The sequence below is a fragment of the Streptomyces sp. CBMA156 genome (genome assembly GCF_014596515.1).
Classification (GTDB): Bacteria; Actinomycetota; Actinomycetes; order Streptomycetales; family Streptomycetaceae; genus Kitasatospora.
This window is the reverse complement of the sequence record NZ_MSJQ01000090.1, coordinates 1-52,227: the sequence shown is the minus strand read 5'-3', so window position 1 is coordinate 52,227 and position 52,227 is coordinate 1. Positions and strand designations below refer to the sequence as shown.

General features: G+C 72.5%; 44 protein-coding genes, 1 rRNA gene and 1 pseudogene. 16 read left to right on the top strand and 30 right to left on the bottom strand.

All coding sequences use genetic code 11. The annotated features are described in order from the left end of the window. From BU198_RS07865 to BU198_RS07850, 4 genes are all read right to left on the bottom strand, one after another. A 16S ribosomal RNA gene (locus tag BU198_RS07865) occupies positions 1-124 on the bottom strand; the annotation flags it as partial. Positions 125-587: 463 nt separating this feature from the next. Next, positions 588-1,391 carry a DUF3710 domain-containing protein gene (locus tag BU198_RS07860; protein ID WP_188296109.1) on the bottom strand — a complete coding sequence of 268 codons (804 nt, stop codon included), beginning with the start codon at positions 1,389-1,391 and terminating at the stop codon, positions 588-590. Between the two features lie 69 nt (positions 1,392-1,460). Further along, positions 1,461-1,928 (bottom strand): dUTP diphosphatase, encoded by a 468-nt coding sequence (gene dut / locus BU198_RS07855; protein WP_030239204.1) that lies wholly within the window; start codon positions 1,926-1,928, stop codon positions 1,461-1,463. Then, positions 1,925-2,503: a PaaI family thioesterase gene (locus BU198_RS07850; RefSeq protein ID WP_188296115.1), complete on the bottom strand. Its 579-nt coding sequence runs from the start codon at positions 2,501-2,503 to the stop codon at positions 1,925-1,927. Before BU198_RS07850 ends, dut begins: the two co-directional genes overlap by 4 nt. A 135-nt stretch (positions 2,504-2,638) precedes the next feature. On the opposite strand from BU198_RS07850, the gene BU198_RS07845 reads away from it, so the two are divergent. Beyond that, on the top strand, positions 2,639-3,088 hold the full coding sequence (locus BU198_RS07845; protein ID WP_188296108.1) for a DUF3093 domain-containing protein: 450 nt from the start codon (positions 2,639-2,641) through the stop codon (positions 3,086-3,088). Between the two features lie 259 nt (positions 3,089-3,347). Here BU198_RS07845 and BU198_RS07840 read toward each other — a convergent pair whose 3' ends face one another. From BU198_RS07840 to BU198_RS07825, 4 genes are all read right to left on the bottom strand, one after another. Further along, entirely contained in the window at positions 3,348-3,647 is a 300-nt protein-coding gene (locus BU198_RS07840) for a DUF4193 domain-containing protein (protein ID WP_030057692.1), read from the bottom strand. 473 nt (positions 3,648-4,120) lie between these two features. Continuing rightward, the gene (locus BU198_RS07835; RefSeq protein WP_188296107.1) at positions 4,121-5,104 is read right to left on the bottom strand and encodes an acyl-ACP desaturase; all 984 of its coding nucleotides are present in this window, start codon (positions 5,102-5,104) and stop codon (positions 4,121-4,123) included. Positions 5,105-5,337: 233 nt separating this feature from the next. Next, complete coding sequence (locus BU198_RS07830; protein ID WP_188296106.1) at positions 5,338-6,648, bottom strand: sensor histidine kinase; 1,311 nt, start codon at positions 6,646-6,648, stop codon at positions 5,338-5,340. A gap of 99 nt (positions 6,649-6,747) precedes the next feature. After that, positions 6,748-7,401 (bottom strand): response regulator transcription factor, encoded by a 654-nt coding sequence (locus BU198_RS07825; protein ID WP_188296105.1) that lies wholly within the window; start codon positions 7,399-7,401, stop codon positions 6,748-6,750. A gap of 441 nt (positions 7,402-7,842) precedes the next feature. Here BU198_RS07825 and BU198_RS07820 point away from each other — a divergent pair, with 441 nt between their 5' ends. Then, complete coding sequence (locus BU198_RS07820) at positions 7,843-8,028, top strand: hypothetical protein (RefSeq protein WP_030057688.1); 186 nt, start codon at positions 7,843-7,845, stop codon at positions 8,026-8,028. A gap of 172 nt (positions 8,029-8,200) precedes the next feature. Here the strand turns inward: BU198_RS07820 and BU198_RS07815 are convergent, their stop codons facing one another. Beyond that, on the bottom strand, positions 8,201-9,019 hold the full coding sequence (locus BU198_RS07815) for an inositol monophosphatase family protein (RefSeq protein WP_317620013.1): 819 nt from the start codon (positions 9,017-9,019) through the stop codon (positions 8,201-8,203). A gap of 85 nt (positions 9,020-9,104) precedes the next feature. After that, positions 9,105-10,247 (bottom strand): ferrochelatase, encoded by a 1,143-nt coding sequence (locus BU198_RS07810; RefSeq protein WP_188296104.1) that lies wholly within the window; start codon positions 10,245-10,247, stop codon positions 9,105-9,107. A gap of 132 nt (positions 10,248-10,379) precedes the next feature. On the opposite strand from BU198_RS07810, the gene BU198_RS07805 reads away from it, so the two are divergent. Together BU198_RS07805 and BU198_RS07800 are read left to right on the top strand one after the other, a co-directional pair. Beyond that, on the top strand, positions 10,380-11,648 hold the full coding sequence (locus tag BU198_RS07805) for an MFS transporter (protein WP_188296103.1): 1,269 nt from the start codon (positions 10,380-10,382) through the stop codon (positions 11,646-11,648). Positions 11,649-11,753: 105 nt separating this feature from the next. Then, on the top strand, positions 11,754-13,076 hold the full coding sequence (locus BU198_RS07800) for a D-arabinono-1,4-lactone oxidase (RefSeq protein WP_188296102.1): 1,323 nt from the start codon (positions 11,754-11,756) through the stop codon (positions 13,074-13,076). Here BU198_RS07800 and BU198_RS07795 read toward each other — a convergent pair. Beyond that, the gene (locus tag BU198_RS07795) at positions 13,073-13,990 is read right to left on the bottom strand and encodes a hypothetical protein (RefSeq protein WP_188296101.1); all 918 of its coding nucleotides are present in this window, start codon (positions 13,988-13,990) and stop codon (positions 13,073-13,075) included. The two genes, BU198_RS07800 and BU198_RS07795, sit on opposite strands and share 4 nt — an antisense overlap. A 517-nt stretch (positions 13,991-14,507) precedes the next feature. Between BU198_RS07795 and sepH the strand changes: the two genes are divergently transcribed. Next, entirely contained in the window at positions 14,508-15,593 is a 1,086-nt protein-coding gene (gene sepH / locus BU198_RS07790; RefSeq protein WP_188296100.1) for a septation protein SepH, read from the top strand. A gap of 64 nt (positions 15,594-15,657) precedes the next feature. Here the strand turns inward: sepH and BU198_RS07785 are convergent, their stop codons facing one another. Next, positions 15,658-16,536: a sulfurtransferase gene (locus tag BU198_RS07785; RefSeq protein WP_188296099.1), complete on the bottom strand. Its 879-nt coding sequence runs from the start codon at positions 16,534-16,536 to the stop codon at positions 15,658-15,660. Between the two features lie 165 nt (positions 16,537-16,701). Here BU198_RS07785 and BU198_RS07780 point away from each other — a divergent pair, with 165 nt between their 5' ends. Next, positions 16,702-17,454, top strand: coding sequence for a VOC family protein (locus tag BU198_RS07780; RefSeq protein WP_317620012.1), 753 nt, complete (start codon positions 16,702-16,704; stop codon positions 17,452-17,454). Positions 17,455-17,479: 25 nt separating this feature from the next. Here the strand turns inward: BU198_RS07780 and BU198_RS07775 are convergent, their stop codons facing one another. The 4 genes from BU198_RS07775 to BU198_RS07760 all read right to left on the bottom strand — a co-directional run bounded on the left by BU198_RS07775 (position 17,480) and on the right by BU198_RS07760 (position 22,937). Next, the gene (locus BU198_RS07775; protein WP_188296097.1) at positions 17,480-18,136 is read right to left on the bottom strand and encodes a thymidine kinase; all 657 of its coding nucleotides are present in this window, start codon (positions 18,134-18,136) and stop codon (positions 17,480-17,482) included. Between the two features lie 70 nt (positions 18,137-18,206). Beyond that, positions 18,207-19,394 carry an alkaline phosphatase family protein gene (locus tag BU198_RS07770; protein ID WP_188296096.1) on the bottom strand — a complete coding sequence of 396 codons (1,188 nt, stop codon included), beginning with the start codon at positions 19,392-19,394 and terminating at the stop codon, positions 18,207-18,209. A 35-nt stretch (positions 19,395-19,429) separates the two neighbouring features. Continuing rightward, the gene (locus BU198_RS07765) at positions 19,430-20,029 is read right to left on the bottom strand and encodes a DUF5998 family protein (protein ID WP_188296095.1); all 600 of its coding nucleotides are present in this window, start codon (positions 20,027-20,029) and stop codon (positions 19,430-19,432) included. A gap of 91 nt (positions 20,030-20,120) precedes the next feature. Further along, complete coding sequence (locus BU198_RS07760) at positions 20,121-22,937, bottom strand: GNAT family N-acetyltransferase (protein WP_317620011.1); 2,817 nt, start codon at positions 22,935-22,937, stop codon at positions 20,121-20,123. A 227-nt stretch (positions 22,938-23,164) separates the two neighbouring features. Here BU198_RS07760 and BU198_RS07755 point away from each other — a divergent pair, with 227 nt between their 5' ends. After that, on the top strand, positions 23,165-23,446 hold the full coding sequence (locus BU198_RS07755; protein WP_188296094.1) for an HPr family phosphocarrier protein: 282 nt from the start codon (positions 23,165-23,167) through the stop codon (positions 23,444-23,446). Between the two features lie 92 nt (positions 23,447-23,538). Here BU198_RS07755 and BU198_RS07750 read toward each other — a convergent pair whose 3' ends face one another. The 3 genes from BU198_RS07750 to BU198_RS07740 all read right to left on the bottom strand — a co-directional run bounded on the left by BU198_RS07750 (position 23,539) and on the right by BU198_RS07740 (position 27,785). After that, positions 23,539-24,732: an RtcB family protein gene (locus tag BU198_RS07750; protein WP_188296093.1), complete on the bottom strand. Its 1,194-nt coding sequence runs from the start codon at positions 24,730-24,732 to the stop codon at positions 23,539-23,541. A gap of 321 nt (positions 24,733-25,053) precedes the next feature. Further along, on the bottom strand, positions 25,054-26,418 hold the full coding sequence (locus BU198_RS07745) for a M16 family metallopeptidase (protein WP_188296112.1): 1,365 nt from the start codon (positions 26,416-26,418) through the stop codon (positions 25,054-25,056). A 20-nt stretch (positions 26,419-26,438) separates the two neighbouring features. Beyond that, complete coding sequence (locus tag BU198_RS07740) at positions 26,439-27,785, bottom strand: M16 family metallopeptidase (RefSeq protein WP_188296092.1); 1,347 nt, start codon at positions 27,783-27,785, stop codon at positions 26,439-26,441. A 276-nt stretch (positions 27,786-28,061) separates the two neighbouring features. Between BU198_RS07740 and BU198_RS07735 the strand changes: the two genes are divergently transcribed. From BU198_RS07735 to BU198_RS07710, 6 genes are all read left to right on the top strand, one after another. Beyond that, positions 28,062-30,512 carry a DNA topoisomerase (ATP-hydrolyzing) subunit A gene (locus BU198_RS07735; RefSeq protein ID WP_188296091.1) on the top strand — a complete coding sequence of 817 codons (2,451 nt, stop codon included), beginning with the start codon at positions 28,062-28,064 and terminating at the stop codon, positions 30,510-30,512. Between the two features lie 188 nt (positions 30,513-30,700). Further along, a complete protein-coding gene (locus BU198_RS07730) occupies positions 30,701-30,994 on the top strand; it encodes a hypothetical protein (RefSeq protein WP_188296090.1) in 294 nt (97 codons plus the stop codon). Between the two features lie 29 nt (positions 30,995-31,023). Continuing rightward, positions 31,024-32,286, top strand: coding sequence for a WXG100 family type VII secretion target (locus BU198_RS07725; protein ID WP_188296089.1), 1,263 nt, complete (start codon positions 31,024-31,026; stop codon positions 32,284-32,286). Positions 32,287-32,298: 12 nt separating this feature from the next. Beyond that, positions 32,299-33,381, top strand: a complete 1,083-nt coding sequence (locus tag BU198_RS07720) for a hypothetical protein (RefSeq protein ID WP_188296088.1) — start codon at positions 32,299-32,301, stop codon at positions 33,379-33,381. A 17-nt stretch (positions 33,382-33,398) separates the two neighbouring features. Beyond that, entirely contained in the window at positions 33,399-34,148 is a 750-nt protein-coding gene (locus BU198_RS07715) for a hypothetical protein (RefSeq protein WP_188296087.1), read from the top strand. Positions 34,149-34,172: 24 nt separating this feature from the next. Continuing rightward, a complete protein-coding gene (locus BU198_RS07710; RefSeq protein ID WP_188296086.1) occupies positions 34,173-35,075 on the top strand; it encodes a sucrase ferredoxin in 903 nt (300 codons plus the stop codon). A 69-nt stretch (positions 35,076-35,144) separates the two neighbouring features. On the opposite strand, the gene BU198_RS07705 is transcribed toward BU198_RS07710, so the two are convergent. Genes BU198_RS07705 through BU198_RS07695 form a run of 3 tightly spaced genes read right to left on the bottom strand, consistent with a single transcriptional unit; the run spans position 35,145 to position 38,001 of the window. Then, positions 35,145-36,200 carry an ABC transporter substrate-binding protein gene (locus BU198_RS07705; protein ID WP_188296085.1) on the bottom strand — a complete coding sequence of 352 codons (1,056 nt, stop codon included), beginning with the start codon at positions 36,198-36,200 and terminating at the stop codon, positions 35,145-35,147. A 39-nt stretch (positions 36,201-36,239) separates the two neighbouring features. Next, complete coding sequence (locus BU198_RS07700; protein WP_223244073.1) at positions 36,240-37,187, bottom strand: ABC transporter permease; 948 nt, start codon at positions 37,185-37,187, stop codon at positions 36,240-36,242. Beyond that, a complete protein-coding gene (locus BU198_RS07695) occupies positions 37,177-38,001 on the bottom strand; it encodes an ABC transporter ATP-binding protein (protein WP_188296084.1) in 825 nt (274 codons plus the stop codon). The genes BU198_RS07700 and BU198_RS07695 overlap by 11 nt, the downstream gene beginning before the upstream one ends. 313 nt (positions 38,002-38,314) lie before the next feature. Here BU198_RS07695 and BU198_RS07690 point away from each other — a divergent pair, with 313 nt between their 5' ends. Together BU198_RS07690 and BU198_RS07685 are read left to right on the top strand one after the other, a co-directional pair. Beyond that, positions 38,315-39,910 carry a sensor histidine kinase gene (locus tag BU198_RS07690; RefSeq protein WP_188296083.1) on the top strand — a complete coding sequence of 532 codons (1,596 nt, stop codon included), beginning with the start codon at positions 38,315-38,317 and terminating at the stop codon, positions 39,908-39,910. Next, positions 39,910-40,596, top strand: coding sequence for a response regulator (locus BU198_RS07685; RefSeq protein ID WP_188296082.1), 687 nt, complete (start codon positions 39,910-39,912; stop codon positions 40,594-40,596). The genes BU198_RS07690 and BU198_RS07685 overlap by 1 nt, the downstream gene beginning before the upstream one ends. Positions 40,597-40,683: 87 nt before the next feature. Here the strand turns inward: BU198_RS07685 and BU198_RS07680 are convergent, their stop codons facing one another. The 3 genes from BU198_RS07680 to BU198_RS07670 all read right to left on the bottom strand — a co-directional run bounded on the left by BU198_RS07680 (position 40,684) and on the right by BU198_RS07670 (position 45,595). Next, positions 40,684-42,456, bottom strand: coding sequence for a cation acetate symporter (locus tag BU198_RS07680; RefSeq protein WP_188296081.1), 1,773 nt, complete (start codon positions 42,454-42,456; stop codon positions 40,684-40,686). Continuing rightward, entirely contained in the window at positions 42,453-42,890 is a 438-nt protein-coding gene (locus tag BU198_RS41910; protein ID WP_317620010.1) for a DUF485 domain-containing protein, read from the bottom strand. Before BU198_RS41910 ends, BU198_RS07680 begins: the two co-directional genes overlap by 4 nt. A 593-nt stretch (positions 42,891-43,483) precedes the next feature. After that, complete coding sequence (locus tag BU198_RS07670; protein ID WP_188296080.1) at positions 43,484-45,595, bottom strand: type IIA DNA topoisomerase subunit B; 2,112 nt, start codon at positions 45,593-45,595, stop codon at positions 43,484-43,486. A gap of 537 nt (positions 45,596-46,132) precedes the next feature. On the opposite strand from BU198_RS07670, the gene BU198_RS07665 reads away from it, so the two are divergent. Continuing rightward, positions 46,133-46,372 carry a hypothetical protein gene (locus BU198_RS07665; RefSeq protein ID WP_188296079.1) on the top strand — a complete coding sequence of 80 codons (240 nt, stop codon included), beginning with the start codon at positions 46,133-46,135 and terminating at the stop codon, positions 46,370-46,372. Between the two features lie 219 nt (positions 46,373-46,591). Here the strand turns inward: BU198_RS07665 and BU198_RS07660 are convergent, their stop codons facing one another. The 5 genes and pseudogenes from BU198_RS07660 to BU198_RS07640 form a co-directional block, all read right to left on the bottom strand. Beyond that, positions 46,592-47,509, bottom strand: coding sequence for a serine protease (locus BU198_RS07660; RefSeq protein ID WP_317620009.1), 918 nt, complete (start codon positions 47,507-47,509; stop codon positions 46,592-46,594). A 196-nt stretch (positions 47,510-47,705) separates the two neighbouring features. After that, the gene (locus tag BU198_RS07655; RefSeq protein WP_188296078.1) at positions 47,706-49,334 is read right to left on the bottom strand and encodes an RNA polymerase sigma factor; all 1,629 of its coding nucleotides are present in this window, start codon (positions 49,332-49,334) and stop codon (positions 47,706-47,708) included. A gap of 504 nt (positions 49,335-49,838) precedes the next feature. Next, a complete protein-coding gene (locus tag BU198_RS07650) occupies positions 49,839-50,717 on the bottom strand; it encodes a FadR/GntR family transcriptional regulator (protein WP_188296077.1) in 879 nt (292 codons plus the stop codon). A 254-nt stretch (positions 50,718-50,971) separates the two neighbouring features. Next, positions 50,972-51,877: a hypothetical protein gene (locus tag BU198_RS07645; RefSeq protein ID WP_188296076.1), complete on the bottom strand. Its 906-nt coding sequence runs from the start codon at positions 51,875-51,877 to the stop codon at positions 50,972-50,974. Positions 51,878-51,880: 3 nt separating this feature from the next. Continuing rightward, positions 51,881-52,227 (bottom strand): annotated as a pseudogene (locus tag BU198_RS07640) (hypothetical protein); the annotation flags it as partial.

The following is a 52,227-nucleotide window of genomic DNA, read 5'->3' as shown; positions in this document are numbered from 1 at the left end:
AGATTGCCCACGTGTTACTCACCCGTTCGCCACTGATCCACCCCGAAGGGCTTCACCGTTCGACTTGCATGTGTTAAGCACGCCGCCAGCGTTCGTCCTGAGCCAGGATCAAACTCTCCGTGAATGTCTTCCCGACAGTGCTTAATTAAAAGCGCCGGGTCCACACTCGCGTTGAGCGGCACGGCAACCACCGGAATAGGGTGATCCCGCGCACTGCGTCCTCGCTAGTGTTTGTTTCAAAAGGAATCTCCAACCCCAGGAAACCTGAGGCCGGGGATGTCAACATATCTGGCGTTGACTTTTGGCACGCTGTTGAGTTCTCAAGGAACGGACGCTTCCTTCGGACTGCCTTCCAGCAGACCCTCCGGGCTTCGTTCTTTCGTGTTTCAAGCTTATCAGACGTTTTCCGCTCCGTTTTCCGGAGTTTCATTCATCGGATTTGCTTTCCGCTTTGCCGCCCCGGTCTCCCGCGGCGACTCCGGAACTGTACGGTGACTGGCCCGCCACATGCAAATCGCCCCTGCCCGGGTTCCCGGGCAGGGGCGATCAGTGCCGATCAGAGCAGCTCAGGGCGGCTCACAGCCGGATCAGCGGACCTCGGTGATCTCCGGGCCGCGCGCGAACGGGTCGAGCGCAGTGCCGCCGAAGCGGCTGTCGCCCTCGCCCGCGGCGGCGGCCGCCCCGCCACCGTCGGCGACCATCTGGGCGTCCTCGGGAAGCTTCAGCACGATCGGGTCGCGGGGAGCCATCGGGGACTCGCCGCGCACGACGACCGTCTGGCGGAAGACCTGCTCCAGGATTCCGGCCATCTCCGGCTGCACCGCGGCCTGGCCGGAGATCACGCCGCGCAGGAACCAGCGCGGGCCGTCGCAGCCGACGAACCGCACCAGCTGCACGCCCTGGGTGCCGTCCGGCAGCTGCACCGGGACCTGAGCGCGGAGGTGCCAGCCGAGCGGGCCCTCCTCCTCCTCGATGAGACCGCCCTGCCCGGTGATGCCGCCGGCGATCTCCTCCCGGACCTCCCCCCAGATGCCCTCCGACTTCGGGGCCGCGAAGGCCTGGAGCTGGATGGCGCTGTTGCCGAGCACCAGGGTCGCCGCCACGATCGCGTCACCGGCGACCTCGACGCGCAGTTCCATGCCCTCGACACCCGGGACCAGCAGACCCCCGAGGTCGACTCGCCCCTCCTCGGGGTTCTCCAGTTCGGAGTGGTCCCACGGACCGTCGGGCCGGGGGGCCGGCGGCAGGCCGACCTTGTCGGCCTGGTCCAGCTCGGTCACGTTCTCGCTCTCGGCGGAACCTTCGACGTCATCGGCCGTCTCGTCGGCGCTGATGGCGTCGTCGGCGAGCTGCTCGACAGCGTCCTCGCTCTTCTGGCGACGACGGAACACGGTCACTGTCCTTCCCGGTCCAAGACCGATGCGAATACCTGCTCGGCTTCCTGCGAAGCCGCGGGCATGCTAGACCGCGGCGTGGCCGCCGGTCGACCCGAACCCGCCCTCGGCGCGTGCCGACCCAGGCAGCTCCTCCACCTCGTGGAAACGGGCCTTCTCGACCTGCTGGATCACCAGCTGGGCGATGCGGTCCCCTCGGCGGAAGCTGACCCCCTCGCGCGGGTCCAGATTGACGACGATCACCTTGATCTCTCCACGGTACCCGGCATCGACCGTCCCCGGGGCGTTCACGAGGGCAACGCCGCAACGAGCTGCCAGCCCGGAGCGGGGGTGGACGAAGGCCGCGTAACCGTCCGGCAGGGCGACGGCGATGCCGGTGGGCAGGACGGCCCGCTCACCGGGGGCCAGCTCCGCGTCGACGGTGGTGCGCAGATCGGCGCCGGCGTCCCCGGGCTGCGCGTAGGCGGGCAGCGGCAGCTCGGGATCGATGCGCTTGATCAGGACGTCCAGCTGCGGACGGGGGGTGTCGCTCAAGGGTTCACCTCAAAGGCTCGTGCGCGCTTCATCAGATCAGGGTCGTCGAGGACCTTCTCGATGTCCTCGGCACGACCGTGCGTGGTGAAGTGTTCCAGCTTCACCTGGACGAAGAGGGCCTGCGCGCGCACGGCGACCGGTCCTTCCGGGCCACCGATCCGCGCCTCGGCGGCGCTGTAGATCTTGCGGCCGTGCACACCGGTGACCCAGGCGCGCAGGTGCAGCACCGAGTCGACGGGCACCGGGCTGAGGAAGTCGGTCTCCAGCCGGCCGGTCACGGCGGGGGCGTGCAGCAGCCAGTTGAGCGTGCCGAGGGTCTCGTCCATGGCGGTGGTCAGCAGCCCGCCGTGGGCCAGGCCGGGGCCGCCCTGGTGGGCGTCGCGGATGGCGAACTCGGCGGTGACGTCGAGTCCCTCGCCGGCGACCGCGTCGATCCGCAGGCCTCCGGGGTGCTGCGGGCCGCAGCCGAAGCAGTGCTCGTAGTGGGAGCCGAGCCGGGTGCCGGGGGCGGGCGCCTGGGGGTGGCGCTCGGGCAGGACGGCGTCCGGCGGCGGGGTGGTCGGCGACGGCGGCAGCGCGGGCGCCGGCCGGTCGGTGGGGGTGGTGGGGGCTGTCGTACCGGTCACGGAGCCCAACCCTACCCAGGGGTAGAACGGCCTCCGGTGGGGGTGGCGTCCCGGGCCGGGCGTCAGGGCGCCCACAATGGAGGCATGTACGACGAACGCCTCACGGTGCCGCGTTCCTGGTGGCTGCTCCCGATCGCGGTGGGTCTCACGCTCGCGCTGATCCTGATCCGGGTCAGCGGTCCTGCCGCGCTGATCGGGCTGGTGGTCGGCATCGCCGCCGGCGCGGTCGCGATCAGCAGCTACGGCTCGGCCCGCATTCGCGTGGTCCAGGGCTCACTGGTGGCCGGCCCGGCCCGGATCCCGGTCGACGCGCTCGGCGGCGCGCAGGCGCTGAGCCCGGCCGAGGCCGCGGCCTGGCGCGGCCCCAAGGCCGATCCGCGCGCCTTCATGCTGCTGCGCAGCTACGTCCCGACGGCGCTTCGGGTCGAGGTGACCGACCCGGCCGACCCGACGCCGTACCTCTACCTGTCGACGCGCTCGCCGATGAAGCTGGCGGAGGCGCTGGAGGACGCCAGGCGCGGCGCCCGCACCTGAGGCCCCGGGCGGCCGGACCGCGGACGAGGACGAGCCGGACGGAAGTGGCCGGACAAACGGAGAGGGACGGTTCCGCTGCTGCGGGACCGTCCCTACGACTTTGTCCTGACCGATTCACCGGCCGACTCCGTCCTGCCGGGACCGTCCTGCCGGACGGTTCCCGGACCTGCCGTCCGGCCCCGCTGCCCGGGGCCGGAAGGAGCGGTGTGCCGGTCCCGCGGGCGCAGCCGCGGGCACCGGGCCCTGTCCGCCGCGGTGCTCAGGCGCCGCAGTCCCGGCAGATCGGGTTGCCGTTCTTCTCGCTGTAGAGCTGGCTGCGGTGGTGAACCAGGAAGCAGCTCATGCAGGTGAACTCGTCCGCCTGCTTGGGCAGCACTCGGACGGCGAGTTCCTCGTTCGAGAGGTCGGCGCCCGGGAGCTCCATGCCCTCGGCGGCGTCGAACTCGTCGACGTCGACAGAGCCGCCGCCCTTGTCGTTCCGCCGAGCCTTGAGCTCCTCGATGCTGTCTTCGTTGAGCTCGTCGTCAGTCTTGCGTGGGGTGTCGTAGTCGGTTGCCATTTGTCGCTCTCCCCCTCCGGGTTTGTGCGGTGTGTGCGGTATCTCCAGCGCACGTAACGCATGGGGGGCCGGTCTTGTGCCCGACCCGAGGCGGAGATTTTGCCTTACTTCAAGCCCTGTTACTCAATCGACACTCAGCCCGGGCTCCATCGGGGTGATCCCCGGGGCTGTGGAAGGCCTCACGCTGGGCCATCGTCGGCCCTCCTCAGCCCCGGCGAACCGGACACGCACAGTGAGCGTCGCGGGTGCGAACACTCGCCGAATCCCTTACCGGCCAGGGATGCCGACCGATCCCGCGGTCCGGTCCGAGTCCGAAATCCGGTCACGGACCGCGATCGGCACCCCTGATCAGGTGATCACTCTCCGAGGTTGCCCGAAATCGCGGAGCGACACGATGTGAGCTTGGTCACGTTCAGAATCTTCCTGGGCAAACCGCTGAAAATCCACCCACTCCGACCGTACGGCGCCGAGCCTCAGACCGCGCTCTTCCGAGCCGCGCGACGAGCCACGAGAGCGGCCTGGCGCTCCTCGAACTTCCGGGCCTGGCTGTCCAGCCCGTCCAGGAAGACGCCCAGTTCGTTCTGCGCCAGCAGGCCCTCGGGGCCGAGGCCGCCGATCTCCATCACCTTGAGGTGGCGCAGCACCGGCTGCAGCACGTCATCGTGGTGGATACGCAGGTTGTACACCCCGCCGAGGGCGATCTGCGCGGCGGCGCGCTCGAAGCCGGGGATGCCGTGGCCGGGCATCCGGAAGTCGGTGACCACGTCGGCGATGGCCCGCATGGCCTGGTCGGGGGCGATCTCCAGGGCGGCCTTCAGCAGGTTCCGGTAGAAGACCATGTGCAGGTTCTCGTCGTTGGCGATCTTCGCCAGCAGCTGCTCGCAGAGCGGGTCGCCGGCGTACTTGCCGGTGTTGCGGTGCGCGATGCGGGTGGCGAGCTCCTGGAAGGCCACGTAGGCGACCGACTGCAGCATGCTGTGCGCGTTGTCGGACTCGAAGCCCTCCGACATGTGGCTCATCCGGGCCCGCTCCAGCTCCACCGGGTCGACCGCCCGGGTGGCGAGCAGGTAGTCGCGAATGGCTATCCCGTGGCGGCCCTCCTCGGCCGTCCAGCGGTGCACCCAGGTGCCCCAGGCGCCCTCGCGGCCGAACATGGTCGCGATCTCGTGGTGGTAGCTCGGCAGGTTGTCCTCGGTCAGCAGGTTCACCACCAGCGACACCCGGCCCAGCGCGGTCACCTGGGACTGCTCCAGCGACCAGGCTTCGCCGCCCAGCACGCCGTCGAAGTCGCGGCCCTGGCTCCACGGGACGAACTCGTGGGGCATCCACTCCTTCGCCACCTCCAGGTGGCGGTTGAGTTCCTTCTCCACGACCTCCTCGAGGGCGAGGATCAGCCGCGCGTCGGTCCAGCCGCTCGCGACGAGTGAGGAGCTGCTCTGCACAGGGGCGATGGTCACGGTCTTGCTCCTGAGGGGACGGCACGCGCTGGGACGGGCGCGCTGGACGGGAACACGTCGTAGGAACCCGTCGACGGGGACCGCCGGCGGACTCACCTACGGTTGCGTAGGTTACGACACCGTAAGTTGCTCGGGCCGGAAAAGACAAGCCGCCCCCGCCAGGCCTTATGTCGTCTTGACGGGCCTGGCGGGGACGGCTGGAAACGGTCGCCTGCGGAAGGGGCGTTCGACCCTTACGGCGAGGGGAGGCGGACCCTCATGGTGAGGCCGCCACCGGCGCGCGGCGTGGCCTCGACGGTGCCGCCGTGGGCGCGCACCACCGAGCGGACGATGGACAGGCCGAGCCCGACCCCCTTGTCGCTGCGGGTGCGGTCGGCGCCCTTGACCCGGCGGAACGGCTCGAAGATGTGCTCCAGTTCGTACCCGGGCACCACCGGTCCCGTGTTGGAGACCACCAGCTCGCCGCCGCCGGGGACGGCCGTGGTGGCCAGCTCGACCCAGCCGCCCGCGGTGTTGTAGCGGACCGCGTTCTGCAACAGGTTGAGCGCGAGCCGCTCCAGCAGCACACCGTTGCCCGCGACCATGGCCGGGTCGAGCTTCGAGCGCAGCTCGACCTCGCGCTTGTCGGCCTCGCCCCTGGTCTGCTCCAGCGCCCTGGTGGCCACCTCGGACAGTTCCACCGGGCGCCGGTCGGTCAGCTCGTTCTCGCTGCGGGCGAGCAGCAGCAGGCCCTCGACCAGCTGCTCGCTGCGCTCGTTGGTGGCCAGCAGGGTCTTGCCCAGCTGCTGGAGGTCGGCCGAGACTCCCGGGTCGGAGAGCTGGACCTCCAGCAGGGTGCGGTTGATCGCCAGCGGCGTGCGCAGCTCGTGCGAGGCGTTGGCGACGAAGCGGCGCTGGGAGTCGAAGGAGCGGTCCAGCCGGTCCAGCATGTCGTCGAAGGTGTCGGCGAGCTCCTTGAGCTCGTCGTCCGGGCCGTCCAGCTCGATCCGGCGGTGCAGGTCGGAGGAGGCGACGTCACGCGCGGTGCGGGTGATCCGGCCGAGCGGGCGCAGCACCCGGCCGGCCATCGCGTAGCCGGCCGCGAAGGCGATCACGGCGAGGCAGACCAGGACGGTGAGCAGCTTGCGCAGCAGGGTGTTGAGCGCCGCGGCGGCCTGGATGGACCTGTTGTCGTTCAGCCACTGGTCGAGCCCGGCCTGGCTGGTGAGGCTCCGGCCGTCCGGCGTCAGCACCGAGATGCCGGGCCCGGTGAGCACCAGGTGAGGCTGGCCGACCTCCTGGAGGGACTGCCGGACGAAGAAGTACATCACCAGCAGCAGCACCACGCCGGCCATCAGGAACATCCCGCCGTACAGCAGGGTGAGCCGCATGCGGATGGTGGGGCGGAAGGGCAGCCAGGCGAGCAGGCCGTCACCGGGGACGTAGGTCTCGTGCTCGCGCGGCCGGGCCGGACGCGGTGGGTGCGCGGGCTTGGGCGGTACGGCACGCGGGCTGCCGGCGGGCGCGCCGGAGGGCCCGCCGGCCAGGGGCGGCGGGGTGGTCATGACGGTCCTCTCGGGGCGTCCGCCGGGGCGGGCGCTGGGTACGGCGGGAAATCCTCGGAGCGGATGCCGGAGGGGTGGTTTCCGGGGGGTGGTTTCCGGTCAGATCCGGTAGCCGGAGCCCGGCACGGTGATGATCACCGGCGGGTCGCCGAGCTTGCGGCGCAGCGTCATCACGGTGACGCGCACGACGTTGGTGAACGGGTCGGTGTGCTCGTCCCAGGCCTTCTCCAGCAGCTGCTCGGCGGAGACCACGGCGCCACCGGCCCGCATCAGCACCTCCAGGACGGCGAACTCCTTGGGGGCGAGCTGGACGGTGCGCCCCTCGCGGATCACCTCGCGGCGGCCGGGGTCGAGCGAGATGCCGGCCCGCTCCAGCACCGGGGGCAGCGGGACGGTCGCCCGGCGGCCCAGCGCCCTTACCCGGGCGACGAGTTCGCTGAAGGCGAACGGCTTCGGAAGGTAGTCGTCCGCGCCGATCTCCAGGCCCTCGACCCGGTCGCTGATGTCGCCGGAGGCGGTCAGCATGATCACCCGGGTGGCCAGGCCCTGCTCGACCACCTTGCGGCAGACGTCGTCCCCGTGGACCAGCGGAAGGTCGCGGTCCAGGACGACGACGTCGTAGTCGTTGACCGCGATGCGCTGGAGCGCGGCCTCCCCGTCGTACACCACGTCGACGGCCATCGCCTCGCGGCGCAGGCCGGTCGCGACGGCCTCGGCGAGCAGCTGCTCGTCCTCGACGACGAGAACCCGCACAGTCGTTGTCCCTTCTCCAGGCCGGCCCGGGAAGCGGACGCACGGCTCCGACGGTGCCTCCATCCTGCCTGGTCCGGCGGTAAAGCAGCGATAAGCTGCCCCTCGGGCAGGGGGCCTGAGTCCGCAGCGGTGACCGTTCGTGTCCGCACCACTCCGTTTGGACTGTGACGCGGGCAACTTTCTTCCGCCGGGAGGTTTCCCGGTCCCCGGTGCGGGGAGGACAGCTGCACACCCGCGATCTGGCTGACGGCCGATCGCACCCACCCGCCGTGCGTTCATCCGCGCCGGCCCTGGGGCTGGGACATCACCGGGAGCGGCCGAAGGTCGTCTCCGCGCCCGTCCGGAATTCACCACATTCCGGCCTGGGTGCTTTCACCGGCTGGACCTCCTCAGGGCGGAGAGCGCACGACCGTGCACGTCCGACACAGTAAGGGGGCCCGTATGGACGCCTTCAAGGCCGGAATCCTGCAGCGCATAGCCAACGCCGAGCAGGACCTGCACCGCGCGATCGAGGCCGGGGACGAGTTCCTCGCCGAGGTGGAGCAGTCCGAGCTGGACGACCTCCGCCGACTCGCCGCCGAGCACGGCGTGGACACGGTGCTGGAGCGCCACCGCACCGCTGCCTGATCCGTCCGGCACACCGACCCGTCGCCGGATCTCCGGCACCAGCGGCCCTGCGGGGGCCGTGCGAAACCCAGGCCCTGACATCCCCCGTATGTCAGGGCTCTTCGCATGTCCGGCCCCGCCCGCCCCCGGTCCCGGCGGCGGGCAGGGCAGCGGGCAGGGCGGCCGGAACCGGTCAGTCCTCCCAGGCACGCAGCGCGGCCAGGCGCTCCTGGAGCGGCTCGTACACCCCGGGGGCGGCGGCCACGGTCAGCTCGCCGTCCGGGCCGTGCCCGGGGCGGCCGCCGACCAGGGCGCCGGCCTCGGTGGCGATCAGACAGCCGGCCGCCCGGTCCCAGGGGGCGAGGCCGCGCTCGTAGTAGCCGTCCAGCCGCCCCGCGGCGACGTCGCACAGGTCCACCGCGGCCGCTCCGGCCCGGCGGATGTCCCGCACCTCGGGCATCAGCGCCAGCAGCACCTCGGCCTGCCGCACCCGCACCGGCTGGACGTAGTTGAAGCCGGTGGCGATCAGCGCCTGCCCCCAGGGCGGGGCCGGGCGGGCCGAGAGCGGGCTGCCGTCCAGGCGGGCCCCGCGGCCCAGGACGGCGTGGAACAGCTCCCCGCGGGCCGGGGCGTACACCACGCCGACGACCGCCCGGCCGTCCACCTCGGCGGCCACGCTGACCGCCCAGGAGGGCAGCCCGTAGAGGTAGTTGACCGTTCCGTCGAGCGGGTCCACGACCCAGCGCACCCCGCTGGTGCCCGGCCGCTCGGCGCCCTCCTCGCCGAGGTAGCCGTCCTCGGGGCGGCGGTCGGTGATCAGCTCCAGGACGAGCTTCTCGGAGGCGAGGTCCATCTCGGTGACCACGTCGACCGGGCTGCTCTTGGTGCCGGCCACGCCGAGGTCGGCGGGGCGGCCGTCGCGCAGCAGGGCGCCGGCCTGCCTGGCCGCGTCCAGGGCGACCTCCAGCAGGTCGTCGAGGAGCCGGTCGTCGGGCAGGGCGGGGGTGGGCACGGGGTTCTCCTCCGGGGCGACGGAACGGGCGGGCGGGGCGGGCGGACGAGCCGGGACGGGCGGGACGGGCCGACAGGGCGGACGGTCAGCGCTCGGCGACGGCCGGGCGCGGGGCGCGCGGGTTGGGGCAGCAGGCCACCGCGCACACGTCGTGGCCGGGGCCGAGGGCCCCGAGGGCGCAGCGGGTGACATCCTCGCCGCGCTCGGTGGCGGCCCGTTCCAGGACGAGTTCGCGCACCGCGGCGGTGAACCGGGGGTCGGCGCCGACGGTGGCCGCGCGCGCCACCGGCAGGCCGAGTTCGGCGGCCTTGGCGACGGCCTCGGTGTCGAGGTCGTACTTCACCTCCATATGGTCGGAGACGAAGCCGATCGGGACCATCACCACGGCCGGCGCGCCGTCGGCGTGCTGGGCCTCCAGGTGGTCGCAGATGTCGGGTTCCAGCCACGGGATGTGCGGAGCGCCGCTGCGGCTCTGGTACACCAGCTCCCACGGCCGGTCGGCCACGCCGGTGCGCTCGGCCACGGCGGCGGTGATCAGCCGGGCCACCTCCAGGTGCTGGGCGACGTACGCGCCGCCGGGCCGGCCGCGGGCCGGGTCGTCCGGGGCGCCGGAGGTCTCGGCCATGCCGTCCGGGATGGAGTGGGTGGTGAACGCCAGCCGGGCGCCGGGGCGGACGGCCTCGGGCAGCTCCGCCAGGGCGGCCAGGGTCGCGTCGATCATCGGCTCGACGAAGCCCGGGTGGTTGTGGAAGTGCCGCAGCTTGTCGACCCGCAGGGCCGGCACGCCCTCCTCGGCGAGCGCGGCCAGCGCGTCGGCCAGGTTCTCCCGGTACTGGCGGCAGCCCGAGTAGCCGGCGTAGGCGCTGGTGGCGAGCACGGCGATCCGGCGGTGGCCGTCGGCGGCCAGCTCCCGCAGGGTGTCGACCAGGTAGGGGGCCCAGTTCCGGTTGCCCCAGTAGACCGGCAGGTCCAGCCCGTGCTCGGCGAAGTCCTTGCGCAGCGCGGCGAGCAGCTCGCGGTTCTGTCCGTTGATCGGACTGATCCCGCCGAACATGAAGTAGTGCTTGCCCACCTCCTTCAGCCGCTCCTTCGGGATGCCACGGCCCCTGGTGACGTTCTCCAGGAACGGGACGACCTCCTCGGGGCCCTCGGGCCCGCCGAAGGAGAGCAGCAGCAGGGCGTCGTACGGGGCGGCGCCGTAGCGGGAGAGTTTGCGCGCGTCGGACATGGCACCGATCCTGCCACCGAGGGACCGGACGCCGTCACCGGGGCCGCGCCGGTGCCCGGAAAATACCGTTTGCCAAGATACGTAAGCTGTGTTTACCGGCCTTGTTCCTTACTCCCCCCGCCCGGAGCTCCCGTGCTGTCCAGCTACCGCCAGATATTCGCCTCCCCCGGCACTCTGGCCTTCTCCTCCACCGGCTTCGTCTCCCGACTGCCGATCTCCATGACCGGGATCGGCATCGTGACCATGCTGTCCCAGCTCAGAGGCTCCTACGGGGTGGCCGGCCTGGTCTCGGCCTGCCTCGCGGTCTCCGCCGCCGTCCTCGGCCCGCAGGTCTCCCGGCTGGTGGACCGGCACGGCCAGCGCAGGATCATCGTCCCCGCCATGGCGATCACCATCGTCGCCGTCACCGGCCTGCTGCTCTGCGCCCGGTTCGAGGCGCCGGACTGGACGCTGTTCGTCTTCGCCGCCGGCATGGGTGTGATGCCGAGCACCGGCGCGATGGTCCGCGCCCGCTGGGCCCACCTCTACCGCGAGGACACCGGCAAGCTCCACACCGCGTACTCCTTCGAGGCCGTGGTCGACGAGGTCTGCTTCATCGTCGGCCCGATCCTCTCCATCGGCCTGGCCACCTCCGTCTTCCCCGAGGCCGGCGTGCTGCTCGCCGGGATCTTCCTCGCCCTCGGCGTCCTGCTGTTCGCCGGGCAGCGCTCCACCGAGCCGCCGGTCCATCCGGCCGCCCGGCACCAGGGCGGCTCGGTCATCCGCAACGGCGGCCTCCAGACGCTGATCCTGACCTTCGTCGCCACCGGCGCGATCTTCGGCTCGGTCGAGGTGGTCACCGTCGCCTACGCCGAGACCCAGGGCCACAAGTCGATCTCCAGCGTGATCCTCGCCCTGTGGGCGCTCGGCTCCTGCCTGGCCGGGGTGGTCTTCGGGACCCTCAAGCTCGCCGGCTCGATGGCGACGCGCTTCCTCGTCGGCGTCCTGTTCATGGCGGTCAGCATGGTGCCGCTGCTGCTGGTCGCCCACACGGTGCACGGCGTCGGCGGGCTGGCCGTGGTCGGCGCCGCGCTGCTGGTCGCGGGCATCGCCATCTCCCCCACCCTGATCACCGCGATGGCCCTGGTCGAACGGCTCGTCCCGGCCGCCCAGCTGACCGAGGGCATGACCTGGACCACCACCGGCCTGGCTCTCGGCGTCGCGGCCGGCTCCTCGGCCGGCGGCTGGGTGATCGACGCCTCCGGCGCCGCCGCGGGCTACTGGGTGCCGCTGGCGGCCGGCCTGCTCGGGGTGGTCGCCGCCCTGGCCGGTCTGAGTCGGCTGCGCGCCGGACTGGCCGCCGGCACGCCCGACACGGCGGCGGCCGACGGGGTCGAACGACCCGTAGACGCCGAACGGTGAACTGACTAATCTCTCGCCCTACCCGCGGGGCTACCTGTGGGTAGGGCGGCCGCGCCGCCCCGGACCGCGCCGACCCGTTCGGCCACGGAGCAGAAGGCAGCGCACATGCCCCAGGCCAGTACCGCGACGCCCACCCGGTGGACCAACTGGGCCGGCAACCAGAGCGCCCGGCCCACCCGGGCCGCCGCCCCCGGCACCGTGGAGGAACTGGCCAAGGAGATCCTGCGGGCCGCCGAACAGGGCCGGACGGTCAAGGCGGTCGGCTCGGGACACTCCTTCACCTCGATCGCCTCGGCCGGCGACGGCGTCCAGATCCGCCCGCACGCGCTCACCGCGGTTCGCGGGATCGACCGCGAGGCCGGCACCATCACCGTCGAGTCCGGTCTCCCGCTGCACCGGCTCAACCGGGTCCTCGCCGCCGAGGGACTCTCGCTGACCAACATGGGCGACATCGAGGTCCAGACCGTGGCCGGCGCCACCAGCACCGGCACCCACGGCACCGGCCGCGACTCCGGCTCGCTGGCAGTCCAGATCCGCTCGCTGGAGATCGTCCTCGCCGACGGCACCGTCAGGCACTGCTCCCCCACCGAGAACCCCCGGCTCTTCCAGGGCGCCCGGCTCGGCCTCGGCGCCCTCGGCGTGATCACCGCGCTCACCTTCGGTGTCGAGCCGGCCTTCCTGCTCACCGCTCACGAGCAGCCGATGCGCTTCGACGAGGTGCTGGAGCGCCTGGACGACCTCACCGCCGTCAACGAGCACTTCGAGTTCTACTGGTTCCCGCACACCGACCGCTGCTCCACCAAGCGCAACAACCGCAGCCAGGGCCCGGCCGCCCCGCTGCCGCGGTTCAAGGAGTGGCTGGAGGACGACTTCCTCTCCAACACCGTCTGGGAGGGCGCCTGCCGGGTCGGCCGGCGCTTCCCCGGTTCGATCCCCTCGATCGCCGCGCTGGCCAGCCGGGCCTGGTCCGAGCGCAGCTTCACCGACACCGCGCACAGGGTGTTCACCAGCCCGCGCAAGGTCCGCTTCCTGGAGATGGAGTACGCGGTGCCGCGGGCGGCCGTCGGCGAGGTGCTGCGCGAGCTGAAGGCCCTGGTCGAACGCTCCGACTGGAAGGTCAGCTTCCCGGTCGAGGTGCGCTTCGCCCCCGCCGACGACCTCTGGCTCTCCACCGCCTCCGGCCGGGACAGCGCCTACATCGCCGTCCACCTCTACCGCGGCACCGCCGACCGGGGCTACTTCACCGGTGTCGAACAGCTGATGACCGCCCATCAGGGCCGGCCACACTGGGGCAAGCTGCACACCCGCGACGCCGGGTACCTGTCCGGCGTCTACCCGCGCTTCGGCGACTTCACCGCGCTGCGGGACGAGGTCGACCCGCAGCGCGTTTTCGGCAACGACTACCTGCGCCGGGTGCTGGGCGCCTAAGACGTGCGGGACGTCTCTTCGGCGGGCGGCGGCGGGGCCACCGGCACCTTCGCCGGTTCGTTCGCCGGATTGTTCGCCGGATTGTTCGCCGGATTGTTCGCCGGGTTGTTGCCCGGCGCCGACGGCGGCGGGGTCGCCTCGCCGGTCGGCTTCCCGCCGCCCGCCGACGGGGAGGAGCCGGCCGACGGGGTCGCGCCCGCACCCGCCGAGGGGGAGGCCGTTCCCGAGCCGGTGCTCGGCGGGCCGCTCGGCTCCCGGCTCGGCCGCGTGGTCGCCGACGGCGAGGCGCCGCCGGACGGGGTGGCGTCGGACGGCTTGGTGTCCCGGCCGTTCCGGTCGCCCGGGGCGGGCCGCTCCGACGGGGCGTCCTGCGGCTGGGAGGACTTGGGCGCCACCGAGCCGCCGAAGGAGGTGCCGTTGCCGGACTCGCCCTTGACCGTCGCCGACACCGGCTGCCCGGTGGCCAGCTCGAACGCCACGATCGGCGTCATCGCCACCACGAAGACCAGCCCTGACACCGCCGCGTACGTCTTCCAGCCCCACCGCCGACGCGCCCGGACGACCCGCGGTTCGTTCCACTCCGAGCTGATCACCGCGGGCCGCGCCGACGGCTCGGGCCCGGCGGGCGTCTGGCGCAGGGTGTTGGCGGTCTGGTTCGGCCCCCGGTCCACCACCTCGCGCAGCTGCTCACCGGTGCGCTTGAAGATGTGCTGGAACACCGCGCCGCCGGTGGTGGCCCCGATGCTCACCACGGCGGCGCCCAGGATCGTGCCGTACACCCCCAGTTCGGAGGCGAACAGCGCGCCCACCACCGTGGCCAGCGCACTCGCGGCGACCTGAGCCACACTCAGATCGATCCGCCTGCGCTCCTTCTTGGCCTTTCCGCCCTCGTCGGCGGGGCTCCGCTCCGGCATCGCCATCCCTCGGTCCATACGGCTGTTCTTCGAACAAGACACTCCATCTTGCCCAAAGAAGGACACAAGGGACGAAAATGCGGTTCTCCGGGCCCGGATTGTGTGAAGATGATCACCGTTCATTCGGTGGCGGTCCGCCATTAGGGGTGGGCGCTCTTGAGATTCCCGTGAATCGCGGGAGACTTGAGCGGCGAGCCGCCCCTCCGGATGCCACGAATGGAGTACTGTTCGTAAAGCCCGAGCCTTGGGTCGACTTGTCGACTGTGCCTACACCGGCAGCTTGACGAGGAGACACGGAGCGGGCACGCACGGCGACGCCCGTCCCGGACCGTCGCGTTCACTGCGCGTGCGAGGACGGCCGGGACACCCAGGCGCGACGTCGACGGATGGCGTGGCAAAAAGGCAACCGTGCCACAGCGGCGTGCACGGGCGTAAGCCCGACACGCCGGGGAACTCAGCAAGGTTGTGGCCAGTCGCGAGCGGGCAGGCCACACTCAGTACGGGAGCAGCGACGCAGGTGACGTCGGCAGGCACAACCCGGGAGGTAACCGTGCCCGAACTGCGGGTTGTGGCCGTGAGCAACGACGGCACACGACTGGTGCTCAAGGCTGCCGACAGCACGGAGTACACCCTTCCCATCGACGAGCGGCTGCGCGCCGCCATCCGTGGGGACCGGCCACGCCTCGGCCAGATCGAGATCGAGGTCGAGAGCCACCTGCGCCCCCGGGACATCCAGGCCCGGATACGAGCCGGTGCCTCCGCCGAGGAGGTCGCCCAGGCCGCCGGGATCTCCGTCGACCGCGTCCGCCGCTTCGAGGGGCCGGTGCTCGCCGAGCGCGCCTTCATGGCCGAGCGCGCCCGCAAGACCGCCATCCGCCGCAACGGCGAATCCCCCGGCCCGCAGCTCGGCGAGGCCGTGGCCGAGCGGCTCGCGCTGCGCGGCGCCGAGAAGGACACCGAACGCTGGGACTCCTGGCGGCGCGACGACGGCACCTGGGAGGTCATCCTCTCCTACCGGGCCGACGGCGAGGGCCGCAGCGCCTCCTGGACGTACGACCCGCCCCGGCGCCTGGTCCAGCCCAACGACGACGAGGCCCGCGCGCTGATCGGCGAGAACGTCGAGCGCGAGGAAGAGTCGATCTTCCCGTTCATCCCGCGGATCGCCCGGCTCCCCCAGGACCGGCCGCCCCGCCCGATGATCGACCGGCCCTCGGCCGACCGCATCATGTCGGCGCGCGAGGTCCGCGAGTCGCGGGAGGCCACCGCCGAGTCCAGGGACTCGCTGACCAGCCTGCTCGACGTGGTCCCCGCCTTCCGCGGCGACCTCGCCGTCGGTGGCCCGGCCCCGGTCGAACCGGTGCCCGCCGAGGTCGCCGAGGAGAGCGAGGAGACGGCCGCGGCGGCCGCCGCCGCACCCGCGGTCGGTGCCGGCTCCGCCTACGCCGACATCCTGATGCCGCGCGCCGTCGCCCCGCACCGCGAGCGCCTGGTCGGCACCACCGACCGGCAGGCCGAGGCGGACGGCGTCCGGCCCGGCCGCCGGGCCACCGTGCCCAGCTGGGACGAGATCGTCTTCGGCAGCCGGCGCAAGAAGCAGGAATAGCCGTAGCGGTACGTCGGAGGGGCGGGAGGCCTGGCCTCCCGCCCCTCCGACGTGTCCCGCCGGCTCAGCCCGGCTGCCCGGTGACCGCCACCGGGCGCGCCTCGTCGCTCGACCACTCGCTCCACGAGCCCGGGTACAGCGTGGCCGGCAGGCCCGCCACCTCCAGCGCCAGGATCTGGTGCGCCGCCGTCACGCCCGAACCGCAGTACACCGCGGTGTCCCGCTCCCCCGCGCCCAGCGCCCTGAACCGGGCGGCCAGTTCGGGCGCCGGCAGGAACCGGCCGTCCGGCCCCACGTTCCCGGCCGTCGGCGCCGAGACCGCGCCCGGGATGTGCCCGGCCCGCGGGTCGACCGGCTCGGTCTCGCCCCGGTAGCGCTCCCCGGAGCGGGCGTCCAGCAGCAGGTCGCCGCGCGCCCAGGCCGCGGCGCCGTCCGCGTCCACCGTCGGCAGCTGCCCCGGCGCCGGCTTGAAGTCGCCCTCCTCCGGTTCCGGCACCTCGGCCGTCACCGGCAGCCCGGCCGCCTCCCAGGCCGCGAACCCGCCGTCCAGCACCCGGACGTCCCGGTGCCCGGCCCAGCGCAGCAGCCACCACGCCCGGGCCGCCGCCATCGAGGCCGCGCCGTCGTACACCACGACCGGGCGCCGGGTGCTCACTCCGAAGCCGCGCATCGCCGCGCCGAACTCCTCCGGGTCCGGCAGCGGGTGACGGCCGCCCCGGCCGGGGGCGCCGGGCGGCGCGGCCAGGTCCCGGTCCAGCTCGACGAAATGGGCGCCGGGCAGGTGCCCGGCCCGGTACTCCTCGGCCGCGGTCGGGCCGCCGGGCGTGGCACCGACCAGCTGGTAGCGCACGTCCAACAGCACCGGCGGCAGCGCGGAGGCGAGCGCCTCCCGCAGTCCGGCCGCGGAGATCAGCGGAGAACCGTCGTTGTAGGTGGTGGTCATGGCGGCCATTGTCGCGCAGCCCGGCCGACTCGCCGCTCTTTGTGCGCTCTTTGCCGGACTTTCCGCGCGGCCCGAGGGTTGGGCGCCCGTCAGAGTGGAAGCATCACCCTCGCGCGCGAGGTTTCCGTGCGCCAACCACCCACGAGGAGGCCCGCATTGCCCGCGGTGGAACTCCGACTGGCCCAGGGCACGCCCTGCTGGGTCAGCCTGCTGACCGACGACCTGCCCGGCGCCCGCGCCTTCTACGGCGCCCTGCTCGGCTGGACGTACGCGCCCGGGCCCGGCCAGATCGGCGACTACGTCCGGGCCCGGCTGGACGGGGCACCGGTGGCCGGCCTCGGCGTCTCCACCGCCACCGGCTTCCCGGTGCAGTGGACGACCTACTTCGCCGTGGACGACGCCGACCGCACCGCCCAGCTGGTCCGCGCGTGCGGCGGGACGGTCGCCGTCGGACCGCTCCAGGCCGAGCGCGCCGGCCGGATGGCCATCGCCTCCGACGTCTCCGGCGCGGTCTTCGGACTCTGGCAGGGCGAGGAGCACCTCGGCCGGGAGGCCGGCCGTGAACCCGGCGGACCGGCCTGGGCCGAACTCCTCACCCCCGACGCACAGGGCGCCGCCGCCTTCTACTCCACCGTGCTCGACCGCCCGGTCCGCTCCGCCGCGGACGAGACCGCGCTGCTGGTGCACGGGCGTCCGGTCGCCGGCATCCGGCACCGCGCCGAGCTGCGCGGCCACCCGCCGCGCTGGCGCACCCACTTCGCGGTCGACGACGCCGACCTGACCGCCCGTCACGCCGTCGATCTCGGCGGCCGGATCCTGGTCGGACCGCACGACACCGCCCGCGGCCGGGCCGCCCGGCTGGCCGACCCGCAGGGCGGGCACTTCTCCGTCCTGGAGGTGCTTCCCCAGGAGTGCTGACCCGTGAAGCCAGGCGCGTCCGCCCTCAGACCTGCTGCTCCTCGAAGGGCAGCACGTCCGGGGAGAGCACCGAGGCACGCGCCGTCGCCGCGGTCAGCCGGCGGCGGTGGTGGCGGCGGCACAGCACCTCGTAGCCGACCTCGTCCCGGTCCACCGAGATGTCGCCGACCACCACCTGGGCGCCCTCGACCACCATCACCCCGCCGACGGTCCTGGCGTTGTGGGTGGCCCGCGCGCCGCACCAGCACAGCGCCTCGACCTGGAGCACCTCCACCCGGTCGGCCAGCTCGATCAGCCGCTGCGAGCCGGGGAACAGCCGGGTGCGGAAGTCGGTGGTGATGCCGAAGGTGTAGACGTCGATGTCCAGTTCGTCCACCACCCTGGCCAGCTGGTCGACCTGCTCGGCGGCGAAGAACTGCGCCTCGTCGCAGATCAGGTAGTCCACCCGGCCGCCGGCCGAGAGCCGCTGCACCACGTGCGCGTGGAAGTCGAAGTCGTCCGTCACCTCGACCGCGTCGGCGCGCAGGCCCAGCCGGCTGGAGATCGTCGCCGCGCCCGCCCGGTCGTTGCGGGTGAGGATCACGCCCCGTCGGCCGCGCGCCGCGTGGTTGTGGTCCATCTGCAGCGCCAGCGTCGACTTTCCGCAGTCCATCGTGCCCGAGAAGAACACCAGTTCAGCCATGGGTGGAGCAAGGGCCTTTCACATCAAGGGAGTTCGGACACAGAGGAGTCAGGTGCGCTGCGGGGCCCGGCTAGCCGCGGACTTCGAGCAACGGCACGAACTGCTCGACCGGGGTCATCGAACCGTGCAGACCGATCATCGCGGACTCGCCGGGCTCGTTGCGGGAGGCGACGATCGCGATGTCGTCGCGCGCCGCGGCCACCACGTCGCCGATCCGGGCGTACACCCGCTCGTCCACGGCCGGGCCGAACCAGCCGGCCTCGATCGCCTGGTCGCGGGTCGCCACCCACATCCGGTCGCCCAGCACCTCGCTCCAGACCGTGTGCACGTCGGCCGCGGCCCCGGGGACGGCGTACACGTGCCGGGCCCGGCCCTCGCCGCCGAGCAGGGCGACGCCGGCGCCCAGCTCCCAGTCCTCGTCGAAGTCGATCCGGTCCTCCGGGGCGATGTCGATCATGCCGTGGTCGGCCGTCACGTACATCGCCGAGCGCGGCGGCAGCTGCCCGGCCAGCCGGCGGGCCAGCCGGTCCACCGCGTCCAGCGTCATCCGCCACTCGTCCGAGTCCACCCCGAAGCGGTGGCCCGCGCCGTCCAGCTCGCTGACGTACGTGTACACCAGCGCCCGGTCGTGCTCGGCCAGCCAGGAGGCCGCCAGGTCCATCCGCTCCTCGCCCGTGGTGCGGCCGAGGAAGGTGCCGCCGGACAGCGCCACCTTGGTCAGCGGGGTCTGGGCGAACAGCGGGGACGAGACCTGCGCCGTCGCCACCCCGGCCTGGTGGGTCCGCTCGAAGACCGTCGGGTACGGCTGCCAGACGTGCGGCGCGGTGGGCGGCTGCCAGCGCAGCTGGTTCATCAGGTAGCCGGCGCCCGGCACCGCCACCGTGTACCCGGCCAGGCCGTGCAGGCCCGGCGGCGTACCGGTGCCGACCGAGGCCAGCGAGGTCGCCGTGGTGGACGGGAAGCCCGCGGTCAGCGGACGGCCGCTGCCGCCCATCGAACTCCCGGCGAGCGAGGACAGGAACGGCGCGTACTCGGGGTGGCGCAGCAGCAGCTCCCAGCCCAGGCCGTCCACCAGGAACACCACCACCCGGTCGGCCGGGGCGATGGGCAGCGTCGCGGTGAACCCCGGGACGCCGAGCCCCGCCGCCACCGAGGGCAGCAGGTCGCACAGCGAACCGCTGCCGTACGGGGGCGCGGGAGCCGCGGCGGGGTCAAGGATCTCGAAGGCGTCGTAGCCGTCGGCAGGAACGAAGGACATGGAACCGGATTCGTAGCGGGCGGAAACGGCGGCGATCAGACCCGCGGACCGTTGCTGATCGTCGCGTCGGACAGGGCCCGGGCGAACACCAGCGCCTGGGACACCGTCTCCGGGCCGTCACCGGCCTCACTCACCCGCAGCGAGAGGTCGTCGGCCGTGGCCGAGCCGGTGTAGCCGTGGTCCGCCTCGCAGTTCGGGTCGGAGCAGCCGGCCGGCTCCAGGTCCAGACGCTGCACCGCGCCCCAGCCGATCGTCAGCACCACCTCGCGCGGCAGCGTGCCGGGGGTGTACGTCTCCGGGTTCGCCACCATCCGGCTCACCACGACCGAGCCGATCCGGTCCAGCCGGACGCTCTCCGTCGACGTCGTCGCGAACGGCACCGCCGGGCTGCCCTCGGCGCCGGACTGCTCGTCGGTGTGGCTCACCACGAACCGGGTCGGGGTGAGCACCAGCACCGTCACGTGCCGGCGCACCTCGTTGGCGTCGAAGGTCGTCTCCTGGTGCACCAGGTAGGAGCTGATCGGCTCCGGGCCCACCGCGGACTCGACCGCCTCGGACACCAGGGCCGGGTAGTAGCCGCTGCGCTCGATCGCCGAGCGCAGGTCCTGAGTGGTGGTGGTACCGGTCTTCGCCATATCTCCATCCTGGCATGGTCCGCCGACGAAGCGGGCGGCACGGCGCCGAGCTTCGGACAACAGCGCCCGGGCAGGGCGCAACCAAGGAAGGTTACAGCGTGCTCATCGCGCGCGGGCCCAGATCGCTGCGGACCGGCAGGGGTGCGACCCGCACCCGCGCCCCCAGGATCGCCAGTCCGTGCGGGGCCACGACCACCGGTTCGAGATCCACCGAGGCGATCTCCGGCACGTCGTCCACCAGCTGCGACACCCGCAGCAGCAACTCCTCCAGGGCGCCGGTGTCCACCGCCTCGGCGCCGCGCCAGCCGAACAGCAGCGGCGCCGCCCGCACCTCCCTGATCAGCCCGGCGACGTCCTGGTCGGTGGCCGGAACCAGCCGGTGCGCCAGGTCGCCCAGCAGTTCGGCCGGTGCGCCGGCCAGGCCGAAGGAGAGGATCGCGCCGACCGCGGGGTCGACCGTGGCGGCTATCACGGTGTCCACGCCGCGCGGGGCCATCCGCTGGACCATCAGTCCGGCCTGGGCGGCGCCGCCGAGCAGCGCGTCCAGCTCGTGGTGGGCGCGGCGCAGGCCCGCCTCGTCGGTCAGGTCCAGCCGGACGCTGCCCAGGTCGGGGCGGTGGCGCAGGTGCGGGGCGGTCGCCTTGAGGGCCACCGGGTAGCCGAGTGCCCCGGCGGCCCTCACCGCGGTCTCCTCGTCCGGGGCGGGCATCGTCGGCGAGACGTCGATGCCGTAGCGGGCCAGCAGCTCCCTGGCCTGGGGCTCGGACAGGGTGATCCGGGCGCCGCCGGGCTGGGTGCGCGCGGCAGTCGCGGCCCTGGTGCTCAGCGCCTCCTCCACCAGCCGGCGGGCGCCGGGCTCGTCGATCCGGTCGAGTTCCGGGACGCGCGCCGTCTTCTCGGCCTCGGCGGTACGGCGGCGCCACTGCGCGTAGTGCACGGCGTGGGTGAGGGCGTTCACGGCCCGCTCGGGCGCCGCGTACGCGGGGATGCCGCCGGGGCGCAGCCGGGCCGGCAGGTCGGTCAGCGCCAGGTGGGTGAGCAGCAGCGGCTTGCCCAGTTCCCGGGCACGCTGTCCGGCTTCGAGCAGGGCCGCGGCGATCTCCGGGTCGTCCGAGCCCATCTCGGGGTCGTCCTCGGCGGTCAGCCGGCCGCCCATGAAGGCGTGCGCGGAGGTGCCGATCGGCGGGATCGCGACGGCGATCACCGCGTCCACGGCCGGGTCGGCGAGGGCGACGTCCAGGGCGATCCGGAAGTTCTCGCCGGTCGCGGCGGTGGTGAGGTCGACGGGGGTGCACGGGCGCAGGCCGGCGCTCAGCAGGGCGTCGTAGGTAAGCAGGCCGAGGGAGTCGGAGTTGCCGACCACCGCGACCCGGTCCCCCGTCGGCAGCGGCTGCTGGGCCAGCAGTTCGCCGGTGTCGTACAGCTCGGTGATGGTCGCGACCCGGGTGACGCCCGCCTGTTCGAACAGGGCGTCCACCGTGGCGTCGCGCAGGCCGGTGGCGGTGGCGGGGACGGCGTGGCCGGGCGGCAGGCTGCCGGTGTGCCGGGCGCCCTTGACCACCACGACCGGCTTGACGGCGGCGAGGCGCCGGGCGATCCGGGTGAACTTGCGGGGGTTGCCGAAGGACTCCAGGTACAGCAGCACCACCTGGGTGGCCTCGTCCTCGGCCCAGTACTGGAGGAAGTCGTTGCCGGAGACGTCGGCGCGGTTGCCGACCGAGGCGAAGGAGGAGACGCCGAGGCCGCGCTTGTGGGCGGCCTCCAGCAGGGCCACCCCGATCGCGCCGGACTGGCAGAAGATGCCGAAGCCGCCGCGGCCGGGCAGGCGCGGGGCGAGCGAGGCGTTCAGCGGACGCTGCGGGTCGGTGCTGATCAGGCCGAAGGCGTTCGGGCCGATCACCCGCATGCCGGCCGCGCGGGCCTGGCGGACCAGCGCGCGCTGCCGGTCCCGGCCCTCCAGGCCGGTCTCCGCGTAGCCGGCGGTGACCACCACCAGGCCCTGCACCCCGTGGGCGCCGCACTCGGCGACGGCGGCCGGGACGGCGCTCTCGGGGACGGCGATCACCGCGAGGTCCACCGGTCCCGGAATGTCCAGAACCGAACGGTGGACCGGGACGCCGTCCAGCTCGGTGCCGGGTCCGGCGTTGCGGTTCACCGCGTACACCGGGCGGTCGGCCGGGGCCTCGTCCCCCAGCAGGTCGCGCAGGATGGCCCGGCCGACGGTCTGCGGGGTGCGGGAGACGCCGATCACCGCCACCGAGCGGGGGGTGAGCAGCCGCTGCACCGAGCGCGCCTCGGCGCGGTGCTCGCGGGCGCGCATCACGGCGAGCGAACGGTCGGTCTGTTCGAGGTCGAAGTCCAGGTGCACCACGCCGTCGGCGAAGCTGCGGCGCTGGGTGTAGCCCGCGTCGGTGAAGACCTTCACCATCTTCCGGTTCTCCGGCAGCACCTCGGCCTGGAAGCGGCGGATGCCGCGCTCCTGGGCCACCGCCGCGATGTGTTCCAGCAGCGCGGAGGCCACGCCGCGGCCCTGGTGGGCGTCCTGTACCAGGAAGGCCACCTCGGCGTCGGTGCCGGTGTCGGACGGGCGGCCGTCGGCGTCGATCCGGTCGTACCGGACGGTGGCGATGAAGCGGTCCCCGACCACGACCGCGAGGCCCACCCGGTTCACGAAGTCGTGGTGGGTGAAGCGGCGGACGTCCTTGTCGGAGAGCCGCGGATAGGGGGCGAAGAACCGGAAGTACTTCGACTGGTCCGACACCTGCTCGTAGAACTCGACGAGCCGTCCGGCGTCGGCGGGCGTGATCGGCCGGATCCGGGCCGTGCCGCCGTCACGCAGCAGGATGTCCGCTTCCCAGTGCTGCGGATAGTCGGGCTGATCGAGGTTCGCCACCGCGGGGTCTTCCACATTCGTCAGGTTATCCGGCGGCGAGCCGAATGGCGTCGGGCGCGTGCTCGCGGCAGGGTGGGCAGGGTCGGCGACCGGGGTTTATGCCCCGAAAAGAAACAATCACAAGTCTTGAACGCAGCGGCTCCGAGGGGCTACCTGCGTGCAACACTGGTCTAGACAACACGGTCGTTTTCCCCCGCTCCCGGAGCGCGGCCGTGACCAGCTTCACCGGAAAGGCACGTCTCATGGCTGAGCGCCGCGTCACCATCGGTTGGGCCGAGGGCCTGCACGCCCGTCCCGCCTCCGTCTTCGTCCGGGCCGTCACGGCCACCGGTGTGCCGATCACCATCGCGAAGCCGGGCGGCAACCCGGTCAACGCCGCCTCCATGCTCGGCCTGCTCGCCCTGGGCGCCCAGGGCGGCGACGAGGTCATCCTCGCCTCCGACGCCGAGAACGCCGGCGACGCGCTCGACCGCCTCGCCAAGCTCGTCTCCGAGGGCCTCGACGAGCTCCCCGCCGCGGCCTGAGCCCTCGCAGCCACCCGATCGGGGTGCCACCGGATTTCCGAGTGGCACCCCGATCGGCGTTTCCGGTCGGCCCCGCACTGCGGCCGGCCGCGTCAGCCCTTGACGCAGACGACCTGCTTGAGGTGCGCGACCACCTCGACGAGGTCCTTCTGCTGCTCGATGACCTTCTCGATGTTCTTGTAGGCGCCCGGGATCTCGTCGACCACGCCGCCGTCCTTGCGGCACTCCACGCCCTTGGTCTGCTCGACCAGGTCCTGGGTGGTGAAGCGCTTCTTCGCGGCGTTGCGGCTCATCTTCCGGCCGGCGCCGTGCGAGGCGGAGTTGAACGCCGCCGCGTTGCCCAGGCCGCGGACGATGTAGGAGCCCGTCCCCATCGAGCCGGGGATGATCCCGAGGTCGCCGCTGCCGGCCCGGATCGCGCCCTTGCGGGTCACCAGCACGTCGACGCCGTCGTACGCCTCCTCCGCCACGTAGTTGTGGTGGCAGCTGATCACCTCGTCGAAGGCGACCTTCGACTTGGCGAACTCGCGCCGGACGACGCCCTGGAAGAGCGCCATCATGACCGCGCGGTTGCGCTTCGCGTACTCCTGCGCCCAGAACAGGTCCTGGCGGTAGGCGTTCATCTGCGGGGTGTCGGCGATGAACACCGCGAGGTCCTGGTCGATCAGGCCCTGGTTGTGCGGCAGCGAGCGGGCGACGCCCATGTGGTGCTCCGCCAGCTCCTTGCCGATGTTGCGGGAGCCGGAGTGCAGCATCAACCAGACCGCATTGGTCGTATCAACGCACAGTTCTATGAAGTGATTTCCTCCGCCGAGCGTGGCCATCTGCTGCATCGCCCGTTCCCGGCGCCACTTGACCGCCTCCGCCACCCCGTCGAAGCGCTGCCAGAAGTCATCCCAACCCGCCGCCCGGAAGCCGTACAGCCTGGTCGGGTCGACCGGGTCGCTGTGCAGGCCGCGGCCGACCGGGATGGCCTCCTCGATCTTGCGGCGCAGGCGGGACAGGTCGTCCGGGAGGTCCTCGGCGGTGAGCGAGGTCTTCACCGCGCTCATCCCGCAGCCGATGTCGACGCCGACCGCCGCCGGGCAGACCGCGCCCTTCATGGCGATGACGGAGCCGACGGTGGCACCCTTGCCCAGGTGGACGTCGGGCATCACGGCGAGGCCGTGCAGCCAGGGCAGGGAGCTGATGTTGCGCAGCTGCTGCATGGCCTGGCCCTCGACGGTGGCCGGGTCGGTCCACATCCGGATCGGCACCCGGACGCCGGGCACCTCGGTGTACGTCATGGTCGAACGACCTCCAGAGGTCGGGAAGTTCACGTGAGGAAGCTGCCGCGCGAGGAATCCCGGCGCGGCTCGGGGAAGTTCGGGAGTGCGGGCTCAGACGCCCGGGGCGACGGTGCAGGGGGTGTACGGCCTCGGGGAGCGTCGTCGTATCGCTTGCTCGACCCGCATGGTGACCGCCTCCCTTCCTTCGTCGCCGTTCGCACGTGCTGTGCGTCGGGGAACATCTATCCACGGAACGGGCGTGGCCCGCAACGGATTTAAAAACGCGTCCGGCCCGGCGGAGCGGGTGCTCCACCGGGCCGGACGGGGCTGCGGCAGGCGTCAGCCGACGACGGTGACCTCGCCGATGCCGAGCGCCCGCACGTCGTCGGCGATCACGGAGGCGTCGCCGACCAGGACGGTGACCAGGCGGTCCGGCGGGAAGGCCGCCACGACCGCCTCGGTGGCGGCGGCGGTGGGCAGTTCGGCGAGCCGCCGGTAGACCTCGGCCTGGTAGTCGTCCGGCAGGTACTGCTCGACCTGGTCGGCCAGGGTGCCGGCGACCGAGCCCGCGGTCTCGTACTTCAGCGGCGCGACGCCGACCAGGAACTGCACGGCCTCGTCGCGCTCGGCGTCGGTGAGGCCCTCGGTGCCGAGGGTGCGCAGGATGGTCCAGGTGTCGGCCAGCGCGGGCGCGGTGGAGGCGGTGTCCACCGAGCCGCTGATGGCGAGCAGCGAGCGTCCGCTGCCGTCGGCGGCCGAGCGCAGCGGCTGGGCGAAGGAGCGCACGCCGTAGGTGTAGCCCTTCTCCTCGCGCAGGACGCGGTCGAGCCGGGAGGTGAGGGTGCCGCCGAGGCAGTAGGTGCCGAGGGTCTGGGCGGCCCAGACCGGGTCGTGGCGGTCGGGCCCGATCCGGCCGATGAGCAGCTGGGTCTGGACGGAGCCGGGGCGGTCCACGATGACGACCCGGCCGCGGTCGTCGCCGGTGACCGGGGCGTGGACCGAGGGCTCGGCGGCGGTGCCGGTCCAGGTGCCGAGGGTGCTCTCCAGCAGGGCGGGCAGGTCGACGCCGGTGAGGTCGCCGACCACCACGACGGTGCTGGTCCCGGGGCGCACGTGGGCGTCGTAGAAGGCCTTGACGGCGGCGCGGTCGATCGACTTGACGGTGTCGGCGGTGCCGGCGCGGGGCCGGGAGAGCCTGTCGGCGGCGTCGAAGAGCTCGGCGTACAGGGCCTTGGCCGCGCGCCGGGCGGGGTTGGCCTGCTCGTGGACGATCTCGTCCAGGCGGTTGGCGACCAGCCGCTCGATCTCGGCCTCCGGCAGCGCGGGCGCGCGCAGGGCGTCGGCCAGCAGGGACAGACCGCGCTGGAGCCGGGAGGCCGGGACCTCCAGGGAGATCCGGATGCACGGGTGGTCGGCGTGCGCGTCGAGGGTGGCGCCGGCGCGCTCCAGCTCGGCGGCGAACTCCTCGGCGCTGAGGGTGTCGGTGCCCTCGCTGAAGGCGCGGGCGAGGATTCCCGCGATGCCGTCGAGGCCCTCGGGCTCGGCGGCGAGCGGGGCGTCGACGAGGACCTCGACGGCGACCAGCTGCTGACCGGGCCGGTGGCAGTGCAGGACGGTGATGCCGTTGCCGAGGGCGGCCCGCTCGGGGGCGGGGAAGTCCCAGGGGCTGGGCGTGCCCGGCTGGGGCTGGGGGTGGAAGGTCATGGCGGGGACGTAGTCGGTGCTCATACGGCGGCACCCTCCTCTTCGGAAGCGGCGTCGGAGTCGGCGTCGGTCTCGGCGGCGGTCGGCTCGTAGACGAGGACGGCCCGGTTGTCGGGGTGGAGCCTGGCCTTGGCGACGGCCTGGACCTCCTCGGCGGTGACGTCGAGGACCTTGGGGAGGGCGTCGTTGAGCAGCTTGGGGTCGCCGAACAGGACGGCGTAGCGGCACAGTTCGTCGGCGCGGCCGGCGACGGTGGTGAGCCGGTCGAGCCACTCGCGCTCGATCTGGGCCTGGGCGCGTTCGAGTTCCTCGGCCGTGGGGCCCTCGGCGGCGAAGCGGGCGAGCTCCTCGTCGACGGCGGTGCCGATCTGTTCGAGGGTGGCGTCGCCGGAGGTCTTGGCGTCGAGCCAGCCGAGGCTGGGGGCGCCGGCCAGGCGCAGCAGGCCGAAGCCGGCGGCGACGGCGGTGCGGTCGCGGCGGACCAGCCGGTTGTAGAGGCGGCTGGACTCGCCGCTGCCGAGGATGGTGAGGGCGAGGTCGGCGGCGTCGGCCTCGCGGGTGCCGTCGTGCGGGAGGCGGTAGGCGGCCATCAGGGCGCGGGAGGGGACGTCCTCGTGGACCTCCTCGCGGATCTCGCGGCCGATGGTCTCGGGGAGTTCGCCGGAGCGCGGGGGCTGCTTGCCGTCGTGCGCGGGGATGGAGCCGAAGTACTTCTCGACCCAGGCGACGGTCTGCTCGGGGTCGATGTCGCCGACCACGGAGAGGACCGCGTTGTTGGGCGCGTAGTACGTCCGGAAGAACGCGCGGGCGTCCTCCAGCGTGGCGGCGTCGAGGTCGGCCATGGAGCCGATCGGGGTGTGGTGGTACGGGTGGCCGTCGGGGAAGGAGAGCGCGGTGAGCTTCTCGAAGGCGGTGCCGTACGGCACGTTGTCGTAGCGCTGGCGGCGCTCGTTCTTGACGACGTCGCGCTGGTTCTCCATGGACGTCTCGTCGAGCGCGGCGAGCAGCGAGCCCATCCGGTCGGCCTCCAGCCAGAGGGCGAGCTCCAGCTGGTGGGCGGGCATGGTCTCGAAGTAGTTGGTGCGCTCGAAGCTGGTGGTGCCGTTGAGCGAGCCGCCGGCGCCCTGGACGAGCTCGAAGTGCCCGTTGTTGGAGACGTTGGCGGAGCCCTGGAACATCAGGTGCTCGAAGAGGTGGGCGAGGCCGGTGCGGCCCTTGACCTCGTGCCGGGAGCCCACGTCGTACCAGAGGCAGACGGCGGCGACCGGGGTGAGGTGGTCCTCGGAGAGGACGACACGCAGGCCGTTGGCCAGGCGGTGCTCGGTGATGGCGATGCCTCGGCTGGAGGCGGGGGCCGGGTTGGCCATGCGCTCGGGTCCTTCCCGTCGTCGATGTCGGGGGTTCGTGTGGCGTCCCCCATTGTGGTGCAACGTCCGGGAGTCGTGTTCGTGTCCGCGCGGACCGGGGCGTTCGCCAGGGGCGGAAGAGGGCCGCTGACCGGGACTGTCACCGCGAGGGTCCACAATGGGGGCGCCGCGCCCTGTCGACGGCGCCCGGTTGACGGGTCCGGTGACAGGTCGGCACCGAGACGACCGACGCCCGACCGAGACACAGCCAGCGACACGTAAGGGAGCCCCGCCGCGATGGCCCGCCGCAGTTCGCAGACCCCGCCGCCCGGAGACTTCGAGGAGCGGATCCTCGATGTCGACGTCGTGGACGAGATGCAGGGCTCCTTCCTGGAGTACGCCTACTCGGTGATCTACTCGCGTGCGCTGCCCGACGCGCGGGACGGCCTGAAGCCGGTGCACCGCCGGATCCTGTACCAGGCCAACGAGATGGGCTTGCGCCCCGAGCGCGGGCACGTGAAGTGCGCCCGCCTGGTGGGCGAGGTGATGGGCCGGCTGCACCCGCACGGCGACGCGTCGATCTACGACTCGGTCGTGCGCATGGCGCAGCCGTTCTCGATGCGGCTGCCGCTGATCGACGGGCACGGCAACTTCGGTTCGCTGGGCAACGACGACCCGCCGGCCGCGATGCGCTACACCGAGTCGCGGCTGACGGCCGCCTCGATGGCGATGGTGGAGTCGATCCACGAGGACACCGTCGACTTCGGCCCGAACTACGACGGCAGCGAGCAGGAGCCGATGGCGCTGCCGGCCGCGTTCCCGAACCTGCTGGTGAACGGCGCGACGGGCATCGCGGTGGGCATGGCGACGAACATGCCGCCGCACAACCTGTCCGAGGTGGTGGCGGCTGCCCGGCACCTGATCAAGCACCCGAACGCGGACCTGGACACGCTGATGCGGTTCGTGCCCGGTCCCGACCTGCCGACCGGCGGGCGGATCGTGGGCCTGTCGGGCATCAGGGACGCGTACGAGTCGGGCCGCGGCACGTTCAAGATCCGGGCGACGACGACGGTGGAGGCGGTGACGGCCCGCCGCAAGGGCATCGTGGTCACCGAGCTGCCGTACAACGTCGGCCCGGAGAAGGTCATCGCGAAGATCAAGGACCTGGTCAACGCGAAGAAGCTCCAGGGCATCGCGGACGTCAAGGACCTGACCGACCGCGAGCACGGGCTGCGGCTGGTCATCGAGGTGAAGAACGGCTTCGTGCCGGAGGCGCTGCTGGAGCAGCTGTACAAGCTGACGCCGATGGAGGAGACCTTCGGCATCAACAACGTGGCGCTGGTGGACGGGCAGCCACTGACGCTGGGGCTGAAGGAGCTGCTGGAGGTCTACGTCGACCACCGCTTCACCGTGGTGCGCCGGCGCAGCGACTTCCGCCGCCGCAAGCGGGAGGAGCGGCTGCACCTGGTCGAGGGCCTGCTGGTGGCCCTGCTCGACATCGACGAGGTCATCGCGATCATCCGGTCGAGTGACAACGCGCAGCAGGCGAAGGAGCGCCTGATGGAGCGCTTCTCGCTGTCGGAGACGCAGACCGCGTACATCCTGGACACCCCGCTGCGGCGGCTGACCCGCTTCGACCGGGTGGAGCTGGAGCAGGAGAAGGAGAAGCTGAACTCCGAGATCGCGGACCTGACCGAGATCCTGGAGTCGGACACCAAGCTGCGCAGCGTGGTCTCGTCCGAACTTGCCGCGGTGTCCAAGCAGTTCGGGACGGAGCGGCGCACGGTGCTGCTGGAGGCGGGGGCGGCGCCCGCGGCGGCGCTGACGGTGCCGCTGGAGGTCGCGGACGACCCGTGCCGGGTGCTGCTGTCCTCGACGGGCCTGCTGGCGCGGACGGCGGACGGGGAGCCGTTCGAGCTGTCGGAGAAGCGGGCGAAGCACGACGTGATCGTGTCGGCGGTGCACGCGACGGCGCGGGCTGACGTGGGCGTGGTGACGTCCGTCGGCCGGGTGCTGCGGCTGCCGGTGATCGACCTGCCGGCGCTGCCGCCGACGCCGTCGCCGACGCTGGCGGGCGGGGCCGCGGTGGGCGAGTTCCTGCGGCTGGAGGCCGGGGAACGGGTGCTGGCGCTGACCACGCTGGACGAGTCCTCGCCGGGGCTGGCGCTGGGCACCGCGCAGGGCGTGGTGAAGCGGGTGGTGCCGGAGTGGCCGGCGAACAAGGACGAGTTCGAGGTGATCGCCCTCAAGGAGGGTGACGAGCTGGTGGGCGCGATCGAACTGCGCACCGGCGAGGAGGACCTGGTCTTCATCGCCTCGGACGCCCAGCTGCTGCGCTACCCGGCGGGCCAGGTGCGTCCGCAGGGCCGCCCGGCGGGCGGCATGGCCGGCATCAAGCTGTCGGACGGCGCACGGGTGCTGTCCTTCACGGCGGTGGACCCGGCGGCGGACGCGGTGGTGGTCTCGGTGGCCACGGCCACGGACACGCTGTCCGACGGCGAGCAGACGTCCTGGAAGGTCACCCCGTTCGAGCAGTACCCGCGCAAGGGCCGCGCCACCGGCGGGGTGCGCTGCCAGCGCTTCCTGCGCGGCGAGGAGGGCCTGATCTTCGCCTGGGCCGGCGCCGCCCCGGCCCGTGCCGCCACCGCCAAGGGCGCCCCGGTCGACCTGCCCGAGCGCGACCCGCGCCGCGACGGCTCCGGCACCCCGGTCACCACCCCGATCGCGGTGGTCGCCGGCCCGGCGTAACGGCGCTCGTCCGAGCGGAGGGGTACCGGATGGTTCCGGTACCCCTCCGCTTTTTCGTGCCCGTCCGACCGGGAATCCGGAACGGTGATCTCCAATTCCCGGCCATGGCGCAAACTTTGCCCACCCATGGGTTAGGTTCTTCGAACAGGTGCTCCACAGCGCGTCATCATCCGTTGGGGGACGGGCAATTGGCCGAAGAGTTCAAGATCGACATGAGCCGGATGAAGACCGTGTCCAAACAACTCGACGAATGCGGCAACCGCATGGGGGCGGTCGCCAAGAGCCTCGAGAACCTCGGCAAGGGCAGGCAGTTGGGCACCGAACGGCTCGACGCCGCGTGCAAGGGCTTCGAGGACCACTGGCACGGCGGCATCGGCCGGATGGCCAAGCTCGCCCACGGCCTGCGCGAAGGCCTGGACGCATCGCTCGACAACTACGGGGAGAACGAGAAGGGCACCGCCAAGGGCCTCGGCGCGACCTGAACCGACCAGCAGGGGACTGGACTTCCACCATGAGTGACAAGAACTGGCCGGGCCTCGGCTTCTGCCCGGCCCCGGGTGACCTTCCGGCCATCGCCAAGATGTACGCGGACGTCGACGCCGTCGCCCGCGAACTGGAGGATCTGCGGCACGCCCTCGCCGATCTCGGCTCCGAGGGCAGCGCCTGGCAGGGCGAGGCGGCCCGCAACTTCGCGGGCAAGCTCGGCGAGCTGCCCAAGTACCTCACCCAGGGCCACGAATCGATGGCCGCCTGCTCGCGAGCCCTCAAGGCCTGGCACACCCAGCTCACCGGCCTGCTCGCCTCCGGCCGGACGATGGAGGCCCAGGCGGTCGAGCTGCGCTCCCGAGTGGGCGACACGAACGTCCAACTCGACGCTTTGGGGAAGGCCCTGGACGCCTCCGCGCAGTCCGCCGACGCGGCGGCCCAGACGAAGGCCAAGGCCGACTTCGAGGCCAAACTCCAGGCCCAGCAGCAGCTCGTGCACCAGCTCGACGAGCTGATCGCGAGCGGCCACAAGCAGCTGTCCGACCACAAGAACAAGGCCGAGGCCGCCGCCCGGGCGATCCAGGAGGCGTCACGGCACCACCCGCCGGACCCGGACTTCCTCAAGCGGATGCTGGACAAGGTGGAGCACGCCTGGCAGAAGTCGGTGGACTTCCTGGCCGACCATGCGGACGACCTGTCCAGGCTCTCAGCCGTGCTGGCGATCGCCGCGCTGGCGATTCCCGTGGCCGGCCCGCTGCTGGGGGCTGCGGCCGTGCTGACCAGCGCGGCCGCGATGGCCGGGCACTGGGTCGGCAAGAACCGCGGTATGGACGTCTCCTGGGGGAAGATCGGGATGGACGCGCTCGGGGTGGTTCCCGGCTGGGGTGCCATCAAGGGCTTCGCCACCGCCGGAAAGACGATCACTAAGGTTCAGGGCGTCGGTGTCGTCGACAAGGTGGTCAAGGCTCCGATCACGAACGTGAAGACAGCGGTGGCGGCCGAGGGGGCCGGTGCTGCCGAACGCACCTCGGCCGCCGGTGCAGGCCTGCTCGAGAAGACCATGAACCCGGTGTCGACCAAGAGCATCGTCCAAGGGCTTGAGAAAGCGGGCGTCAAGGTGGATCCCCGCGCGGTCACGATCACGAACAAGGTGAACGGGATTGCCTACGGCTACTACAAGGAAGACCAGAAGGAGAAGGCCCGGGAGTCACACGTCGAGGCGCCGGGACCGCTTCCGAAGCCCGCGTACCGACCGGCGTCGGCGCCGTTCCTGAACGCCGTCGGCTGAGCGGGGAGACTCATGGTCAAGGACCTCCATGTGACCCTCCCTGTCTCGGGTGGGCAGCTCGCATCCGTACCCGAGATAGCCGAGGCGGCGCGGCGAGCCGAGGCCCTGTACGGGGTCAGCCTGCTGAACGACGACGTGGCCCGCAATGTGGTGATCAAGCACCTTCGGAAGCGGGGGCAACAGGACTGGTACACCGAACCGGGCTGCCTGTTGATCCTCGGCGGGATCGTGGTGGCCGGGTACATCGGCTATTCGATGGAATCGCCGGTGTCGGCCCAACAGGTGGCCGGCATGGTGGCGGCGATCCTGGCGATCCCGGCCGGAATCGTGCTCGGGCTGTGGGGTGAGGGCCGCAACTCGGACAAGCAGGCCGCCTCGGTGCACTTCACCGCGTACATCGGCCTGCTCAACCAGGCCCAGCGTGCGGGGTTGACGTTCCAGATTCCCACGGAGTGGGGCGCCGATGCCGATCGGGCCTCGTGGGAGCTGGGCACCAAGGCCGCTCCAGCGCCGCAGCCGCCGTCCGCCCCGACCGTGTATCCGACCGGTCCGGACCCTCGCACCGCTCCGGTGCCCCCGCCGACCGTCGCGGCACAGCCCGGCTCGTGGTGGCCGGCCGACGCCGTGATCGACCCCAAGTTCCCGGTGCTGCCGCCCGCCGTACTCGCACGGCATTGGACTCTGGCCGCCCGTGCCCGTGCACTCGGCGCTCCTTATGGTCTCGACTTCCTGGACGAACAGGTGGTCCGGGGATTGCTGACCGCACAACAGCGCACCGTCCGACGGAAATTGGTGTGGGCCAATGTCTCCGCCCTGGTCCTCGTCGCGGCCACGATGGTCGGCGTTCTCGGCTCGGACTTCGCCGATCCCGTGCACCGCCGACAGTTCATCTTCGCCATCGGTGGCCTGGTGGCCGTCGGTGCGCTCGCCGCCATCCCCGCTCTGAGGGCGCACCGGACCTGGCGCCGCTCCGGCCTGCGCGATCACGCCGACGCCTACCTCGACCTGCTCATCGAAGCCCGTGCGTACGGCGTCCCGGTCCCCGTCCCGCCGGCCTGGCTGGACGTCCGCAACCGGATCCGCAAGCCCTCATGACCCCCGTGGAAGGTCCGATGTCCGGCACCCCGACAGCACACCTCCCCGCTCCCGCCGAGGACGCCCGGCTCCAGATCCGCTTCGTCGTCCCGCCCGCCTTCCACGAGATCCCGGTGTTCGGCACCGAGGACCAGGTGGCCGAGGAGCTCTGGGAGCTGGTCTGCGAGGTCCTGGCCTCCGAACCGGACGAGACGCGGGTGCGCTGGGCGGTGGCGCTGGCCGGGCTGATCCCGCCGATGGCCGAGGCCGGGGTGATCCACGCCGGGATGTGCCTGGTGGACGTGGACGGCCGCCCGAGCACGGCCTCGATCGTGGCCTCGGTGTGCCCGTTGGTCGGGACGGACCACGCGGGCGCGGTGGACTTCCTGCTCACCCGGCTGGCCCGGTCCCGTCCGGAGGCGGAGGTGACGGCGATCGAGCTGCCGGCCGGGCGCGCGGCGGCGGTGATCGACGCCGTGGCGACGTCGCTCGACGGTGGACCGACCCCGCTCGACGGCATGGCGGTCCCGCTTCACGACGGGGTGCTGACCACCTCGGTGATCCAGGTGCACCTGCCGCTGCCGAACGAGTCCCAGCTGCTCTCGCTGGAGCTGAGCACCCCGTGCCCCGAGGACTGGGAGCTGTACTCGGAGCTGTTCGCGGACGTCGTGCGCAGCATCCACCTGGAGTTCGCCGACCTCCCGACCGTCTCCGAGGCGCTGTACGGACCGCTGGAGGAGCCGGTGGCCGAGGCGATGGGGCAGCGGGTGAAGGCCGCTTTCGGCTGATCGGGTGAGGGTAGCCTTGCCAAGGTGAGCACCTGTGCGACTGTGTCGCGTGAACTTTCGGAGCCACTGGCCGCGACGGCGGCGGTGGCGAGCACCTGGCTGCTGGTGGAGCAGAACGGTCCGTGGGGCGCGAAGGCGCTGGGTGAGAGCCACCTGGACGCGGCGGTCGGGCGGGCGCTGGAGACGGCCGCGGCCGGGACGGGTGTGCGGGTCGCGCTGATCCGGCGGCCGGGGCGGCACGCCGACTGCCTGCCGACTCCCCGCCACGAGGTGATCGTGGCGCACACGGTGCCGGGCCGTGGCTGGGTGCGCCGGGCGGCGGTGGCGGATCCCGCGGAGCTGCTGGGGCTGGACTTCGCGGCGCTGGGCGCCGGTGACCGCACCGGCTTCGGGGCGGAGCACGTCGGCGGCCCGGTGGCGCTGGTGTGCACCAACGGGCGGCGGGACCGCTGTTGCGCGCTGCTGGGCCGGCCGCTCGCGGCGGAGCTGGCGGCGGCCGGGCACAGCGAGGTGTGGGAGGTCACTCATCTGGGCGGGCACCGCTTCTCCCCCACGATGCTGGTGCTGCCGTACGGCTACGCGTACGGGCGGCTGACGCCGGAAACCGCCAAGGAGGTGCTGGCGGCGACGGCGGCCGGGCACGTGGTGCCGGAGTGGTCGCGCGGCTGCTCGGGCTGGGAGCGTCCGGGCCAGGCCGCCGAGCACGCGGTGCGGCTGGCCACCGGCGAGACCGCGGCGGACGTGCTGACGCTGGCCCAGCGGCCGGACGGCGAGGGCCGCTGGCTGGTGGGGGTGCTGCACCGGGACGGCCGGTCCTGGGAGGTGGACGTGATCGAGACGGTCAGCGAGCCGGCGCGTCCGGAGAGTTGCGGCAAGGCGGCGGGGACACCGTCGCGGATGGCGGCGCTCTCCGTCCGGGGGCTCTGAACACCGGCCCCCTGACGTGGCACGGCCCCGCGCCCGTGGGGGTGAGCGCGGGACCGCTGCCGCCGGGGCTCAGCCGGCGGCCTTGGCGACGAACTCCGTGGTGTAGGTCTTCGACAGGTCGATCGACCCCTCCTTGCCCTTCACGTCCGGGTGGAACGCGGCGAGCACCGAGAGCACCGTCTTCGGCCCGTCGGCCGGCATCACGCCGTCCGTGGTGAACATCGGCAGCGTCGCCCCGATCGCCGCCGCGTACTGCCCGGCGCCGCCCTGCCCGTAGTCGGCGGGCATCTTCGCGGCGATCTCCTCGGGGCTGTGGGTGGACATCCACCTGAGGGTCTTCACGAAGGCGTCGGCGAGCTTCTGGGTGGTGTCCCTGTTCTTCTCCACCCAGTCGGTGTTCATGTACAGCGAGGACGACGGGTACAGGCCGCCGAGCGCCTCGCGCGAGCCCTCGGGGGTGCGCATGTCGTACAGGACCTTGCCGAGGCCCTTGTCCAGGAGGTTGGCTACGGTCGGGTCCGTGGTCATCCCGGCGTCGATGCTGCCCTGCTGGAGCGCGGCGATGAAGGTCTGGCCGGCGCCGACCGCGATCGGGCTGAACTCGCTGACGGCGGTGCCGTTCTTGACCGCGAGGTACTTGGTGAGGAAGTCGGTCGAGGAGCCGATGCTGGTGACGCCGAGCTTCTTGCCCTTGAAGTCGGCGCCGGACCTGATGGCGTCGGCCTGCTTGGTGGAGACCACCTCGACCTCGCCGGGGGCCTGGGCGAACTGCACCACGGACTCGACCTTCTTGCCCTTGGCCTGGAGGTCGATGGTGTGGTCGTAGAAGCCGACCGCGCCCTGGACGTCCCCGGCGAGCAGCGCGGTGGTGGCGTTGACGCCGGCCGGCTCGGTCATCAGCTCGACGTTGACGCCGGCCTCGGCGAAGAAGCCGAGCCGCTGGGTGAGCATCGCGGGCAGGTAGATGACCTTGTCCAGGCCGCCGACCATGATCTTGACCTTGGGTCCGTCGACCTGCTGCCCGGCGGGGGCGGCGCCGTGGCCGGCGGTGGCGGCGTCGTTGGCGCAGGCGGAGAGCGGGAGGAGCAGGACGGCGGCGAGGGCGGCGGCAACTGATCTGCGCATGGGTGGGGGTGCCTCTCTCTTCTTACGGCAGGGGGGAGTTCAGCGGCCGTCGCCCGCGTCGGCGGGCTTCCAGCGGAACAGCTTCTTCTCGGCGAAGGTCAGCAGCCCCTCGGTGAGCAGCGCGACGACGGCGAGGATGGTCATGGCGGCGTACACCCCGGCCGCGTTGAAGGTGCCCTGAGCAGCGGCGACGAGCAGCCCGAGGCCCTTGGTGGCGCCGATGTACTCGCCGACGATGGCGCCGATCAGCGCGAAGCCGAAGCTCACGTGCAGGCTGGTGAAGATCCAGGTGGTGGCAGCGGGGATGACCACCTGGAGGGTGACCCTGCGGTTGTCGGCACCCAGGATGCGGGCGTTGGCGACGAGGTTGCGGTCCACCTCGCGGGCGCCCTGGAAGGCGTTGAAGAACACCGGGAAGAACACCAGCACCACGGCGGAGGCGACCTTGGACGCCGGTCCCAGGCCGAACCAGATCAGGAAGATCGGCGCGAGCACGATCCTCGGGATGGCGTTGAGCACCTTGATGTACGGTCCGAACACGTCGGCCAGGAAGCGGATCCGGCCGAGCGCGATGCCCAGCAGCACGCCGCCGACCACGCCGAGCACCCACCCGGTGAGGGCCTCGTAGAGGGTGTAGCCGATCTGCTCGCCGAGTGATCCCTGCGCGGTGCCATGGGTGATCCACTGCCAGATCTGGTCCCAGATCCTCGACGGCTGCGAGAAGTTGAACGGGTCGATGACGTCCGTGCGGGCGCACACCTCCCAGAGGCCGAGGAAGGCGAGCAGCACCGCGACCCGGGCTCCGAAGACGACCAGCCTCCGGTGGCGGGCGGCCCGTTCGCGGGCCTCGGTCCTCGTGGTGGCGGCCTGGGGCTTCCCGGCGACGGGCGACCCGGGCGCGGCACCGGCACCGGCACCGGCACCAGATTCTGCTCCGGCTCCGGACGGGGACTCGGACGCGGACTCGGACGCGGTCTCAAGCGGCATGACCCGCTCCTCTCTCCCGGGTGATGCGCACCTCTTCGCCGAGCGAGGCCCAGATCTCGCGGTACAGCTCGACGAACCTCGGTTCCAGCCGGACGGCCTCCACCGTGCGCGGGCGCGGCAGGTCGACGGTGAAGATCTCCTTGACGGTGGCCGGTCCCGCCGTCATCACCACGACCCGGTCGGCGAGCGCGATGGCCTCGTCCAGGTCATGGGTGACGAAGACGACCGAGGCCGCGTTCCTGGCGGAACTCGTACCCGCCCACAGCTCCAGCAGCTGGTCCGACATCAGGGCGCGGGTCTGCACGTCCAGTGCCGAGAAGGGCTCGTCCATCAGCAGGATCGCCGGGTCGTTGACGAAGGTCTGGGCGAGCGCGACGCGCTTGCGCATGCCGCCGGACAGCTGGTGCGGGTAGCGGTCCTCGAAGGCGGCCAGGCCGACCCGGCCGAGCCAGTCCCTGGCCCGGTCGCGGGCCTCGGCGGCCGGTACGCCGCGGAACCGCGGGCCGGCCATCACGTTGGACAGGACGGTGCGCCAGGGGAAGACGGCGTCCTGCTGGAAGACGAACCCCACCTTGGGGTCGATCCCGCTCACGGGCTCGCCGTACACCCTGACCTCGCCCTCGGTGGGCTCCTCCAGGCCGCTGACCAGGGTCAGCGTGGTGGACTTGCCGCAGCCGGTGGGGCCGACGACGGCGACGAACTCGCCCTGGGCGACGGTCAGATCGAGGTCGCGGACGGCGGTGTGCAACGCCCCCGAGGGGGTGCGGAAGCGTTTCGTCGCGCCGGTCAGCTCGATCGCCGGGGTGTCTGTCATGCAATCCTCCCGGGTCTGTGCTTGCCCCGGAAAGGTAGGAGCGGGAGCTGCCCCGGCGGGAGCCTTCTTCGCGTAGTGCGACTTCTCCTCATAGAGGGGTGTTCTGCTCGTTTTGCTTCCGCTACAACTGCGGGGACGCGGCTGACAGAAGCACCCCGGAAACATAAGGTGTCCCGACCCCCACCGAAGGCGCCCCGGCCTCCCCCGCCGAAAGCGCCCCGACCACCAGCCTCCCCCGCCGAAAAGCACCCCGTCCGTCGTCCACCCCCGCCGACGGCGCCCGATCCCCCGCAGCCCCCGAGAGGAGGCCCGGTTGAAGCTCCCCCACTGGCCCCGCCGGGTCTTCGCCCAGCTGCTGCTGAGCCAGACCGTCGTCACCGTCGGCGTCACCACCGTGACCGCCGGGCTGTTCCTCGCCCCGGTGAGCAGCGAGCTGGACCACGACGCGATGCAGCGGGCGCTGTCGATCGCCCAGGCCACCGCCGCCGACGAGAGCATCGCCCGGGCCGCGGCCGGCCGCGACGTGGTGGCCGCGCAGCGCAACGCCGAGCAGATCCGGCTGGCCACCGGCGCCACCTTCGTGGTGGTCACCGACCTGGACGGCATCCGGCTCTCGCACACCGACCCGGGCCGGATCGGCCTGCGGGTCAGCACCGACCCGGAGCCGGCCCTCAGCGGTCGCAGCGTCACCGCCATCCAGGAGGGCACCCTGGGCCGCACCGCCCGCGGCAAGGTGCCGCTGCGGATGGCGGACGGCCGGATCGTCGGCGAGGTGTCGGTCGGCATCAGCGACGACTCGATCCGCCGCCGGCTGCTGAAGATGCTCACCGGCATCCTGCTCTGCGCCGGGGCCGGTCTGGCCGCGGGGACGCTCGCCACCCTCCTGCTGGCCCGCCGCCTCAAGCGCCGCACCCACAACATCGCGCTGGCCGACATCTCGGCGCTCCTGGTCGAACGGGAGGCGATGCTGCACGGCATCCGCGAGGGCATGGTGGCACTGGACGAGCGCGGCCGGATCCGGCTGGCCAACGACGAGGCCCTGCGGCTGCTCGGGCTGCCCGAGGACTGCGCCGGCCGGCCGATCGACGCGGTGCTGCCGCCCGGCCGGCTGGCGGACGTGCTCTCCGGGCGGATCACCGGCGCCGACCTGCCGGCCGTCCGGGACGACCGGGTGCTGGTGGTGAACCGGACGGCCACGCCCGAGGGCGGCGCGGTGGTGACCCTGCGCGACCGCACCGAGCTGGAGTCGCTGGTCCGCGAGCTGGACACCACCCGCAGCCTGACCGAGGCGCTGCGGGCCCAGGACCACGAGCACGCCAACCGGATGCACACCCTGCTGGGCCTGCTGGAGCTGGGCCGCCACGAGCAGGCGGTGGCGTTCATCTCGGAACAGTCGGGCTCGCACGCCGTGATCGCCGCGCGGATCGCCGAGCAGGTGCAGGACCCGCACGTCGCCGCGCTGCTGGCGGGCAAGACCGCGGTGGCGGGCGAGCGCGGGGTGCGGCTGGCGCTGGCCCCGGCGGCGCACCTGCCGGACACGGTGGTGGACGCCAGGGCCCTGGTGACGGTGCTCGGCAACCTGATCGACAACGCGGTGGACGCGCTGGCCGCAGGCGGCGGGGGCCGGGTCGAGGTGAGCCTGGCGGCGGCCGGCCCGACCCTGCTGCTCCAGGTCGCGGACAGCGGGCCCGGCGTGCCGGAGGACCTGCGCGAGCAGGTCTTCGAAGAGGGGTGGACCAGCAAGGACGCGCCCGCGCACCGTCCGCGCGGGCTGGGGCTGGCGATGGTGCGGCGGCTGGTCGAGCGGACCGGCGGCCGGATCGTGCTCGACACCGGGCCGCTCGGCGGCGCCCGGTTCACCGTCGAGCTGCCCGAGGCCCTGCTCACCACTCGGCTCGTGGAGGCGTGATGATCGACGTACTCGTGGTGGACGACGACTTCCGGGTCGCCGACGTGCACGCCGCCTACGTGGCCAAGGTCCCCGGGTTCCGGGTGACCGGCACCGCGCACTCGGCCGCGGAGGCGCTGGCCGCCCTGGAGCGCCGCCCGGTGGACCTGCTGCTGCTCGACCACCACCTGCCCGACGAGACCGGTCTGGCCCTGGTGCGCCGGCTGCGGGACCGCCAGGTCGCCTGCGACGTGATGATGGTGACGGCCGCCCGGGACGTCTCGACGGTGCACGCCGCGATGCAGCACGGCGCGCTCCAGTACCTGGTCAAGCCGTTCACCTTCGCCGGGCTGCGGGAGAAGCTGGTGGCGTACGCGCAGCTGCGGCACGCGCTCGCCGCCCCGGCCAGGGAGGCCGGGCAGGACGAGGTGGACCGGCTGTTCGCGACCCTGCGCAGCGCCGCCGCCCCGGCCGGGACGCTCCCCAAGGGCCACTCGGCGCCCACCACCGACCTGGTGCTCGGCGTGCTGCGCCGGGCCGGACGGCCGCTGTCCGCCCAGGAGGTCGCCGACGCCACCGGGCTGAGCCGCTCCACCGCGCAGCGCTACCTCAAGCAGCTGGAGCGGGACAGCCGGCTGCGGCTGACCCTGCGCTACGGCGACACCGGCCGCCCCGAGCACCGCTACGGCCTGGCGGCCCGGGCGTAGCCGGGCCCGTGGGCCGCCAGGCCGGTGGGCGGACATGGGGGAACCCCGGCGGCCCCAGGCCCGCCGGGGTTCCCCGGGCGCGACGGCTCAGGCCGCGCCCGCACCGGTGAGTGCTCGCACCTCCAGCTCGGCGAACCGGTCCGGGTCGGTCGGCACCGACGAGGTGACCGTCCCGATCCAGCCCGCCAGGAAACCGAGCGGGATGGAGACGATGCCGGGGTTCTCCAGCGGGAACCAGTGGAAGTCGAGGCCGGGGAAGAGCGCCTCGGAGGAGCCGGAGACCACCGGCGAGAAGAACACCAGCACGATCGCCGGGACCAGTCCGCCGTACACCGCCCAGACCGCGCCCCGGACGGTGAACCGCGACCAGAACAGGCTGTACAGCAGCACTGGCAGGTTGGAGGAGGCCGCGACCGCGAAGGCCAGGCCGACCAGGAAGGCGACGTTCAGCTGCTGGGCGAAGAGGCTGATCACGATCGCCGTCGCACCGATCCCGGCGGCGGCGATCCGGGCGACCATCACCTCCTGCTGCTCGCTGACCTCGGACACCGACTCCTCCGCCGACCGCGACGCGGGGACGGACTCGCTCCGGCGGCGACGCCCGCGGCCGCGCTTCTCCTGCTCGCGCCCCGGCCGGGCGCGCCAGGCGCCGGCCCAGATGTCGTGGGCGAAGGCCGCCGAGGAGGCCAGGGTCAGCCCGGCGACCACGGCGAGGATGGTGGCGAAGGCGATCGCCGAGATCAGCGCGAACAGCACCACCCCGCCGGTGCTCCCGTTGCCGCCGCCGAGCACCAGGGCGAGCAGCGGAACGGCGGTGTTCCCGGCCGAGTTGGCGTGCCGCACCTCGGCCGAGCCGATCAGCGCGGTGGCGCCGAGGCCGAGCACGATGGCCATCAGGTAGAAGCTGCCGACCAGGCCGATCGCCCACATCGTGGAGCGGCGGGCGGCCCGCGCGGTGGGCACCGTGTAGAAGCGGGACAGGATGTGCGGCAGCCCCGCGGTGCCGAGCACCAGGGCCAGGCCGAGGCTGACGAAGTCCAGCCGGCTGGTGAGGCTGCCGCCGTACTTGAGCCCGGGCTCCAGGTAGCGGTGGCCGGCGCCGCTGTGCTCGGCGGCCTGGCGCATCAGCTCGCCGAGGTCCCCGTGGAAGCGGATCACCAGCAGCACGGTGAGCAGCACCGAACCGCCGGTCAGCAGGAAGGCCTTGATGATCTGGATCCAGGTGGTGGCCCGCATCCCGCCGATGGTGACGTAGACGATCATCAGGGCGCCCACCGCCATGATGGTCCAGGTGCGGGCGTGCGGGCTGCCGGTGCCGAGCAGCAGGGCGACCAGCGAACCGGCGCCGACCATCTGGGCGACCAGGTAGAGCAGGGTCACCACGACGCTGGCGCCGCCGGCCGCGGCGCGCACCTTGCGGCGGCGCAGCCGCAGCGCGAGCACGTCGGCGAGGGTGTACCGGCCCGCGTTGCGGACGAGTTCGGCGACCAGCATCAGCACCACCAGCCAGGCGACCAGGAAGCCGATGCTGTAGAGGACGCCGTCGTAGCCGTACAGCGCGATCAGCCCGGCGACGCCCAGGAAGGAGGCGGCGGAGAGGTAGTCCCCGGACAGCGCGAAGCCGTTCTGCAGCGGGGTGAAGTCGCGCCCGCCGGCGAAGAAGTCCTCGGCCGCGTTGCCCTGGCGGCCGACCCAGAGGGTGACCCCCAGGGTGACCAGGACCACGACGGCGAACAGCGCGATCGCGAGCGAGTGGTGGTCGCCGGTGGGGGCGACGGGCGGCGGGGTGGCAGTGGTCACCACGGTCCGCAGCGCGGCCTTGGCCGCGTCGGTCGGCACAATGCTCGTCAGGGTCGTCATCGCAGCTGGTCCTGGGTGTCCCAGCGCAGGCCCAGGGCGGCGCGGTCGCGCTTGGTCCGGGCGTTGCGGGCGTAGAGCCAGGCGAGCAGGAAGGTGGAGGCGAACTGCGAGAGCCCCAGCATCCAGGCCACGTTGAGCGGGCCGGCCACCGCGCGGCGCATCAGGTCGGGGGCGCCGGCCTGGGCCGCGACGTACAGCAGGTACCAGGCGAGGAAGCCGCCGGTGATCGGGAAGACGAACGTCCGGTAGCTGCGGCGGATCTGCCGGAAGGTCTCGCTGGCCTGGACCGTGCGGTAGACCTCGGTGCTGTCGGCGACCGGATCGTCGGCGAGCGGCACGAGTGGCGTGTCCGCCGCGTCGGGGGCCGCCGGGTCGGTGGGGGTGGTGGCGAACGGCTCGACGGCGGTCCCGTGGACCGGTGCGCCGACGGCCACCGGCTCGACGACGGCCTCTGCCGACTGGCCCGTACGGACATGGTCCGTACGGGCGTGGCCCGACTGCGCCGGTACCGCCGTTCGGCGGTGCGCAGCCGATGGCTCGGCGGGCTCAACGGGGGTACCGGCGGCCGGAGCGGCCCACCAGTCGAATCGCTGTCCCTGTCCGGGACTGCTCGTCTGCGGCTGTGGCACTGCTGCTCCTGGACGGCCGGATGTTCTGACCCGAACCATGATGGCGGCCCTTGGACAGCCCCTCTGACCATCGCAGATACGTTCACTCGATGAGGTGATCGATCATCTGACGGACACTCATCCGACTACTGCTGCGTCCCGGTGATTTCGCGTCGGACGCGCGTGCGACCACCTGCGCCCGACCCCGCAGAGCGGTCCTGAGCGGGCAGATTGTCACAGCGCTGACGTCCGCGCAGACGTCAGCACCACGTCCGGGTGACGGCGCATCACCAGGACGACGTGCCGGTGGACGGCTCCCCGGCGGACGGCTCCCCACGGCCGCCCGAACAGCGGCCGGGCCCTCCACCCCTGGGTGGAGGGCCCGGCCGGTCGGGAGCGCCTCGGACGTACGAGCCGGTTCAGGCGTCGATGCGCGAGCGGTCCAGGGTGGCCGCCGAGTCCACGATGAACTCCTTGCGCGGGGCCACGTCGTTGCCCATCAGCAGGTCGAAGATCCTCTCGGCCTGCTCCAGGTCGCCCAGGTTGATCCGGCGCAGGGTGCGGTGGCGCGGGTCCATGGTGGTCTCGGCCAGCTGGTCGGCGTCCATCTCGCCCAGACCCTTGTAGCGCTGCACCGGGTCCTTCCAGCGCAGGTTCTTGCGCTGGAACTCCAGGACCGTGGAGCGCAGTTCGGCGTCCGAGTAGGTGTAGTGGTACTTCTCCTGGCCGCGCTTGGGATTGGTGAGCTCGATCCGGTGCAGCGGCGGCACGGCGGCGAAGACCCGGCCCTGCTCGACCATCGGCCGCATGTAGCGGTGGAAGAGGGTGAGCAGCAGAGTGCGGATGTGCGAGCCGTCGACGTCGGCGTCGGCCATGAAGATGACCCGGCCGTAGCGGGCCTGGTCGATGTCGAAGGTGCGGCCGGAGCCGGCCCCTATCACCTGGATGATCGCGGCGCACTCGGCGTTCTTGAGCATGTCGCTCACCGAGGCCTTCTGCACGTTGAGGATCTTGCCGCGGATCGGCAGCAGCGCCTGGAACTCGGAGTTGCGGGCGAGCTTGGCGGTGCCGAGCGCGGAGTCCCCCTCGACGATGAACAGTTCGCTGCGCTCGACGTCGTCGCTGCGGCAGTCGGCCAGCTTGGCGGGCAGCGAGCTGGTCTCCAGCGCGGTCTTGCGGCGCTGGGCCTCCTTGTGCTGCCGGGCGGCGACCCGGGTGCGGGCGGCCGCGACGACCTTGTCCAGCACGGCCCTGGCCTGGAGCTTCTGGTCCTTCTTGGCCGAGGTGAGGAAGGCCTTGAGCTCCTTGGCGACGACGGCGGCGACGATCCGGTTGGCCGCCGAGGTGCCGAGCACCTCCTTGGTCTGGCCCTCGAACTGCGGCTCGGCGAGCCGGACGGTGACCACCGCGGTGAGGCCCTCGGTGGCGTCGTCCTTGGTGATGTCGTCCTCGGCGACGCGCAGCAGCTTGCTCGCGCGCAGCGCCTCGTTGACGGTCTTGGCCAGCGAGCGCTCGAAGCCGGTCATGTGGGTGCCGCCCTTGGGGGTGGCGATGATGTTGACGAAGGAGCGCAGGGTGGTGTCGTAGCCGGCGCCCCAGCGCAGCGCGATGTCCACGCCGAGCTGGCGGGTGACCTCGGTGGGGGTCATGTGGCCGAGGTCGTCCAGGACCGGCACGGTCTCCTTGAAGGTGCCCTCGCCGCGCAGCCGCAGCACGTCGCAGACCGGCTTGTCGGGGGCCAGGAACTCGCAGAACTCGGCGATGCCGCCGTCGTAGCGGAAGACCGACTCGTCGATCTGCTCGCTCTCGGTGAGGCGTTCGTCACGCACCACGATGGTCAGGCCGGGCACGAGGAAGGCCGTCTGCCGGGCGCGGCCGTGCAGCGTCTCCAGGGAGAGCTTGGCGTCCTTGAGGAAGATCTGCCGGTCGGCCCAGTAGCGGATCCGGGTGCCGGTGCGGGCCTTCGGCACCTTGCGGGTCCTGGTCAGGCCGTTGCCCGGTTCGAAGGGCGCGTCCGGGCTGGTCTCGGTGAAGAGGCCGGGGGTGCCGCGGCGGAAGCTGATGGCGTGGGTGTGCCCGCCGCGGTCGACCTCGACGTCGAGGCGGGCGGAGAGCGCGTTGACGACCGAGGCGCCGACGCCGTGCAGACCGCCGGAGGCCGCGTAGGAGCCGCCGCCGAACTTGCCGCCCGCGTGCAGCTTGGTCATCACGACCTCGACGCCGGACAGCCCGGTCTTGGGCTCGACGTCGACCGGGATGCCGCGCCCGTTGTCGCGCACCTCGACCGAGGAGTCGGGGTGCAGCAGGACCTCGATGCGGTCGCAGTAGCCGCCCAGCGCCTCGTCGACGGAGTTGTCGATGATCTCCCAGAGGCAGTGCATCAGACCGCGGCTGTCGGTCGAGCCGATGTACATGCCGGGGCGCTTGCGGACCGCCTCCAGCCCCTCCAGGACGAGCAGGTGCCGCGCGGTGTAGTTGGAACCGTCGTCGCCGGCCAGCAGCGCGGACGGCACGGTCGTTTCGGCACTCACGCGGCACTCTCCTCGGTGAAGTTCTGTCTCATCGGTCACATCCGGACGCATCCGTACCAAACGCCAGTGCAGCACGCCGCACCGACATCCGTCGCCCTGCGTGCCCGAACCCCTGCACCGGGTGCACAGCACGACGGGCCGGCCCCGCGCAGCTTGTACGCGCTGCGCGAACAAGCACCGCACCCGGGTGCGGGCCCCGGGGCGCCATCTCCTCCCGGTACCACCGGTCCTGGCGGATCGTGGGGCCCGGCACAGGCCCCGGAACTGCCGTTATGCAGGCTACCGGGGCCAGGGAAGGGGCTTATGCTCCAACCCGGCAGAGGATTATGCTACGCGGACCCCGCACCCGATCCCGATCGGGCGTTCGAGTCACGGGCGGATCCCGGGACTCGGCACGCATGAACCACCGACGCCCGGGGCACGTCCTCATCAACACAGCAGAATCCTCAGAGAAGAAAAGCCACGAGCGGGAACGTTTTCGGCCTGGTTGGATGTTGACCCTGGTACGACAGCTCGTCGAGCTAGAGAAGAGGCGACGTGACTACTGTTCTGACCCCTGCGAGCCCGCTCACCGCGGCTGACCGCTGCGACCGCTGCGGCGCCCAGGCTTACCTGCGCGTCGTACTCGCCAGCGGCGGAGAGCTGCTCTTCTGCGCCCACCACGGCCGGAAGTTCGAGCCCGAGCTCAAGAAGATCGCCGTGGAGATACAGGACGAGAGCGGCCGCCTGACCACCACGACCAACGCCACGGCCGCGGCCACCGACGACGAGCGCTGATCCCGAGCGCCGGAACCAGCAGCCAGCGTCGAGCTGTGTCCGGTCGCGCACCGCGCGCGACCGGTGGGCCGGGCGACTGACCCCCTCGGGGGCCGGTCGCCCGGCTCTGCTGTACCCCGGGGCGCCCGCCGGGGCCGGGCGTCGGCCCTGCTGTAGCGGCCCGACACGGCGTCAGAACCCGGTCTCAGTACGTGACGGCCCGCTCACCCGACGCGACGCTCACAGCACCGAACGGACTTCGCCCGCCACCGAGGACACCCTGGTGTAGACGCCAGGGTGGGCCGCCTCGGCACAGCCCGTCCCCCAGGACACCAGGCCGACCAGCCGGCCCTGGACGACCATCGGGCCGCCGCTGTCGCCCTGGCAGGCGTCCTTGCCGCCCCTCTCCTCCCCCGCGCAGACCATGCCCCGGGCGTCGAACTTGCCGTCCTCCCCGCCCGGGTAGGCCTGCGCGCAGACGTGGTCGGGGACGATCGGCACGTCCACCCCGCGCAGCGTCGGCGAGTAGTCGCCGCGGCCGGTGGTGTCGCCCCAGCCGTACACCTGCGCCCTGGTCCCGGCCGCGTACGGCGCGCTCTCGCCCTGGCCGACCAGCTCGACCACCGGCCGGGCGCCCTGGGACTCGGCGAGGGTGAGCACCGCGACGTCGTTCATGTTGGCGGCGAAGGAGTAGCCGGGGTGGACCCAGACCGACCGCACCGCCACCTCCCGGCCGGTCGTGCCGCGCATGTCGTCCCGGCCGACGATCACCTTGAGGCCGGGCCGGTCCACCCGCCCCTTGGACTCGTCGTAGAAGCAGTGCGCGGCCGTCACCACCTTGGTCGGGGTGACCAACGCACCCCCGCAGAACTGGCCGGAACGGCCGCTGCCGAACTGCGTACGGCTGGACAGCGCCACGATCCACGGGTGCTCCGCGGTGCTCACCCCGGTGCCGCCGACCACCCGGCGCTGGGCCTCGGCCGGTGCAGCGGTGCCGAGGGCAACCAGCGGGACGGGCACCGCGGCGAGCAGCGCCAGCACGACGGCCCTGCGGCGGCGGCGACCCACCCGGGCGGCGGCCGGATCGGCGGGGTCGGCGAGGTCAGCCGGGAACGGGGTGGGCGTCGGCAGGTCAGTGCGGTCCGGCTCGGTCGGCACCGTGACTCCAGGAGGCTCGGAAGCAGGCAACCGCCACAGCGTAGGTGACCGGCTACACGGTGCGACCGCTTCCCGCCGCACCGCCACCCGGACGAGGGACAACCACCACCCGGACGCTGACGCGCACGGGCCCGGACAGCCGCGAAGGCCCGGAGCCGTACGGCTCCGGGCCTTCGCGTGGAACGACTGCCGTCGATCAGTCCAGGTAGTCGCGCAGCACCTGGGAGCGCGACGGGTGGCGCAGCTTCGACATGGTCTTCGACTCGATCTGGCGGATGCGCTCACGGGTGACCCCGTACACCTTGCCGATCTCGTCCAGCGTCTTCGGCTGGCCGTCGGTCAGGCCGAAGCGCATCGAGACCACGCCCGCCTCACGCTCGGACAGGGTGTCCAGCACCGAGTGCAGCTGCTCCTGGAGCAGGGTGAAGGAGACCGCGTCGGCCGGGACGACCGCCTCGGAGTCCTCGATCAGGTCACCGAACTCGCTGTCGCCGTCCTCGCCCAGCGGGGTGTGCAGCGAGATCGGCTCACGGCCGTACTTCTGGACCTCGATGACCTTCTCGGGGGTCATGTCGAGTTCCTTGGCCAGCTCCTCCGGGGTGGGCTCGCGGCCCAGGTCCTGGAGCATCTGGCGCTGGACGCGGGCCAGCTTGTTGATGACCTCGACCATGTGCACCGGGATGCGGATGGTGCGGGCCTGGTCGGCCATGGCGCGGGTGATCGCCTGGCGGATCCACCAGGTGGCGTAGGTCGAGAACTTGTAGCCCTTGGTGTAGTCGAACTTCTCGACCGCACGGATCAGACCGAGGTTGCCCTCCTGGATCAGGTCCAGGAAGAGCATGCCGCGACCGGTGTAGCGCTTGGCCAGCGAGACCACCAGGCGGAGGTTGGCCTCCAGCAGGTGGTTCTTGGCCCGGCGGCCGTCCTCGGCGATGATCTCCAGCTCGCGCTTGAGCTTCGGGGCGAGCTTGTCGGCGGCCGAGAGCTTGTCCTCGGCGAACAGGCCGGCCTCGATGCGCTTGGCGAGCTCGACCTCCTGCTCGGCGTTGAGCAGCGGGACCTTGCCGATCTGCTTCAGGTAGTCCTTGACCGGGTCGGCGGTGGCACCGGCGACGGCGACCTGCTGGGCCGGCGCGTCGTCCTCGTCGTCGTCGGAGAGGACGAAGCCCTCCGACTCCTCCTCCGGACCGGTGGCGGTGCCCTCGGCCTCGGTCTTGTCACCGGGCAGCGCGGCGTCCTCGAGGTTCTCCTCCTCGCCGAGCAGCTCCTCGTCGCCGCCCTTGGCGGACTTGGCGGCGGTCTTCTTGGCGGCGGTCTTCTTGGCCGGCGCCGCGGTCTTCTTGGCCGCGGTCTTCTTGGCCGCGGCGGCCTTCTTCGCGGGAGCCGCCTTCAGCTCGGCGATGCCCGTGGCCGACCCCTCGGCGGTGATCTCGGCGGAGACCGTGGGGGCCGGAGCGGCGGCGGCCGCGACGGGGGCGCCGGGGGCGATCCGCACGGGCGGCTTGGTCGGGGCGGACGGGGTCCGGGTGGTGACAGCCTTGGTGGCGGTGCGCTTGGTGGGGCTCTTGGCAGCAACGCTCTTGCGCTTGGCGCCGGCCGGTTCGGCCGCGCTGACCATGAGGTCCACCCCCTCCTCAATCAGTACCTGGTTGAGGCTGCGCATGACGTTCTTCCACTTGGTGACCGGGATCTGGTCCGCCTCGAACGCCTGGCGCACGTCGTCACCGGCGATCTGCCCCTGGGCCTTGCCCCGCTCGATGAGCGCCAGCAGAGCCGCGGACTCGGCGATCTCGGGGGGAAGCGAACGGGATGTGCTGGCCGACACGAACAACCTCTCGGACGATGAGTGGACTCGAACCCGTACCGGCCGCCCGAGCGGGCGGGGAAGGAGATCGCGCGCCGGGCGCGCGGTGTCGATTCCGACCGACTCGGGCTTGAGGACTGGGTTTGCAGGACGGCAGCAGCGCCGCGGACCAACACAGCATTCTGACATGTTGGAGTATTCCGGAGCTGCTTCCGCTCAGGACACATCGCTGCTACTCGTCAAGTGTTACGCATGGCCTTCGTGTCGCGGGTCACACCATCCGGCGTCCGCAACCCGGGGCCGCTTCCATCATCGCGCACTCCCGGGCAAATCATTTGTCATGAACAAACCTTGTCGGGCGTCCGGCTTTCCCGCCGCCATTCCCGCGTTCGCCTCCCCTGGCCCGAGCGCCCGGCCGGCGGGAGGCATGCGGAGGCCCTCCGGCTGCGCCGCACGGTGCGGCCGGAGGGCCCTGGCGGAGCGGGCCGCCGCGGTCCGGCGCCTCCACTCGTCGAAACAGCCCGTTCAGTGCTCCCGGGGCGCGGGGACGGACGGTTCGACCTCAGGGTGGACGGTGAGCAGCGCCCGCATCGCGACCTCGCCCGCGGTCCCGTCGCCGGCGCCCAGCGCGTCCACCAGCCGGGCGTGCAGACCGACCGAGGACTCGGAGGGCCGCTCGCAGGAGATCGCCGGACCCCCCGAGACCTGCAGGGCGCAGGCGACGATCCCGGACAGGTGCTCCAGCATCCGATTGCCGGCCATCTGGAGGATCAGGACGTGCAGCTCGGTGTCGGCCCGGGTGTAGGTGGCGAGGTCGGCCTGGGAGGCGGCGTGGCCCATGATCTCGACCAGCTCGACCAGGCGCTGCTGGACGTCCTCCCGGCCGTGGCCGGCGGCGAGCCGGGCGGCCAGCGGCTCGATCGCCCAGCGGAGCTCGAACAGCTCCCGGCGCTGCTCGTCCCGCTGCGGGCCGAACGCGCGCCACTCGATGATGTCCGGGTCCAGCAGGTTCCAGTCGCCGACCGGGCGGACCCTGGTGCCGACGTTCGGCCGGGCGCTGACCAGGCCCTTGGCCTCCAGCACGCGCAGCGACTCGCGGACGACGGTCCGGGAGACCTCGAACCGCTGGCCGATCTCCTCGGGCACCAGCGGGCGGTCCGCACCGAGGTCGCCGGAGACGATCATCTGGCCGAGCTGCTGGACCAGCTGGCCGTGCAGACCGCGGCCGCGGCTGCTGGTGGTCTTGCGACCGACCCGGGTGATGTCGGACTCGGCGCCCTCCCAGCGGGGCGCCGGCGGGGTCGGCCGGTCGGCGTACGAGTAGCGGTCCAGGTCGCCGGGGCCGTGGATGGGCCCATCGGCGGAACGGGCGGGGGTCATGGTGGGGTGCGCAAGGGTACTCACGCTCTCCTTTGTCGGCGATCGGCAGGCGTGGCTTGAGAATTCTCGTGAAAAGCACACGAAAGGGTGATCGGCCGCGACTGGATAATTGACTTCTTATCAGGAAGAAACGCCCATTGTGGTCACCGCTGCGGTCACTGTCGGTCGATCTTGGCGCCCCTGGCGGGACCGCCCCGGGGTGCGGCAGCGGGGCCCGGCGGTACGGGGAGCGGCGGCGCGGGACGCTGACCGGCGGGGAGCGGTTCTGCCGGGCGCCTCTACAGGGCGCGGCGGCGGGCCTGGACCAGCAGGGCTGCCAGCAGCAGGACCGCCGCGGGGGCCGCGACGGCGGCGAGCAGCGTCGGATCGGTCAGCGGCCCGCTCCCGGCCACGGCCTCCTGCGCCCCGCCGTACACCCAGCCGTAGGCCCACTCGATCCCGGACTGGAACGGCAGCAGCTCGGCCGCCCGGGTCGGCCACGGCCTGCCGGTGTGGCGCAGCAGCAGGGCGACGCCGGACTCCAGCAGCGGCGGCAGGGCGCAGAGCAGCAGCACCCCGGCCGCGGCGCTGCGGGTCAGTGAGGCGGTCAGCACCCCGGTCCAGCCCGCCACCACGGCCAGCAGGACGAACGCCAGCAGTGCGGCGGGCACGCCGTGGCCGGCCACCAGCCCCAGCGGGGCGAACGCGTCCGGCAGGTCGGACAGCCCGGACAGCCCGGCACCGGTGAGCGCCTCGGAGGCCCGGTCCGACAGCGCGGCCGGGTCCGCCCAGGCCGCCACGGTCACGCCGTCCGGCAGCGCGAGGTGCACGGCCACGGTGTCCAGCAGCAGGGTGGCCAGTGCCAGCAGCGCTGCCACCGGGCCGATCACCAGCAGCTTGGCCAGCAGCAGCCGCACCCGGCGCGGGTACGACACCTGCGAGGCGGGCAGCCCGGGGTGGCGCACCTCGTGCCCGTACGCGAGTGCGCCCAGCACTCCGGCGCCGAGCGCCGCGAAGGGCAGCGGGGCCAGCGGGACGGCAGCGGTCAGCAACCGCACCCCGGCCGGGGCGGCCAGCGGGCCGTCCGGGGCCTGGCTCGCCAGGACGACGGCCACGACGGCGTCGCCGGACAGCACGACGGCGAGCAGCAGCCAGGTGGAACGCAGGCCGCGCAGGCGGCGCAGCTCGTAGGCCAGGACACGCACGGTTCACTCACTCCGGTGGTCGTCGGGGGTGGCGGGGGCCGCAGGGGCGGCGGGCAGGGCGGGAGTCCGGGCCGCGGAGGGGCAGGCCGCGGCCGCGCCCGAGACCGGGCGGCGCAGGCGGACCGTGTCCTCGGTGAACAGGTCGTCGGCGCTCGCCCGACGGCGCGGGGTCCGCGCCCGGGCCTGGCCCTCGGCCGGGACAGGGTCGTCACGGAAGAGCCGGTCGACGGCCACCGTGGGGGCGGCTTCGGAGGTGTCGGGCCTGGTCGGAGCGACCATCACGGCCGGCACCGGAGCGGCCGGCACCGGAGCGGCTGGCGCGGCCGGGGCGGCCGGCGCGACCGGGGCGG

Bases quoted from the DNA above. Each gene is read 5' to 3' on its own strand.
- BU198_RS07845 (WP_188296108.1), top strand. From the start codon at position 2,639: ATGTACGACGAACGCCTCACGGTGCCGCGTTCCTGGTGGCTGCTCCCG.
- BU198_RS07840 (WP_030057692.1), bottom strand. From the start codon at position 3,647: ATGGCAACCGACTACGACACCCCACGCAAGACTGACGACGAGCTCAAC.
- BU198_RS07830 (WP_188296106.1), bottom strand. From the start codon at position 6,648: ATGACCACCCCGCCGCCCCTGGCCGGCGGGCCCTCCGGCGCGCCCGCC.
- BU198_RS07820 (WP_030057688.1), top strand. From the start codon at position 7,843: ATGGACGCCTTCAAGGCCGGAATCCTGCAGCGCATAGCCAACGCCGAG.
- BU198_RS07810 (WP_188296104.1), bottom strand. From the start codon at position 10,247: ATGTCCGACGCGCGCAAACTCTCCCGCTACGGCGCCGCCCCGTACGAC.
- BU198_RS07800 (WP_188296102.1), top strand. From the start codon at position 11,754: ATGCCCCAGGCCAGTACCGCGACGCCCACCCGGTGGACCAACTGGGCC.
- BU198_RS07795 (WP_188296101.1), bottom strand. From the start codon at position 13,990: ATGCCGGAGCGGAGCCCCGCCGACGAGGGCGGAAAGGCCAAGAAGGAG.
- BU198_RS07785 (WP_188296099.1), bottom strand. From the start codon at position 16,536: ATGACCACCACCTACAACGACGGTTCTCCGCTGATCTCCGCGGCCGGA.
- BU198_RS07775 (WP_188296097.1), bottom strand. From the start codon at position 18,136: ATGGCTGAACTGGTGTTCTTCTCGGGCACGATGGACTGCGGAAAGTCG.
- BU198_RS07770 (WP_188296096.1), bottom strand. From the start codon at position 19,394: ATGTCCTTCGTTCCTGCCGACGGCTACGACGCCTTCGAGATCCTTGAC.
- BU198_RS07765 (WP_188296095.1), bottom strand. From the start codon at position 20,029: ATGGCGAAGACCGGTACCACCACCACTCAGGACCTGCGCTCGGCGATC.
- BU198_RS07755 (WP_188296094.1), top strand. From the start codon at position 23,165: ATGGCTGAGCGCCGCGTCACCATCGGTTGGGCCGAGGGCCTGCACGCC.
- BU198_RS07750 (WP_188296093.1), bottom strand. From the start codon at position 24,732: ATGACGTACACCGAGGTGCCCGGCGTCCGGGTGCCGATCCGGATGTGG.
- BU198_RS07745 (WP_188296112.1), bottom strand. From the start codon at position 26,418: ATGACCTTCCACCCCCAGCCCCAGCCGGGCACGCCCAGCCCCTGGGAC.
- BU198_RS07740 (WP_188296092.1), bottom strand. From the start codon at position 27,785: ATGGCCAACCCGGCCCCCGCCTCCAGCCGAGGCATCGCCATCACCGAG.
- BU198_RS07735 (WP_188296091.1), top strand. From the start codon at position 28,062: ATGGCCCGCCGCAGTTCGCAGACCCCGCCGCCCGGAGACTTCGAGGAG.
- BU198_RS07725 (WP_188296089.1), top strand. From the start codon at position 31,024: ATGAGTGACAAGAACTGGCCGGGCCTCGGCTTCTGCCCGGCCCCGGGT.
- BU198_RS07720 (WP_188296088.1), top strand. From the start codon at position 32,299: ATGGTCAAGGACCTCCATGTGACCCTCCCTGTCTCGGGTGGGCAGCTC.
- BU198_RS07715 (WP_188296087.1), top strand. From the start codon at position 33,399: ATGTCCGGCACCCCGACAGCACACCTCCCCGCTCCCGCCGAGGACGCC.
- BU198_RS07705 (WP_188296085.1), bottom strand. From the start codon at position 36,200: ATGCGCAGATCAGTTGCCGCCGCCCTCGCCGCCGTCCTGCTCCTCCCG.
- BU198_RS07700 (WP_223244073.1), bottom strand. From the start codon at position 37,187: ATGCCGCTTGAGACCGCGTCCGAGTCCGCGTCCGAGTCCCCGTCCGGA.
- BU198_RS07695 (WP_188296084.1), bottom strand. From the start codon at position 38,001: ATGACAGACACCCCGGCGATCGAGCTGACCGGCGCGACGAAACGCTTC.
- BU198_RS07685 (WP_188296082.1), top strand. From the start codon at position 39,910: ATGATCGACGTACTCGTGGTGGACGACGACTTCCGGGTCGCCGACGTG.
- BU198_RS07680 (WP_188296081.1), bottom strand. From the start codon at position 42,456: ATGACGACCCTGACGAGCATTGTGCCGACCGACGCGGCCAAGGCCGCG.